51 protein-coding genes (1 of these 51 running past the window's edge) are annotated in these 57,671 nt (G+C 51.0%); 35 read left to right on the forward strand and 16 right to left on the reverse strand.

Annotated elements, in window-relative coordinates; all coding sequences use genetic code 11:
- Positions 1-316: 316 nt before the first annotated feature.
- A complete protein-coding gene (locus tag BFW38_RS00005; protein WP_068996550.1) occupies positions 317-1,369 on the forward strand; it encodes an NAD(P)-dependent alcohol dehydrogenase in 1,053 nt (350 codons plus the stop codon).
- Between the two features lie 150 nt (positions 1,370-1,519).
- On the opposite strand, the gene BFW38_RS00010 is transcribed toward BFW38_RS00005, so the two are convergent.
- Both BFW38_RS00010 and BFW38_RS00015 read right to left on the reverse strand, forming a co-directional pair.
- Positions 1,520-1,738 (reverse strand): YjfB family protein, encoded by a 219-nt coding sequence (locus tag BFW38_RS00010; protein WP_068996551.1) that lies wholly within the window; start codon positions 1,736-1,738, stop codon positions 1,520-1,522.
- A gap of 190 nt (positions 1,739-1,928) precedes the next feature.
- On the reverse strand, positions 1,929-2,492 hold the full coding sequence (locus BFW38_RS00015; RefSeq protein ID WP_068996552.1) for an isochorismatase family protein: 564 nt from the start codon (positions 2,490-2,492) through the stop codon (positions 1,929-1,931).
- 177 nt (positions 2,493-2,669) lie between these two features.
- On the opposite strand from BFW38_RS00015, the gene BFW38_RS00020 reads away from it, so the two are divergent.
- Positions 2,670-3,548 (forward strand): Tim44 domain-containing protein, encoded by an 879-nt coding sequence (locus tag BFW38_RS00020; protein ID WP_068996553.1) that lies wholly within the window; start codon positions 2,670-2,672, stop codon positions 3,546-3,548.
- 107 nt (positions 3,549-3,655) lie between these two features.
- On the opposite strand, the gene yaaA is transcribed toward BFW38_RS00020, so the two are convergent.
- Positions 3,656-4,432: a peroxide stress protein YaaA gene (gene yaaA / locus BFW38_RS00025; protein WP_068996554.1), complete on the reverse strand. Its 777-nt coding sequence runs from the start codon at positions 4,430-4,432 to the stop codon at positions 3,656-3,658.
- 289 nt (positions 4,433-4,721) lie between these two features.
- On the opposite strand from yaaA, the gene BFW38_RS00030 reads away from it, so the two are divergent.
- Positions 4,722-5,657, forward strand: a complete 936-nt coding sequence (locus tag BFW38_RS00030; RefSeq protein ID WP_068996555.1) for a DMT family transporter — start codon at positions 4,722-4,724, stop codon at positions 5,655-5,657.
- Here the strand turns inward: BFW38_RS00030 and BFW38_RS00035 are convergent.
- Together BFW38_RS00035 and BFW38_RS00040 are read right to left on the reverse strand one after the other, a co-directional pair.
- Complete coding sequence (locus BFW38_RS00035) at positions 5,644-6,096, reverse strand: DMT family transporter (RefSeq protein ID WP_068996556.1); 453 nt, start codon at positions 6,094-6,096, stop codon at positions 5,644-5,646. The genes BFW38_RS00030 and BFW38_RS00035 overlap by 14 nt on opposite strands.
- 17 nt (positions 6,097-6,113) lie before the next feature.
- On the reverse strand, positions 6,114-7,154 hold the full coding sequence (locus BFW38_RS00040; RefSeq protein WP_068996557.1) for an NADP(H)-dependent aldo-keto reductase: 1,041 nt from the start codon (positions 7,152-7,154) through the stop codon (positions 6,114-6,116).
- 178 nt (positions 7,155-7,332) lie between these two features.
- On the opposite strand from BFW38_RS00040, the gene BFW38_RS00045 reads away from it, so the two are divergent.
- The 7 genes from BFW38_RS00045 to BFW38_RS00075 all read left to right on the forward strand — a co-directional run bounded on the left by BFW38_RS00045 (position 7,333) and on the right by BFW38_RS00075 (position 15,748).
- Complete coding sequence (locus tag BFW38_RS00045) at positions 7,333-7,806, forward strand: tetratricopeptide repeat protein (RefSeq protein WP_068996558.1); 474 nt, start codon at positions 7,333-7,335, stop codon at positions 7,804-7,806.
- A gap of 96 nt (positions 7,807-7,902) precedes the next feature.
- Positions 7,903-8,388 (forward strand): 3'-5' exonuclease, encoded by a 486-nt coding sequence (locus BFW38_RS00050; protein ID WP_068996559.1) that lies wholly within the window; start codon positions 7,903-7,905, stop codon positions 8,386-8,388.
- Positions 8,389-8,617: 229 nt separating this feature from the next.
- Positions 8,618-9,442: a crotonase/enoyl-CoA hydratase family protein gene (locus BFW38_RS00055; RefSeq protein WP_084004353.1), complete on the forward strand. Its 825-nt coding sequence runs from the start codon at positions 8,618-8,620 to the stop codon at positions 9,440-9,442.
- A 50-nt stretch (positions 9,443-9,492) separates the two neighbouring features.
- A complete protein-coding gene (radD, locus tag BFW38_RS00060; RefSeq protein ID WP_068996560.1) occupies positions 9,493-11,274 on the forward strand; it encodes a DNA repair helicase RadD in 1,782 nt (593 codons plus the stop codon).
- Positions 11,275-11,517: 243 nt separating this feature from the next.
- Positions 11,518-14,247 carry an aconitate hydratase AcnA gene (acnA, locus tag BFW38_RS00065; RefSeq protein WP_084004354.1) on the forward strand — a complete coding sequence of 910 codons (2,730 nt, stop codon included), beginning with the start codon at positions 11,518-11,520 and terminating at the stop codon, positions 14,245-14,247.
- 194 nt (positions 14,248-14,441) lie between these two features.
- Entirely contained in the window at positions 14,442-14,762 is a 321-nt protein-coding gene (locus BFW38_RS00070; protein WP_068996561.1) for a YqfO family protein, read from the forward strand.
- 74 nt (positions 14,763-14,836) lie between these two features.
- The gene (locus BFW38_RS00075; protein WP_068996562.1) at positions 14,837-15,748 is read left to right on the forward strand and encodes a LysO family transporter; all 912 of its coding nucleotides are present in this window, start codon (positions 14,837-14,839) and stop codon (positions 15,746-15,748) included.
- Here the strand turns inward: BFW38_RS00075 and BFW38_RS00080 are convergent.
- Together BFW38_RS00080 and BFW38_RS00085 are read right to left on the reverse strand one after the other, a co-directional pair.
- Positions 15,681-16,376, reverse strand: a complete 696-nt coding sequence (locus BFW38_RS00080) for a glutathione S-transferase family protein (RefSeq protein WP_068996563.1) — start codon at positions 16,374-16,376, stop codon at positions 15,681-15,683. The genes BFW38_RS00075 and BFW38_RS00080 overlap by 68 nt on opposite strands.
- Positions 16,377-16,440: 64 nt before the next feature.
- Positions 16,441-17,004, reverse strand: coding sequence for an NUDIX hydrolase (locus tag BFW38_RS00085; RefSeq protein ID WP_068996564.1), 564 nt, complete (start codon positions 17,002-17,004; stop codon positions 16,441-16,443).
- A gap of 113 nt (positions 17,005-17,117) precedes the next feature.
- Here BFW38_RS00085 and BFW38_RS00090 point away from each other — a divergent pair, with 113 nt between their 5' ends.
- From BFW38_RS00090 to BFW38_RS00100, 3 genes are all read left to right on the forward strand, one after another.
- On the forward strand, positions 17,118-17,741 hold the full coding sequence (locus BFW38_RS00090) for a CoA pyrophosphatase (RefSeq protein WP_068996565.1): 624 nt from the start codon (positions 17,118-17,120) through the stop codon (positions 17,739-17,741).
- 58 nt (positions 17,742-17,799) lie between these two features.
- On the forward strand, positions 17,800-19,017 hold the full coding sequence (gene purT / locus BFW38_RS00095; RefSeq protein WP_068996566.1) for a formate-dependent phosphoribosylglycinamide formyltransferase: 1,218 nt from the start codon (positions 17,800-17,802) through the stop codon (positions 19,015-19,017).
- A gap of 85 nt (positions 19,018-19,102) precedes the next feature.
- Positions 19,103-20,116: a tryptophan--tRNA ligase gene (locus BFW38_RS00100; RefSeq protein WP_068996567.1), complete on the forward strand. Its 1,014-nt coding sequence runs from the start codon at positions 19,103-19,105 to the stop codon at positions 20,114-20,116.
- 110 nt (positions 20,117-20,226) lie between these two features.
- Here the strand turns inward: BFW38_RS00100 and BFW38_RS00105 are convergent, their stop codons facing one another.
- Positions 20,227-21,516, reverse strand: coding sequence for an HlyC/CorC family transporter (locus BFW38_RS00105; RefSeq protein WP_068996568.1), 1,290 nt, complete (start codon positions 21,514-21,516; stop codon positions 20,227-20,229).
- 113 nt (positions 21,517-21,629) lie between these two features.
- A complete protein-coding gene (locus tag BFW38_RS00110; protein WP_245686037.1) occupies positions 21,630-22,505 on the reverse strand; it encodes a cytochrome C assembly family protein in 876 nt (291 codons plus the stop codon).
- A gap of 308 nt (positions 22,506-22,813) precedes the next feature.
- On the opposite strand from BFW38_RS00110, the gene ffh reads away from it, so the two are divergent.
- The 6 genes from ffh to xerD all read left to right on the forward strand — a co-directional run bounded on the left by ffh (position 22,814) and on the right by xerD (position 27,867).
- Positions 22,814-24,241 carry a signal recognition particle protein gene (gene ffh / locus BFW38_RS00115; protein ID WP_068996569.1) on the forward strand — a complete coding sequence of 476 codons (1,428 nt, stop codon included), beginning with the start codon at positions 22,814-22,816 and terminating at the stop codon, positions 24,239-24,241.
- A 514-nt stretch (positions 24,242-24,755) separates the two neighbouring features.
- Positions 24,756-25,010, forward strand: coding sequence for a 30S ribosomal protein S16 (gene rpsP, locus BFW38_RS00120; protein WP_068996570.1), 255 nt, complete (start codon positions 24,756-24,758; stop codon positions 25,008-25,010).
- Positions 25,011-25,022: 12 nt separating this feature from the next.
- Positions 25,023-25,553 carry a ribosome maturation factor RimM gene (gene rimM / locus BFW38_RS00125; RefSeq protein ID WP_068996571.1) on the forward strand — a complete coding sequence of 177 codons (531 nt, stop codon included), beginning with the start codon at positions 25,023-25,025 and terminating at the stop codon, positions 25,551-25,553.
- Between the two features lie 90 nt (positions 25,554-25,643).
- The gene (gene trmD, locus BFW38_RS00130) at positions 25,644-26,432 is read left to right on the forward strand and encodes a tRNA (guanosine(37)-N1)-methyltransferase TrmD (protein WP_069000093.1); all 789 of its coding nucleotides are present in this window, start codon (positions 25,644-25,646) and stop codon (positions 26,430-26,432) included.
- Positions 26,429-26,785: a 50S ribosomal protein L19 gene (gene rplS, locus BFW38_RS00135; RefSeq protein ID WP_068996572.1), complete on the forward strand. Its 357-nt coding sequence runs from the start codon at positions 26,429-26,431 to the stop codon at positions 26,783-26,785. Before trmD ends, rplS begins: the two co-directional genes overlap by 4 nt.
- A gap of 155 nt (positions 26,786-26,940) precedes the next feature.
- The gene (gene xerD / locus BFW38_RS00140) at positions 26,941-27,867 is read left to right on the forward strand and encodes a site-specific tyrosine recombinase XerD (protein ID WP_068996573.1); all 927 of its coding nucleotides are present in this window, start codon (positions 26,941-26,943) and stop codon (positions 27,865-27,867) included.
- Between the two features lie 46 nt (positions 27,868-27,913).
- Here xerD and gloA read toward each other — a convergent pair whose 3' ends face one another.
- Complete coding sequence (gene gloA, locus BFW38_RS00145) at positions 27,914-28,477, reverse strand: lactoylglutathione lyase (RefSeq protein WP_068996574.1); 564 nt, start codon at positions 28,475-28,477, stop codon at positions 27,914-27,916.
- A gap of 160 nt (positions 28,478-28,637) precedes the next feature.
- On the opposite strand from gloA, the gene BFW38_RS00150 reads away from it, so the two are divergent.
- The 3 genes from BFW38_RS00150 to thrC all read left to right on the forward strand — a co-directional run bounded on the left by BFW38_RS00150 (position 28,638) and on the right by thrC (position 32,618).
- Positions 28,638-29,375 carry a thioredoxin fold domain-containing protein gene (locus BFW38_RS00150; RefSeq protein ID WP_068996575.1) on the forward strand — a complete coding sequence of 246 codons (738 nt, stop codon included), beginning with the start codon at positions 28,638-28,640 and terminating at the stop codon, positions 29,373-29,375.
- A gap of 306 nt (positions 29,376-29,681) precedes the next feature.
- The gene (locus tag BFW38_RS00155) at positions 29,682-30,986 is read left to right on the forward strand and encodes a homoserine dehydrogenase (RefSeq protein WP_068996576.1); all 1,305 of its coding nucleotides are present in this window, start codon (positions 29,682-29,684) and stop codon (positions 30,984-30,986) included.
- Between the two features lie 240 nt (positions 30,987-31,226).
- Complete coding sequence (gene thrC / locus BFW38_RS00160; RefSeq protein WP_069000094.1) at positions 31,227-32,618, forward strand: threonine synthase; 1,392 nt, start codon at positions 31,227-31,229, stop codon at positions 32,616-32,618.
- 139 nt (positions 32,619-32,757) lie between these two features.
- Here thrC and BFW38_RS00165 read toward each other — a convergent pair whose 3' ends face one another.
- Both BFW38_RS00165 and BFW38_RS00170 read right to left on the reverse strand, forming a co-directional pair.
- The gene (locus BFW38_RS00165; protein WP_068996577.1) at positions 32,758-33,423 is read right to left on the reverse strand and encodes a 3-oxoacid CoA-transferase subunit B; all 666 of its coding nucleotides are present in this window, start codon (positions 33,421-33,423) and stop codon (positions 32,758-32,760) included.
- Between the two features lie 84 nt (positions 33,424-33,507).
- Positions 33,508-34,206, reverse strand: a complete 699-nt coding sequence (locus BFW38_RS00170; protein ID WP_068996578.1) for a CoA transferase subunit A — start codon at positions 34,204-34,206, stop codon at positions 33,508-33,510.
- Between the two features lie 313 nt (positions 34,207-34,519).
- Here BFW38_RS00170 and BFW38_RS00175 point away from each other — a divergent pair, with 313 nt between their 5' ends.
- Positions 34,520-35,452, forward strand: a complete 933-nt coding sequence (locus tag BFW38_RS00175; protein ID WP_068996579.1) for a LysR family transcriptional regulator — start codon at positions 34,520-34,522, stop codon at positions 35,450-35,452.
- On the opposite strand, the gene BFW38_RS00180 is transcribed toward BFW38_RS00175, so the two are convergent.
- Positions 35,449-36,345 carry a LysR family transcriptional regulator gene (locus BFW38_RS00180; RefSeq protein WP_068996580.1) on the reverse strand — a complete coding sequence of 299 codons (897 nt, stop codon included), beginning with the start codon at positions 36,343-36,345 and terminating at the stop codon, positions 35,449-35,451. The two genes, BFW38_RS00175 and BFW38_RS00180, sit on opposite strands and share 4 nt — an antisense overlap.
- A 184-nt stretch (positions 36,346-36,529) precedes the next feature.
- Between BFW38_RS00180 and BFW38_RS00185 the strand changes: the two genes are divergently transcribed.
- The 4 genes from BFW38_RS00185 (at position 36,530) to recJ (ending at position 41,541) form a co-directional block, all read left to right on the forward strand.
- Complete coding sequence (locus BFW38_RS00185; RefSeq protein ID WP_068996581.1) at positions 36,530-37,828, forward strand: CitMHS family transporter; 1,299 nt, start codon at positions 36,530-36,532, stop codon at positions 37,826-37,828.
- Positions 37,829-37,852: 24 nt separating this feature from the next.
- Positions 37,853-39,184 (forward strand): acyclic terpene utilization AtuA family protein, encoded by a 1,332-nt coding sequence (locus BFW38_RS00190; RefSeq protein WP_068996582.1) that lies wholly within the window; start codon positions 37,853-37,855, stop codon positions 39,182-39,184.
- A gap of 43 nt (positions 39,185-39,227) precedes the next feature.
- The gene (locus BFW38_RS00195) at positions 39,228-39,542 is read left to right on the forward strand and encodes an AtuA-related protein (RefSeq protein ID WP_068996583.1); all 315 of its coding nucleotides are present in this window, start codon (positions 39,228-39,230) and stop codon (positions 39,540-39,542) included.
- Positions 39,543-39,732: 190 nt separating this feature from the next.
- The gene (gene recJ, locus BFW38_RS00200; RefSeq protein ID WP_068996584.1) at positions 39,733-41,541 is read left to right on the forward strand and encodes a single-stranded-DNA-specific exonuclease RecJ; all 1,809 of its coding nucleotides are present in this window, start codon (positions 39,733-39,735) and stop codon (positions 41,539-41,541) included.
- Between the two features lie 52 nt (positions 41,542-41,593).
- Here recJ and BFW38_RS00205 read toward each other — a convergent pair whose 3' ends face one another.
- Both BFW38_RS00205 and BFW38_RS00210 read right to left on the reverse strand, forming a co-directional pair.
- A complete protein-coding gene (locus BFW38_RS00205; RefSeq protein ID WP_068996585.1) occupies positions 41,594-42,064 on the reverse strand; it encodes a FliG C-terminal domain-containing protein in 471 nt (156 codons plus the stop codon).
- Positions 42,061-43,176: a hypothetical protein gene (locus BFW38_RS00210; RefSeq protein WP_068996586.1), complete on the reverse strand. Its 1,116-nt coding sequence runs from the start codon at positions 43,174-43,176 to the stop codon at positions 42,061-42,063. Before BFW38_RS00210 ends, BFW38_RS00205 begins: the two co-directional genes overlap by 4 nt.
- Before the next feature lie 396 nt (positions 43,177-43,572).
- Here BFW38_RS00210 and prfB point away from each other — a divergent pair.
- The 6 genes from prfB to BFW38_RS00240 all read left to right on the forward strand — a co-directional run bounded on the left by prfB (position 43,573) and on the right by BFW38_RS00240 (position 54,730).
- A protein-coding gene (gene prfB / locus BFW38_RS00215) for a peptide chain release factor 2 (RefSeq protein WP_139116528.1) occupies positions 43,573-44,671 on the forward strand; the annotation gives its coding sequence in 2 pieces (ribosomal slippage) (positions 43,573-43,647 and positions 43,649-44,671; 1,098 coding nt in all).
- Between the two features lie 170 nt (positions 44,672-44,841).
- Positions 44,842-46,341 (forward strand): lysine--tRNA ligase, encoded by a 1,500-nt coding sequence (lysS, locus tag BFW38_RS00220; RefSeq protein ID WP_068996587.1) that lies wholly within the window; start codon positions 44,842-44,844, stop codon positions 46,339-46,341.
- Between the two features lie 302 nt (positions 46,342-46,643).
- Positions 46,644-50,162 (forward strand): DUF4347 domain-containing protein, encoded by a 3,519-nt coding sequence (locus tag BFW38_RS00225; protein WP_175400905.1) that lies wholly within the window; start codon positions 46,644-46,646, stop codon positions 50,160-50,162.
- Between the two features lie 161 nt (positions 50,163-50,323).
- Positions 50,324-50,893, forward strand: a complete 570-nt coding sequence (locus BFW38_RS00230) for a DUF4347 domain-containing protein (protein WP_068996589.1) — start codon at positions 50,324-50,326, stop codon at positions 50,891-50,893.
- A 373-nt stretch (positions 50,894-51,266) separates the two neighbouring features.
- Positions 51,267-51,953: a response regulator transcription factor gene (locus BFW38_RS00235; protein ID WP_068996590.1), complete on the forward strand. Its 687-nt coding sequence runs from the start codon at positions 51,267-51,269 to the stop codon at positions 51,951-51,953.
- A complete protein-coding gene (locus BFW38_RS00240; RefSeq protein ID WP_084004356.1) occupies positions 51,950-54,730 on the forward strand; it encodes an ATP-binding protein in 2,781 nt (926 codons plus the stop codon). The genes BFW38_RS00235 and BFW38_RS00240 overlap by 4 nt, the downstream gene beginning before the upstream one ends.
- A gap of 74 nt (positions 54,731-54,804) precedes the next feature.
- Here the strand turns inward: BFW38_RS00240 and BFW38_RS00245 are convergent, their stop codons facing one another.
- Positions 54,805-56,316 carry a Ppx/GppA phosphatase family protein gene (locus tag BFW38_RS00245; RefSeq protein ID WP_068996592.1) on the reverse strand — a complete coding sequence of 504 codons (1,512 nt, stop codon included), beginning with the start codon at positions 56,314-56,316 and terminating at the stop codon, positions 54,805-54,807.
- 129 nt (positions 56,317-56,445) lie between these two features.
- Between BFW38_RS00245 and trxA the strand changes: the two genes are divergently transcribed.
- Both trxA and rho read left to right on the forward strand, forming a co-directional pair.
- The gene (trxA, locus tag BFW38_RS00250; protein WP_068996593.1) at positions 56,446-56,772 is read left to right on the forward strand and encodes a thioredoxin TrxA; all 327 of its coding nucleotides are present in this window, start codon (positions 56,446-56,448) and stop codon (positions 56,770-56,772) included.
- Between the two features lie 319 nt (positions 56,773-57,091).
- On the forward strand, positions 57,092-57,671 hold the start of the coding sequence (gene rho, locus BFW38_RS00255) for a transcription termination factor Rho (RefSeq protein WP_068996594.1). Its footprint extends 680 nt past the window's final position; 580 of the gene's 1,260 nt are visible here — the first part of the coding sequence; it begins with the start codon at positions 57,092-57,094; its stop codon lies beyond the right edge, outside the window.

Here is a 57,671-nt window from a genome sequence, read left to right on the forward strand (position 1 = left end):
CGATAAAAACACGCGCTCAACCCCAAAACTCCCTCTACCAATATCTATCAATCACAGCCCATCACACCCCTCCATCAATCTTTGGCCTCGGCAGTACCGGGCGTCAGTCTCCATACCTCTCTGAACCCAATGGTTGAATGTCTGTCTACAGGCGTGACTAAAAGAATGAGCCTTAAGCTTGGGGGATTTGGCAATTCAACAAGCATATTAGATAAGGTGATAAGTGTGAGGTTCATTTAACATCATGCACATTGTCGCGCTACATCTCATGTATAGATGATGTCTTTGAATTTGAATTTTAGTGTAAGGAAGTTTTATGAAAACAGTAGGCTATGCGGCATATTCATCTGATGCGAAAATGGCGCCTTACCATTTTGAGCGTCGCGCTTTACGAGCTAATGATGTGGCGATTGAGATCTTATATAGCGGTGTTTGCCATTCTGATTTGCATACCGTGAATGGTGATTGGGGGCCTCAGTCCTATCCGTTAGTGCCTGGCCATGAGATTATTGGGCGAGTCGTTGAAGTGGGGCCTGATGTTCAACGTTATCAAGTGGGTGACAAAGTTGGTGTTGGTTGTATGGTCGACAGCTGTCAGGCATGTGATCAATGTGATCATGACGAAGAGCAGTTTTGTCGCGAAGGGGTAACGCCGACTTATGGTGAGCCTGATCGGGTGAACGGGGAAACGACGCAAGGCGGCTATTCTAAACATATTATCGTACGAGAAGAATTCGTCCTGCGTGTTCCTGATGCACTGGATTTGTCTCGCGCAGCGCCCATTCTATGTGCCGGTATCACCACCTTCTCACCGCTGCGCACTTGGAATGTTGGGAGTGGCAGTCGAGTGGGAGTGATTGGCTTAGGAGGCCTCGGACATATGGCTGTTAAGCTAGCCGTTGCCATGGGCGCGGAGGTCACTGTGTTAAGTCGTTCTAAAAAGAAAGCACAAGAGGCCAGGGCATTGGGGGCAACGGGCATCCTGTCTTCAACAGACTCAGATGCCATGACCGAAGCTGCTGCTTCCCTGGATTTGATCATTGACACTGTGCCGGTTCAGCATGATGTGTCCATCTACACCCCTTTGCTCGATATTGATGGCACGCTGGTGATTGTGGGGCAGGTTGGTCCCATGGATGAGTTTATGACGATACCCATGATCATGGGACGTCGGCGTGTCGCGGGGTCATTAATTGGTGGAATTAAGCAAACTCAGGAAGTGCTCGACTTCTGTGCTGAGCATGATATTCATCCGCTCTGTGAGATCATTCGTCCTGATCAGGTGAATGAGGCTTTTGCTGCCATGGAGAAAGGTGATATCGCCCATCGCTATGTCATGGATATGTCTTCACTTTCTGTCGAAAGTTGAGTGTGTCGACATTGATGTCCCTGCTTCAGGCTAGAGCGATAGCCTTTACAGTAAAACACCCCGCTAGCGGGGTGTTTTAGCATTCAAATGTCATCATGACGGGCCTTGCTGTGAGGGGCTGTGTTGCCGAAGATGGGCTTGTGTTGAAAATCAGACCCGAATATCGATATTGCTTCCCATCTGTGGATCGGCAGATTTAACTGATTTTGGTCCCTCAGGAACAGATTCTATCAATTGCATGATCGCCTGACCCTGACTGTCTCGTGCATCTTTGAATACTTCGATTTGTGCTTGTTGACGGGCGTTCTGGTGGTTGAGACGATGCTCAGAACCGGTCATTTGAAGTCCCGCTGCCCCTGTAACATCCATTAAGCGTCTCCGTTGATTGAGTGTCAATTTACGTTAGCACTATTCGATGCCTTGAGCGGTGACAAACTGTAATTCTCTAGCCTATCAACGCAAGAGTTTTCCGTCACGCTTCACCCGTCGTGTTTAGTCGCGTTTTAACACCATAGGTCGTACTTTAAATTATGAGTAGTGCTTTAGTAGCACTTTAATATCATTGATAGTGGGATAAGTCTTTAATGTAGTTTTGACTGAGTTGTTTAAATTGTGCGTGTTGGCAATGTTCAAGCCATTCAAAAGCGACCATTTCTGGCGTCACCTGTTCTGCACCGTGGGCCACTAGGCGTTGCAGTGCTAATCGTTTATCTTTATTGCGTCGAGACCCCACTGCAGTATCGATGATAAAGACTTCATAGCCTTCTGTTAATAAGTCCATCGCCGTTTGTAAGACACAGACATGCGTTTCAACCCCTGTCATCAAAATCTGAGGCCTTTGTTGAGCGCTAATATGCTGAGCAATTAGTGGCTCGCGATAAGCACTAAAATGTGTTTTTGAAAAGATCTGAGCATCAGGGCTGCGCTGTAATAGCAGTGAGTGTGTTGATCCCAATCCTTTAGGGTTTTGCTCAGTGAATGTCGTGGGGATATCCATTTCCCTCGCGATATCGCAGAGCCAGAGATTGCTGTTTAGGCATGCCGTTGATTGCGCGATATGAGGCATTAGACGAGTTTGCAAGTCGATGATCAAAAGCTGGCTGCGATGCGCTTGCAGTAACATGTTAGACTCCTGGGTCAATGAAAGGTATCCCATTGATATAGGCTGCTGGATACAGGGAGTAAAGATATCGGGTCTGGCAAAGTGAATCTTGTGTGTTTGCCAGAGTCTTAAGCAATAAGACGTTTTGATGCCTGGACCATTGAGTTCAGACCTGAAACTTTAAGGAGGTAATGACTGGTGAAACACTTTTTAGTACTGCTGATGGGGTGTGTGCTGACTTTGGGGCTTGCTGCACCTGATGCGGATGCCAAACGAATGGGCGGGGGTAAGTCTTTCGGTTCTTTCTCTCGTCAAGCGCCTGCCAAAGAGTCTACTCGGACCTTTGGAACGACTTCGACTCAAAAGCAAAATGGTGTTCAGAATGCGACGAGCGGTCGTAAAGGGATGGGCTTTCTTGGGCCATTAGCAGGTTTAGCTGCGGGGGGGTTATTAGCTTCAATGTTCTTTGGGGGTGCCTTTGATGGCATTCAGCCATTGGATATTTTATTGATGGCAGGTTTGGCCTTTTTGTTATTTCGCTTTTTACGTCGTCGCCAGCCTCAAACCCGTGGTGCTCACCATCAAGCGGGTGCAGAGCAATCACCGCCTCCGAGTCATTTTGAACGTCACTCTTCAGCGTCTTCGGGTGGTGCACTTAATGAAGGGCAAGCCGCTCGACAGGATGATCAGCATGTCCAGTATGGTGCACCTGCTTGGTTTGACGAAGCGGGTTTTGTTGAGCGTGCTCGGCAACATTTTCATGACTTACAAGCGGCTTGGGATTCTGGCGATATGGCGCAGATCCAAGAATATGTGACTCCCCTCTTGTATCAACAGCTATGTGAAGAGCGTCAGAAGCAGGCCGGACAATCTCATACTGTGGTCGATAAACTGGCAGTTGAAATCAGCCAGATTCAACAGGTCGGTGAAACTGTAGAGTTAGCGGTGATGTTCCATGGGATGATTGCCGAAGATGGTGCTGCGCCTGCGCCTTTCCGAGAGATGTGGCACTTAATTCGGGATATGAAGCAGCAGGATGCGCCTTGGGTCATTCAAGGTATTGAGCAGCTTGCATAACTAATTGTTTTTGCATAACTAATTGTTTTGACGAGTCTTCGTCTAAAAAGCGCCCTGAGTTCGGGGCGCTTTTTTATGCCTAGCGTGGTGTGATGAGCGCCTAAAACTCAATGCTCCAGACGTCGAGTAAAGGTCCATTGTGTTTCAGTCGATTGGCTTTCATCGAACTGATAACCACCATAATCAAAACTTTTTAATTCTTCGGGAGTTTCCAGCTTGTGATCAATCATGTAGCGACACATTAAGCCTCGAGCTTTTTTGGCATGGAAGCTGATGATTTTATATTGGCCATTTTTCCAGTCTTTGAATACCGGTGTAATGACTTGTGCTGATAATGCCTTGAGATCAACAGCCTTGAAGTACTCTTGTGAGGCTAAATTGATCAGTACAGGGGCTGTGTGGTCGGACAATGTTTGATTGAGTTTATCGGCCAGTTGATGACCCCAAAAGTCGTAAAGGTCTTGACCTTTGGGGGTTTTTAAGCGTGTCCCCATTTCTAGTCGATATGCCTGAATCAGGTCTAATGGGCGTAGCAACCCATAAAGGCCTGACAAAATGCGCAAGTGAGATTGGGCATATTGAAAGCCAGTGTCATCTAAGGAAAACGCATCTAGGCCCACATAAACGTCGCCTTTGAATGCGAGAACGGCCTGCCGCGCATTTTCCGGGGTGAAGGGCGTTTGCCATTCTTGGAAACGCGCAGCATTGAGACTACCCAGCTTGTCACTAATCTTCATGAGTACGCTGATATCTTGAGGTGAATAAGGCCGTAATACTTCAATCAGTTCAGCGGATTCATTGAGCAGGTCCGGCTGAGTATAAGTGGAAGTAGGAACTGGCGTATCGTAATCAAGTGTTTTGGCTGGAGATATTACCGCAAGCATGGGGAGCTCCTTCAGTACCTTCAAATCAGAACCAGTCAGTATACGAGACTGTTGATCAATCGCTTTACGTTGAGTGTGAGTATACCTGTGGTTGGCTGCAAGTGATTCACTGCTATTGGGTTGATTACATTGCGCTATCAGTCGTTGCCGTTGCTGCTCTCAATCCTATTGGTCTTTAGGGGGAGTGACCTCTTGGGTATGACACGTCAGAATACTCTCCTTGTATAAAATAGGTCGCTATGTGAATTGTCGCTGGCGTATTGTTGAGCTTTCTGAATTGGACCTGATGATGTCGGCCCCTACTCCCCCCCGTGTTGCCTATTTACTCTTAATCCTCAGTACGTTTTTTTGGGGAGGGAATTTTGTGTTAAGTCGCGCTGTGCATGCGGATATGCCGCCATTGGCGTTGGCTTTTTGGCGATGGGTTCTGGCATTAGTAGTGATTCTGCCGTTCGCTTGGCCGCAATGGAAGCGACACCGGTTATTGATCATGCAGTACTGGAAGGTGTTGTTGGCGCTTTCTGTATTAGGTATTGCTAATTTTAATACGTTTGTTTATCTCGGGCTGCAAACACAGCCCGCAACGAATGGCCTCTTGTTGTTATCGATCGGACCTATTGTGATTTTGGCACTTTCACGGCTTATTTTTAAAGAATCCATCAATGTGGTTCAAATGTTGGGCATGATGATTTCTTTGTTGGGGGTGGGCGTGATTGTGACTCAAGGGCAGCCAGGGCAGTTGGCTCAACAGTTTGAGCATGCTGATGGGTATGGCTGGATTTTGGCGGCTGTTGTGAGTTGGGCCTTGTACTCGGTATTGCTACGGCTCCGACCGGCGGGGCTGCCAGGTATCGGCCTTTTTGGGCTGACGGTCTTGATCGGCGCAATCGTACTAGCCCCCTTTTATGCTTATGAACATTGGGTGCAGCAGCGACATATGGCGTTAACGGCAGTGAATTTATTGAGTATCGGTTATGTGGGGATTTTTGCCTCGATTCTGGCCTTTATGTTCTGGAATCGTGGGGTTGCTGATCTTGGGCCTGCTCGTGCAGGTTATGTGATTCACTTGATACCTGTCTGGGGGCTGCTACTCGCGACAGGCTTTCTTGGCGAGCAGCTGATGGCTTATCACTGGATGGGTATGTGCTGTATTTTTGGTGGGATCTGGTTGGCTACCGTACGCGGCCGTGCACGTAGCGGTAGCCGTGTGCTTAAAAGCGCTTGATTAATATGACGCCGAGGATCACTAACACAATGCCCGCTATGCGTCCCAGTGAGATATCGTGCTGTGGAAAAGTTGCCCAGCCGATTTTATCCAGGAATATGGATGCCGAGAGTTGGCCTGCCAATAGCGCAACCATTAATGCAGCGCCCCCGATCCGAGGCGCCAAAAAAACAGAGACAGATACGAAGACAGCGCCTAAAAAGCCGCCGATCCAAGCCCAGCTCGGCGTATCGGTGATGACGGCCATGCCAGGCCACAGTCGCTGGTTGAGTATCAACGTTAACACGCACAGGGCGACAGTGCCGACCAAGAAGGACACCATGGCGGCCCAGATGGCCCCATCTCCTTGCTGTGCCAAAGTGCTATTGATCCCGGCTTGAAGTGGCATGGCTGCGCCAGCAGTGATGGCCATTAAAAGCCATAACCATTCAGTACTCATGGTCGTTGAACGATTCCTTAGGGACATGGATTACTGATTTCACGATGGACCGCTTCGATATCTTCCAAAACGGATGTGGATAATTTGACCTCAATGCTTTTGAGGTTACTTTCTAACTGATTTCTGCCTGTGGCGCCAATGATGTTACTGGTCACAAAAGGCCGCGAGGTCACAAAGGCCAGTGACATTTGAGCGGGATCCAAGCCATGGTCATGTGCGATTTCAACATATTTTGAGATGGCTTTTTCGGCTATCGTACCTTGATAACGCTGAAAGCGCTCAAAAAGGGTCATGCGGGCGCCTTCAGGCCATTGACCATTGAGATATTTACCCGAGAGTGCACCAAATGCCATGGGCGAGTAAGCAAGCAAGCCCACATTTTCACGAGTACTGATTTCAGCCAGCCCGACTTCAAAACTTCGATTTAATAAATTATAGGGGTTTTGTATGCTGACGACGCGGGGCATCCCCTTTTGTTCTGCTTGTCGAATGCATTCCATGACGCCCCAAGGGGTTTCATTGGATAGACCGATATGGCGAATTTTTCCAGATTCAACCAAGGGCGCTAAAGCTTCGAGCGTTTCCTGGAGGCTAATCGCAGTCTCATCAGCTCCCACTTCGCTGTAGCCGAGCTTGCCAAAGAAGTTAGTATTACGCTCGGGCCAGTGAAGTTGGTAAAGGTCGATATAATCAGTCTGTAATCGCTGAAGGCTACTTTCAACGGCTGCGTTTAGGTGCTCTGCACTAAAACGGGGCCCATTGCGGACATGCTTCATCCACTCCCCAGGGCCACTCGCTTTTGTGGCGATGATGAGTTGTTCTCGGTCTTGTCGTCCGGCGAGCCAACTGCCAATGTAACTCTCTGTTCTACCTTGGGTTTCTGCCTTTGGTGGAACCGGGTACATCTCGGCAGTGTCAATGAAATTAACCCCATGATCCAGGGCTAAATCGAGCTGTTCATGTGCTTCTGACTCACTATTTTGCTCGCCAAAAGTCATGGTGCCGAGACAAAGACGACTTACTTTGGGGCCATCGGGTGTTAATGGGCTGTATTCCATTGTGATCTCCATTCTATTGTGTATTTTTGCACTAAGATGGTGCGTTTAGGCGAAGGAACAGCATAAAATACCGTTTTAGTGACAAAAAGGGTTATCAAACTATACCTAGATGGTTACAATCGCGCGCCTTACACACTTTGATTAACACCTATTCACTAGAAAACGTGGCAGGTTGATCATGCCGACATCTGTCGAACTGCTCGCCCAAATCGAATTCTCGCTAGCCCGGCGTCTATATCGCGTGGCTTATCGACCGGGTTTGAAGCTGACGCGAAAACTGATCGCACGGATGCTGAGTCATTCTGCAAAGGCGGGTCACCGAGAAGCACAAGTGACTTATGGACGCCGTTTGTTGGAACATGGGCTGACGACCCAAGATCGTTATTGTGGTGCGCGCTATTTAATTCAAGCGGCACAGCAAGGTGACCGGGATGCCCAGTGGTGGGCCGGTCGCATTCATGAGCGTGGTGTCGGGCCTTATCCGAGTAACGAAGCGCAAGCGGTCACTTGGTATGCAAGGGCTGCCCGGCAAGGTCATGTTGATGCCATAGAGCGTTTGATCCAAGCATATGATGAAGGTGAACTCAATCTCCCTCAAAGCGAGCGTTGTGCGCTAGAATGGCGCGAACGACTGGCGACTGCCAGCCAATAGAACCTCTATCATGTTGGCATAGAAGGCGCTTCGGCATACTCCTTGCATTCACTATGATGAGGTTACGTGGCTTATTAATTGGCAGAAGGGCATTAAATGGATTGGCCAACGATCATCGATGTGGAGGCTTCTGGCTTTGGACGGGGGAGTTACCCGATTGAGGTGGGTATCGCTCGTGCTGATGGCAGTGTGGCTTCGCGCCTGATATGCCCTGAGCCGAGTTGGCAACATTGGAATGAAGGGGCTGAGGCTGTGCATGGGATCAGCCGTGCTCAGCTCCAAAGTGAAGGTGGTGCCGTGACGGATGTGGCCGATTGGCTCAATAGTGAACTGAAAGGTTTGACGGTTTATTCAGACAGTTGGGGCTTTGACAGTAGTTGGTTAGCGTTACTGTTTCACCATGCTGATCGGATTCAACGGTTTCGTTTAGACACATTGCATCGTTTGCTGAGTGAGCAGCAGGTGCTTCGCTGGGGGCAAGTGAAGCAGCAAGTCGTGGCGGAGTTGGGGTTAACTCGTCACCGGGCGGCGGATGATGCTCAAATGTTGCAGCGAACTTTTCAGCTAACGGCAAGCCTCTAGATGTTTTTTGCCTTATCTATGGTGGTTTCAATCCTTTCCTGATGTCGATCTTTCATGATGGTCTATTGTGTCACCCTCTTGTACTGGCACTTGTTTTTCACTTCTCGCGATTACCGGCTTTTTGAACCTTTCAAACTCTTGTTTCACTTTGTGCTCTCCTGATCTAGACTGCCATGGCTGATGACTGAATTGTTGAAAGGGCTGTTAAAGCCTGTGATCTGAGGTCGCCATGTCTTTTGAGCATATGTCTGTTGAACACCTGTCTGCTGAACTCTCTCCTTTGAGTGTGCAGTTCGTTGATGGTATTGCAGAGGTTCGTTTATGCCGTCCCGAGCAATGCAATGCGTTAAATATTGAGCTGATCCAGGCATTACTTAAGTGTTTGACTGACCTACAGCACCGGCAGGATTTGAAAGCGGTGCTGCTCCGGGCCGAAGGGACTCATTTCTGCTCGGGGTTGGATGTGGCTTCAGTGATGCAATCGCCTGACTCGATTGAGTTCTTGTTGAGCCCTATGCCCGGTTTTCCCCATAATCGCGTCCAGCATTTGGCGCTAGGCTGGAAGGCCTTGTCTGTGCCTGTGATTGCGGTGATGAAGGGGTATGTTTTCGGCGGCGGCTTGCAAATCGCCTTAGGTGCCGATATTCGTTTAACCACGCCTGATTCACAATGGTCTGTTATGGAAGGGCGTTGGGGATTAATTCCCGACATGGGGATGACCGTTTCAGCGCGCGGATTAGTGCGAGAAGATCGATTGTTACAACTGACGCTTTCGGCAGAGCGCTTCAACGGTACACAAGCCCATCATTGGGGCTTTGCAACAGACGTTTTGGATGATCCTGATTATGCGGCACAGCTACTGTTATCTCAGCTAGCTGAACGTTCACCTGAAATGGTACGTGCAGCCAAGCGCCTATATCGGGACAGCTTCGATGAAGTCGAGACGAATCGTCTTACCTTGGAAGAAAAACTCCAGCGACGTTTGCTGGGTAGTGCTCAGCAGCGTGAAGCCGCTATGGCACAGCTCGAGCGTCGGCCACCTCAATTCGACTGAGGGGCTGTTCCAGTATCCCGTTATCTTGATGGGCATGGCACAATAACGTCATGTCCACACCTCCTCCTTTCTCATTACGTCCCTACCAAACTGATGCTGTTCAGGCGGTTATTCGACACTTTCGAGGCAGCCATGAGCCTGCTGTTGTCGTGTTACCCACTGGCGCGGGTAAAAGCTTGGTCATTGCTGAGCTGGCGCGTTTGGCAAGGGGACGTGTATTGGTACTGGCGCATGTGCGTGAGTTGGTCGAACAGAATCAGGCTAAATATGAGGCCTATGGGTTAAAGGCGGATGTTTTTAGCGCTGGACTCGGCCGTAAAGAAGCCTTGAGGCAAGTGGTTTTCGGCTCTGTACAGTCTGTTGTGCGTCATTTGGACCAGTTTGATGATGCTGGATTCACCCTGCTGGTGATTGATGAGTGTCATCGTGTCGACTGCCGGCAAGAGGCCAGCTATCAGCAAGTGATTCGGCATTTACAGCAACTGAACCCAAATTTAAAAATCCTCGGGCTTACCGCGACGCCTTATCGATTAGGTCAGGGATTTATCTACCATCGCCACTTGGTGCAGCAAGCCGTACGTGGCCGAGATGACTGTTTTTTTCGTGTTTGTGTCAGTGAGCTGCCATTGCGCTGGATGGTGCGTCAGGGATATCTGGTGATGCCAGATAAGCGTGATATGCCGATCGAAGGTTATGATTTCAGCACTTTATATGGCCACGGGGATGGTGCTTTTCGAGAAGCTGAGTTGGCTCAAGTGGTCGATGGTAGCCGAGTCACACCAACGATTGTGAGCAATATACTGCAGCAGGCCCAAGAGCGTCAGGGCATCATGATATTTTGTGCCACTGTACGCCATGCTCAAGAGGTTGCGGCGTTATTACCGGCAGCGGAAACTGCACTGGTTACCGGCCAGACGCCAAGTGAAACGCGCGAGTGCATTATTCAGCAGTTTAAAGCGCGACGCTTGCGCTTTTTAGTGAATGTCTCGGTGCTCACAACGGGCTTTGATGCGCCTCATGTGGATGTGATCGCGATCTTGAGGCCGACGGAGTCGGTCAGCCTTTATCAGCAAATTATTGGTCGTGGTTTGAGGCTTTCTCCTGAGACGGGTAAGCAAGACTGTTTGATTCTAGATTATGCCGGTAATCCATGGGATCTATGGGCTCCGGAAATCGGCCCCCCGCCTGGCGAGAAGAAAACGGTGCCGGTGCAGATCCCTTGCCCACTCTGTGGTTTTGCCAATACTTTCTGGGGGCGTGTGGATAGTCAAGGTCATGTGCTTGAGCACTTCGGTCGGCGCTGTCAGGGGTGGGATGATGAAAGCCAAGCCCAATGCGCGTATCGATTTCGCTCTCGACAGTGTGAGCAGTGTGGAGGCGAGTGCGATATCGCGGCACGCAACTGCCCGCATTGTGATGCGACCTTAGTGGACCCTGATGATAAATTAAAAGCGGCCATGAAACTCAAAGGTGCAAGAGTGCTACGCGTGGCGGGCATGACATTAATAGCGACCGTTAATGGCCGCGGCCACCCCCGTTTGAAAGTGACCTACTATGATGAAGAGGGTGAGGGGCTTGATGAATGGTTTGCATTAGAGACATCGCCTCAACGGCGGGCATTTGAGCACCACTTCTTAAAGCATCACTTAAAAGCCCCAGGTGTACCATGGCGCCCCCAGAGCCCTGACGCGGTTCAGGCCGAGGCGAATCGTTTGCGCTACCCTGATTTTGTCATTGCCCGCCAAGTGGGGAGACACTGGCGTATTCAGGAAAAGTTATTCGATTATCAGGGCCGCTTTCGCAAGGCAGTCAGTGCTGGGCCTGATGAATAGCCTCCTTTGACATTGCTTAAGTGGCCCATATAAAGGCTGATGGAAACGTATTGGTCATGACAGTGTGCCATTAGTGGGGGTTGATCTATGATGAAACTGGCCCCATTGCTTTACTGTTAAGACGTTATTTTGACATGACGGATCGTGATCAGCGTCTCGCGCTATAGCGTGGGCGCCCTGCATACCTGTCGGGAGTCGATACCCGTGATATCCCTCCCGGCTTTTGAGGAGGAGGTACTTCGCATGACTGACTCCAGCTCTAGCACTTTGGACGCCAAAAGCGTTCTCAATGTTGCTGGTACTGACTATACGTTCTATAGCCTGCCACAAGCCGCCGATCAACTAGGCGACATTCAGAAACTGCCTAAATCACTGAAGGTCTTACTGGAAAACCTGTTACGCCACCAGGATGGCGACACCGTGACCCGTGAAGATTTGCAGGCCATTGTCGATTGGCAAAAAGATGGCCATGCTGATCGAGAAATTGCCTATCGGCCAGCGCGTGTTTTGATGCAGGATTTTACTGGCGTCCCTGGTGTGGTTGATCTGGCAGCCATGCGTGCAGCGGTGAGCGAACTGGGGGATGACCCTGAGAAAATCAATCCGTTGTCCCCTGTCGATTTGGTGATTGACCACTCGGTGATGGTCGATCGCTATGCCAATGATGAGGCGTTCAAGCAGAATGTCGACATCGAAATGCAGCGAAACCACGAGCGTTATGCATTCTTACGCTGGGGTCAGCAAGCATTCGATAACTTCAGCGTTGTCCCGCCGGGCACCGGTATTTGCCACCAAGTGAACCTAGAATATCTTGGCCGTACCGTTTGGAGCCACGAGGACAAGGGTGAGCACTTTGCCTACCCCGATACGCTCGTTGGGACTGACTCTCACACCACGATGATTAATGGCCTCGGTGTTTTAGGCTGGGGGGTTGGCGGGATCGAAGCGGAAGCCGCCATGCTGGGTCAGCCGGTGTCCATGCTGATTCCAGAAGTGGTCGGCTTTAAGCTCACAGGCAAGCTCCGCGAAGGGATTACTGCAACCGACTTGGTGCTAACGGTGACAGAAATGTTGCGCCAGCATGGCGTTGTCGGGAAGTTCGTCGAATTTTATGGCGATGGCTTGGCTGATCTCCCTCTGGCTGACCGGGCGACGATTGCTAATATGGCACCGGAATATGGGGCCACCTGCGGTTTCTTCCCGGCGGATGCCGAAACGTTGAAGTATATGCGCCAATCCGGTCGGAGCGATGATCAAGTCGAATTGGTGGAAGCTTATACCAAGGCTCAGGGGCTCTGGCGGGAAGCGGGAGATGAGCCGATCTTTACGGCGACGCTGGCGCTGGATATGGGGGATGTGGAATCGAGCTTGGCTGGGCCTAAACGTCCCCAGGACCGTGTCGCCTTAAGCCAGATCAAATCTCATTTCGGTGATTTGCTGGACTTGTCTGTTGCGCCTGCCGGTGGTGATGCGGGGCGTTTAGAAGGTGAGGGCGGTGCGCCTGCGCCTGCAGCACCCGGTGAAGTTGAGGTTGAGCTTGATGGTGAAACCTTTACTTTGTCGCATGGGGCTGTCGTGATTGCAGCGATTACCTCCTGTACCAATACCTCTAACCCCAGTGTCATGATGGCGGCTGGCTTATTGGCTAAGAAGGCGGTAGAGAAAGGTTTGATGCGCCAGCCTTGGGTGAAAAGTTCTCTGGCACCAGGTTCCAAGGTGGTGACGGATTATCTAGAAGCTGCAGGGTTAACGCCTTATCTCAATAAGCTTGGGTTTAACTTGGTGGGGTATGGGTGCACCACCTGTATCGGGAACTCGGGGCCGCTACTGGATCCGATCGAAAATGCGATTCGCAAGGGTGATTTGACGGTGGCCTCCGTGTTATCGGGCAACCGTAACTTTGAGGGTCGTGTTCACCCGGCAGTGAAGACCAATTGGTTAGCCTCACCGCCCTTGGTGGTCGCCTATGCATTGGCGGGTTCCATGCGGGTGGACCTGACCTCTGAATCACTAGGTCGGGACAGCGATGGGCAACCGGTTTATCTGAAAGACATCTGGCCGTCTCAAGCCGAAATCGCTGAAGCTGTTGAGCAGGTCAATACCGAGATGTTCCGCAAGGAATATGGTGCGGTCTTTGATGGTGATGAGGCTTGGCAATCGATTGAGGTGGCGAAAGGTCAGATCTATGATTGGCCGGATTCCACTTATATTCAGCATCCGCCGTTCTTTGAAGGCATGGGGCGTGAGCCTGATCAGGTTGAGGATGTGCATAAGGCCAGTGTATTGGCTATGCTCGGTGATTCGGTCACCACTGACCATATCTCGCCAGCAGGTTCAATCAAGCCAGAAAGTCCTGCTGGGCGCTACTTGAAAGACAATGGTGTTGAGCCTAAGGACTTCAACTCTTATGGCTCCCGTCGAGGGAATCATGAAGTGATGATGCGCGGCACTTTTGCCAATGTGCGGATTCGTAATGAAATGGTGCCAGGAGTCGAAGGGGGAGAAACGCGCCATATTCCCTCTGGCGAGCAGATGGCCATTTATGATGCCGCTATGCGCTATGCCGAAGATCAAACCCCTCTTGTGGTTGTGGCTGGTAAAGAATACGGCACAGGCTCTTCGCGTGACTGGGCCGCTAAAGGGACGCGCTTATTAGGCGTTCGGGCTGTCATTGCCGAATCTTTTGAGCGAATTCACCGCTCTAATCTCGTTGGTATGGGGGTATTACCACTCCAGTTCCCCGAAGGTACCAATCGTGAAACCCTGAAGTTGACTGGGGAAGAAACGTTTACGATAACGGGGTTAGCTGAATTGCACGCGGGGGATGAGGTGAATACCACCATTACCTATCCAGATGGGCAAGAAACCACCGTTGCGATGCGATGCCGGATTGATACTGGCAACGAGTTGGCCTATTTCCGTCATGGCGGGATCTTGCATTATGTTCTGAGGAGGATGATTGGTGCAGCGTAGCGCCGGTTTAGGCTTTATACCGTTGTTTAAGCCTCGAGTATTTAGCGCTGCAAGTGTCTAGCGTTTTAATGACTGAGCGTTTTAATTTTTGACTTCTTAAGAGGCGATCTTCGGATCGCCTCTTCTTTCTGTCTTCTTTCTCATTGATCACATCGCCATCATGATATGGCACTCAATTCATCGAGGTCTCAAATATGTACAAGCTGGCTTTTTTTGTGCCTGAGCAGGCGGCTGAAGCGGTAAAGCAGGCGGTGTTTGCAACTGGAGCAGGGCGTATTGGTGATTATGAGCATTGTTGCTTTCAAACCTTAGGACAAGGTCAGTTCCGTCCTCTAGCGGGTGCCCAGCCGCATATTGGTGAGGTCGACCAACTGGAAACAGTGATGGAATTAAAAGTGGAGCTGGTCTGCGAAGATCATCTGGTGAAGGCTGCTGTGGCGGCATTGAAGGCGGCACATCCCTATGAAGAACCTGCTTATGATGTGTGGCCTCTGACGTCACTCTCAGCATTGTAGCTAGCCAGTAGAGGCTGCCATGGCGGAGGCATCGATGCTAGGATAGCCCGCTTTGATTGAAGGCTGAGACCGCTATGTTATGGAGTTCTGTGCTCGTTTTATTGCCCCTATTTGTCGGCTATGGATTGCGTTTGCCTCAGCCACGCTTGCAAGCCGCTATCGGACATACGATTGAGTGGCTTGTTTATGTCATTTTGGGGTTGATGGGGCTTTCGATTGGTGCACTTGACCAACTCGGTACGCAGTTGGCGGTCATGTCGGGTCAAACCCTGTTACTGGTTGTCGCTTTGGGCGTCGCTAATCTATTGGCTTTATGGCTATGGTCGCGCCGTTATCCGTGGCGCTTGCCGCTTAAAGTTGAAGAGACCACTGGCGGTGGCCTGGGGATGTTTAAGGGAACGGCTATCCTGCTGGGTGTCGTTTTTGGCGGCATCGCCCTGGGTACTCAAGTGCAGCTGCCTGAAGGCCTTACAGACCAGCTGGCGGAATATACATTAATGGTGTTGTTGCTGTTGATTGGATGCCAGTTGCGCAATAGTGGCATGTCGTTAAAGCAGGTACTGCTGAATCGCCAGGGGTTTGCAATCGCGTTTGTGGTGGTGGTCAGTTCACTGGTGATCGGTGGGCTGATTGCGCCTTGGTTAGAGGTGAGTCGTTACCAAGCGTTGGCCCTCGTCTCTGGATTTGGTTGGTATTCATTGTCAGCGATTTTAATCGGTGATGGGATGGGCCCCGTTTGGGGGGGCGCTGCTTTTTTTAATGATTTGATACGTGAGCTGGTCGCGCTTCTGCTGATTCCTTGGGTGATGGGACGGGCCCCCGCTGTCGCGATTGGTTATAGTGGCGCCACCAGCATGGACTTTACCTTACCAATGATTCAAAAAAGCGGTGGCATGCATTGTGTGCCAGCCGCAATTGTCAGTGGTTTTTTACTTTCTTTGTTGTCACCGGTATTGACCCTGTTTTTTTTGTCGCTAGCTGCGTGAGCTGGTGTGCCTGGGCATAAGTGCGACGAATGGCCGGGCGAGCACTGAGGGTACCAAACCAGCGCTTTAAATGAGGGTAATCTTCTAGCTCTTGTTGTAAATGTTCATGGCATTTGATCCAAGGGTAAAGGGCAATATCGGCAATGGTGTAATCTTCCCCCGCCACATAGGGGCGATCCGCGAGCCGTTTATCAATAACGCGGTAAAGACGAGTGAGCTCCTCTATCAATACCTCTATCGCGGGCATCATTTGCTCACGGTTGGTTTGCGATGACAGTTGATAAAGTCGTCCGCCTGCAGCGCCGATACCACTCATCTGCCAGTGCAGCCACTGCCGAATTTCGGCCTTTTGTCGAGCAGTTGTGGCGGTAAAACGCCCAGTTTTATCGGCGAGATATTCCAAAATAGCAGCCGACTCAAAAAGCTTCAGGGGGAGCCCTTGATCTTCTGGGGCATGGTCGACAATGGCTGGGATTTTATTGTTGGGGGATATCTTTAAAAACTGGCTCCCAAACTGGGCCTGTTGTCTTAAATCGACGATCTGAAACGTATAGTCGAGCTCAGATTCCTCCAAAAAAATGGCCACTTTGAAAGTGTTCGGGGTTGGCCAAAAATAGAAGTCGATCATTACAGGACTCCTGAATGTCGTGCGATATGGGAGGGCGTGCTTAACACCCGCCCATCACGGTTTATTAGGGGGCATGAGTGAAAAAATGATCCCGGTCCTCGGGCGTAATGTCACTGACATGAAGCGGGAACTGGCCATTTTTTCGGTCATGAAAGAAATGTTGTAGCGTGCGGCGCACGGTCAAAAATGCCAATTCATCCCAGGGGATCTCGTCCTCTTTAAATAACGCGACCTCCAGGCTTTCCGGGCCTGCGCCAAATGAGGCCTCTGGCAAGTGTGCGCGATAGAACATATAAACTTGGTTGATGGGTGTGAGGTGGATCAAAGTATAGAGGTTCTGTACTTCGACTTGAGCCATTGCCTCTTCCCAAGTTTCGCGAATGGCCCCTGCATCCGTGGTTTCTCCGTTCTCCATGAATCCCGCAGGAAGTGTCCAGTAGCCGATACGGGGCTCAATCGCTCGCCGACAAAGTAAGATGCGGTCTTTATAAACGGGCAGTGTCCCAGTAATAATACGAGGGTTTTGGTAGTGAATAGTGCCGCAGTGTGAACACCAGTAGCGCTCACGGTCTTCTTCGGGAGGTTGAGACCATGTCACCGTGTGTCCGCATTGGCTGCAATACTTCATGGCGTTATCCTATTGCGATATTGATCATTGCTTGGGTTTCGGTCACGTTCACTCAATAGGCTTGCCCTGCGTGTGCAGACCATCTCAAGCAATGGGCCTGGAATCTTAATCATATGCTTACCAGCTTAACGCATCGCTTACGACAGCATCAGCCCTTTATGATCACTCAGTCTATGCCTGAGGCGGCTGTCTTGATGGCGATCACGACCGGAGATGAGCCTGCGCTGGTGTTGACGCGTCGAGCCTCTCATATGAGCACCCATCAAGGACAAGTGGCCTTTCCGGGCGGGAAGCGTGATCCCGAAGACCCTGACCTACTCTATACCGCGCTGCGTGAAGCGGAAGAGGAGATCGCTTTACCTCCCGACCAGGTTGATGTGATCGGCCCCCTGAGTGACGTCGTGTCACTGCATGGTATTAAAGTGCGCCCTTGGGTGGGATTGATTCCTGAAGGGCTCCCGCTGAAAGCCAATGAAGCTGAATTGGATGCTATTTTTACGATGCCGCTGGCCTATTTACAGCATGATCCTCGTGCTTGGACGGATGTCATTCCGGTCGCGGATAAGTTTTGGTATGTGCCCGCTTATTGCTATGCACATTATGAGTTATGGGGGCTTTCCGCCATGATGGTCGTTGAGCTATTGCGTGTGGGTTTCGATTTACCGATCAGCCTTCACCAGCCCCCTCCTGCGGGGAGTCGGCTACGTCAGCGTCCCGTACGACAGTCATTTGAATAACCTTAGCAATCTGCGTTTTTTACTGATAACGATACAACAACTGATATAAGGATCTGCTATGCCTGTTTCTGCGATCGAAGCGGTTCAGCCCACGGTACTCGGCACGCCCTTTGCTAAAAGGGCAACTCGTGTGCTGATGCTGGGCAGTGGTGAACTCGGCCGAGAGGTTGTGATTGAGCTCAAGCGTCTGGGTTGTGAGGTGATTGCCGCTGATCGTTATGAGCATGCTCCTGCCATGCAAGTCGCTGATCGTTATCATGTGTTTAACATGTTAGATGGTGAGGCGTTGAGAGCCGTAGTTGAGCAGGAAAAGCCTCACTTCATCGTGCCGGAAATTGAAGCCATTGCCACGGCGACCTTGGTTGAGCTTGAGGCGGAAGGCTATGTGGTGGTGCCAACCGCTAAGGCGGCACAGTTGACGATGAACCGTGAGGGGATTCGGCGTTTAGCTGCGGAAACGTTATCGCTGCCAACATCGGCATACCAGTTTGCCAGTACTGAATCTGAGTACCAAGAGGCGATTAAAAGCATAGGCCTGCCTTGTGTCGTCAAGCCGGTGATGTCGTCATCGGGTAAAGGGCAGTCTTTAGTCCGTGAAGTTGCAGAAGTTGATCCCGCTTGGGCTTATGCCCAGAGCGGAGGCCGAGCTGGCGCCGGTCGGGTGATCGTTGAAGGCTTCGTGGACTTTGATTATGAGATCACATTGCTGACCGTCCGCTCGGTGTCCGGCACAAGTTTTTGTGGTCCCGTTGGCCATCGACAAGCCAATGGCGATTATCAGGAATCTTGGCAACCTCATCCCATGACGCCCGCTGCATTGGCTGAGGCGCAACGCCAGGCCACGGCCATTACTGATGCACTGGGTGGGTATGGGCTGTTTGGGGTTGAGTTATTTGTGAAAGGTGACCAAGTGTGGTTTAGCGAAGTCTCTCCGCGTCCACATGATACCGGTATGGTGACGTTGATTAGCCAGAATCTATCTGAGTTTGCCCTTCATGCGCGCGCCATTCTTGGATTGCCAATACCGGCTATTCGACAGCATGGTCCGGCGGCTTCTGCTGTGTTGCTTGTGCAAGGAGACTCTCGTGATATGTGCTATCGCCATTTAGCTGAAGCGCTAGTTGAGCCGGATACCGATCTACGGCTTTTTGGGAAGCCCGAAGTCTCTGGTCAGCGTCGTCTTGGTGTCGGGTTAGCGCTGGGGCAGGATCTGTCAGAAGCCCGTCAAAAGGCGCAGCATGTTGCCGATTCAGTTCAGGTGTCGTTGGGTGACTGAGCTGTCTCGTTTAACGTGCTAGGATGGAACCGTTCAGGCCGGGTGATGCCGGCCTTTTTTTCTGTTAATGAGATCATAAAGAGCCATGAGTAAGACCACTGTATTGACCGGAATTACGACCACCGGCACGCCTCATTTAGGCAACTATGTTGGGGCGATTCGGCCGGCCATTGAAGCCTCGCGCGATCCTAATGTGGATGCCTGTTATTTTCTGGCTGATTTTCATGCCCTGATTAAATGTCAGGATCCAGAACGCGTTCAACAGTCACGTCGTGAAATTGCCGCAACGTGGTTGGCGCTTGGGCTAGATACGGATAATGCGACTTTTTACCGTCAAAGCGACATTCCAGAAATTCCAGAGCTGACTTGGTTGCTGACTTGTGTCTGTGCCAAAGGCCTGATGAATCGCGCGCATGCCTATAAGGCTGCCGTTGCTGAGAATGAAACCGATGATAAAAAAGATCCTGATGCCGGAATCACGATGGGGCTATACAGCTACCCGGTTTTAATGGCAGCGGACATCTTAATGTTCAACGCCAATAAAGTGCCCGTTGGTCGCGATCAGATCCAGCATATTGAGATGGCGCGAGATATCGCTGCGCGCTTCAATCATTTATTTAAAAGTGAGTTCTTTAATCTCCCTGAAGCGGTGGTTGATGACAAAGTAGCGATTCTCAGTGGGCTTGATGGCCGCAAAATGAGTAAGAGCTATAACAATACGATTCCATTGTTTACGCCCGAGAAAAAGCTACTCAAACTGGTGCGTAAAATCAAAACCAACTCGCTTGAGCCGGGCGAGCCAAAAGATCCAGAGACGTGTACGCTATTCCAGATTTACTCTGCTTTTGCATCGGGTGACGATGTCAGCCAAATGCGCCAACGTTATGCCGAAGGGATTGGTTGGGGTGAAGCCAAAAATATGCTGTTTGAACATTTGAATGAACAGCTAAAAGGACCGCGTGAAGAGTATGAGCGGTTAATCAATGATCCCGCACATGTTGAGCAAGTGATGCAGGCGGGCGCTGAAAAGGCTCGTGAACGCTCAGTACCTTTCTTGAAGCAGTTGCGTGACGCCGTTGGGCTAGCGCCATTTGTCTAACGAATAGTGTTTAATGAATAGTCCTTAACGCTTAACGAAATAGTGCTTAAAAAAAGAAGGCCCTTTAAGGGCCTTCTGAGGTCTTCTTGAGCGCGATACTCTTGAGTGGCCTAATCTTCCGGCAGCCGTTTAGGCTGTTGTGCACTAGGCATTAACCGTATTTTTTTGATCAGGTTTTCTTTGACTTCTAAAGTCTCTAGATAGCGCCCGTTCAGTTCAATACAGATATTGCCATCCGGAATCGATTCGAGATATTCAAGCAGCAGGCCATTCAGGGTTTTCGGGCCTTTGGTTGAGAGTTCCCAGCCCAGCTGCTTATTCATTTCTCTAATCGTGACCATGCCATCAATGAGCACGCTGCCATCGGGCTGAGGCTGTATCTCATCGTCATGATGGGTCATATCAGTGGTGAACTCGCCGACAATCTCTTCCAAAATATCTTCTAGTGTCACGATCCCCTGAACATCGCCATATTCATCCACAACGACGCCAATCCGCCTTTTCTCATTCTGGAAGTTAAGGAGCTGTGTATGTAGCGGTGTGGACTCTGGAATGAAATAAGGTTCTCGGCTTTCCTGCATCAGCATCGCTTTGGTTGGATGCTCATGAGATAAAAGGTGTATACCCCCGCGTAGATGCAGGATACCTACAATGTTATTGATATCGCCTTTATACACCGGGATACGCGTATGTTGACTATGTTTAAGCTGTTCAATGATGCTGTCCATGCCGTGTTCGAGGTCGATACCGACCACTTCTTGGCGTGGAATCATAATGTCATCAACGGTGACGTTCTCTAAATCGAGTATAGACAGCAGCATGGCTTGGTGGCGGCGCGGAATCATGCTGCCCGCTTCATGCACCACCGTCCGTAACTCTTCGCGCGTCAGCTGTGTTTCACCGCTTTGGTCCGGGCGCATGCCAAAGAGGGCGAGAATACCATTACTGATCGCATTGACCAGCCAGACCAGCGGGTAAAATAGCTTCAACAGTGGTCCCAGTATGGTCGATGCCGGGAAGGCAATGCGCTCCGGATAAAGCGCGGCCATGGTTTTCGGGGTCACTTCGGCAAAAATCAGGACCACAATTGTCAGGGTAATCGTAGCCACTGCTGGGCCTAGCGTCTCACCAACTAAGTGCATGGCAATAATCGTGGCGATTGAGGCCGCAAAATTATTCACAAAGTTATTGCCGATCAGAATCACCCCAATCAAACGATCAGGGCGAGACAGCAATCGGCTGACTCTTTGCGCGGCTTTATCCTTTTGCCGTGCCAGATGGCTCAAGCGGTACCGGTTGATTGACATCATTCCGGTTTCTGAGCTGGAAAAGAATGCAGACAGTAGAATTAATACGCCGAGGATCGCAAATAGCCATCCTATGGGGATATCATCGTTCAAGCGGGGGTCTTCCTCGTTGCCCTGCGGTGAGTTCTATTTATGGGGCTAAGGCTCTGTGTGTCAAGCCTTGTGCCTTTTTCCTGAGCGGATTCCAGCATGGGAGCCTGTCTCACTTAAACCTCGCCCAAGACCATCTGAAGTACAAATTTGGTACCGAAATACGCCAAAATCAACATGATACTGCCGCCTAGCGTCCAGCGTACGGCCGTTAACCCACGCCAGCCGAAACGATAATGGCCGACTAACAATATCCCAAAAGTAATCCAAGAGAGGATCGAGAGTACGGTCTTATGGGCTAAGTGTTGGGCAAAAATATTATCCACAAAGATAAAGCCCGTAATCAATGAGACGGTCAAAAAGAGCATGCCCGCCAATAGCAGATCAAATAAGAGGCGTTCCATTGTCTGTAATGGCGGCAGTACCTGGATCAGCCCTGCTGTTCGGCGACGCTTGAGCTGGCTTTGTTGGCACCAGAGTAATAATGACTGCACCATGGCGACGGTGAACAGGCTGTAAGCCACCAGCGATGTCAGAATATGCACCATCAAGCCCTTGGGGATGTCGGGCACCACATAGTGTCGAGAGCTGAGTAACGCGGTAAGTATCGCCAGCGTTGCCAGTGGGAATAGTCCTGCTGATAAATTGAGTAATGGCATTCGCAAGCTGGCCAATAGCAAAAAGGTACAGATGAGCCAATTGATTAAGGATGCGGCTTGGAAGAACCCTAAATTGAGCCCCAAGTGGCCATGTAGCTCGGCATAGAGCACAACGCCATGAATCAGAATGGCCATCAGCCCCAGGGTTTGAACCAACCTTGGGCGAGGTGGCAAGCGCCTAAAGAGCACCAGCCAAGTATAGGAGCCGCCTGCCATATAAAAAGCGCAGGCCAGAAAAGTCATGGGGAGAATCGCCATGCTAGGCAGCAAGGCAGCCTGAATGGCTAAACCATGCAAAGAATCGACGGGCATCGCGATGGAAGTACTGGACATCACATTTTCCTGTGACAGACGCTAAAACAAAATCCGGTATTGGTTTTTAATCGGCACGTCATCTTAACCGATTCAATCACTGCCTGACATCCGCTTGATCGTGGAGTCTCAGGGGGCGGTTGCGTTATACTCGCTCGCCATTATGGTCGCGAAGGCGATTTGCATGGGCTGGCTTTACAAGGCCAAACGACATTGCGGCGGTTTGAGCAATGACATTTCAGACAGTTTAGAGCTGAATGAGCCTGTAGAGCGAGTCATTCGCTTGTATTTCAAGTCAGGTCCGCGGCATGCGGTCCGGGAGACGATCCATGTTCGATAACCTCAGTGAACGACTGTCGCAGACACTGCGCAAAATTTCCGGTCAGGCCAAACTGACCGAAGATAACATCAAGGATACCTTACGCGAAGTGCGGATGGCGCTGCTGGAAGCCGACGTTGCTTTGCCCGTAGTCAAGGAATTCGTGAACCAAGTCCGCGATCGTGCGGTGGGGCAAGAAGTTTCTCGGGCGCTTAATCCAGGCCAGCAGTTCCTGAAGGTCGTGAATGAGGCGATGGTGGATGTCATGGGCGAGGCCAATGAAGGCCTACAGCTTAAGGGCGAACCACCGGTTATTCTGATGGCCGGCCTGCAAGGGGCGGGTAAAACGACAACGGTTGGGAAGCTGGCAAGGTTTCTGATCGAGCGTGAGAAAAAGAAAAAGATTTTGGTGGTTTCGGTCGACATCTACCGACCAGCGGCCATTAAACAGCTAGAAACGCTGGCGGGGGAAGTAGGCGCTGACTTTTTCCCGTCATCAACGGATCAGAAACCCACTGATATTGTTGAGGCCGCTCGACGTGAGGCTCGCATCAAATTTTATGATGCGCTGATTGTCGATACGGCGGGTCGCTTACATGTCGATAGTGACATGATGGATGAAATTCGCGACGTCCATGCCGTAGCTCAGCCCTCTGAAACGCTGTTCGTTGTGGATGCCATGACCGGCCAGGATGCCGCGAATACGGCCAAGGCCTTTAACGATACGCTTCCGCTGACCGGGGTCGTCCTGACCAAGGCGGATGGTGATGCCCGTGGTGGTGCGGCGTTATCTGTCCGTCAGATTACCGGCAAGCCCATCAAGTTTATGGGGATGGGCGAAAAATCTGATGCGCTGGAACCTTTCCATCCTGATCGTGTGGCTTCGCGTATTCTGGGGATGGGCGACATGTTGTCGCTCATTGAAGAAGCCGAGCGCAAGATTGATAAGGAAAAAGCCGAGAAACTGGCGAAGAAAGTTAAGAAAGGCAAAGGGTTTGATCTGGAAGACTTTCGCGAACAGTTGTTGCAAATGCGGAATATGGGCGGTATGGGCAGTATGCTCGAAAAACTGCCTGGCATGGGCAGCATGGCCAAGCTCGCTGAAGCTGAGGGCCCGATGAAAGAAATGGGTAAAATGGAGACGATTATTAACTCCATGACGCTGGCCGAGCGGCGTAAGCCGGAAATCCTCAATGGTTCGCGTAAGCGCCGTATCTGTGAGGGCTCTGGGACCCAGGTGCAGGATTTAAACCGGCTACTCAAGCAACATAAACAAATGCAAAAAATGATGAAGAAAGTCTCCGGCAAAGGGGGCATGCAAAAAATGATGCGTGGCCTCTCCGGACAGCTGCCGCCTGGCATGGGCGGAGGCCCTGGAGGCCCTGGAGGCATGGGCGGCGGCGGTATGGACGGTGGTGGTTTTCCTCCTCGTTTCTAAACTGTGTTCGGTGGTCGGGTGCTATGCGCGCGAGCGCGGTACCCGATGGCAAGATCAAAATGCGACCATGATTCGCATATTAATTGTAAAAACTGGTATTCCAGGCTTGCGTTTATGTGGCGGGGCCCTACAATAGCGCCACCGCGTAATTCAGGCGGGAGAATACCAGATTCAAGGTTCCCAAGGCGGCTTTTATCGCTTAGAATATGCCGCCTTTCGGGCTGTGTGGCGCCTACAGACTATAAACGCTCAAGGGTAAGTCCTTGAAAGTAGTGTCTGTGGGCCAGTGCGACGTTCGGCACCTGCTCGGCCCGTTCCGAGCACAGGCTCTGGATCTGGTGCCATCGGTGCAATGAAATGTCAGCAATGCTTTGGCTGGCGCTTGTGCCGCTGGTGAAATGCAGAGCTGTGGTGACCGGTACGATGGGCTGTCGCTGATCACCCGAATAGATTGTTAATGGGTGTGGCTCGGCAGCCTCAAACTGGCTTATTCCGAATACGAAGGAAAGATAGCATGGTAACTATTCGACTGGCGCGCGGTGGCGCCAAGAAGCGCCCCTTCTATCACGTGACTGTGACTGATTCTCGCAAATCTCGTGATGGCCGTTTCATTGAGCGCATCGGTTTTTTTAACCCGGTAGCGCAAGGTCAGGCAGAACGTCTGCGTCTGGATCTAGACCGTCTGAACCACTGGGTTTCCCAGGGTGCTCAGCTGTCTGGTCGCGTCGCGACACTGGCTAAGGAAGCCGCCAAGACTGAACAACAGTAAGTTGTGCACCCCATGAGTGATCCAGATCGTGAATCAATCGTCCTCGGACGGATTACTAGCACATTTGGGATCAAGGGGTGGGTCAAGGTGTATTCCTACACAGATCCGATTACCGGCATTTTTGACTATGACCAGTGGTACCTGTCCAGAAATGGCCAAGTACAACCTCTGGAAGTTGAAGCCGGTAAGCCTCACGGTAAAGGGTTGATTGCCAAGCTTAAGGGGTTTGATACGCCTGAGCATGCACAAACTCTTGCTGGGATGGACATCCTGATCGATAAGCAACAGCTGCCCGATCTGGATGACGGTGAATATTACTGGCATCAGTTAAAAGGCCTCCAGGTGATCAACCTCCAGCAAGAATGTTTGGGGCGTGTTGATTATTTATTTGAGACCGGTGCTAACGATGTCATGGTGGTTAAACCCAGTGTGGAAAGTCTCGATGACCGAGAACGCTTGCTGCCTTATCTGCCGGAGCAGGTGATTTTGGATATCGATTTAACCCATGACCGTATTACGGTTGACTGGGATGCTTCGTTTTAATCAATAGTCCATTCTTATCATGGGTTGATTGAAACGTGATAATCACCATTAAGTCCCCTTTGGGGCATGAAAAAACAAGGTAGTCTTACGGTGTGGGTTGGCGTTGTCTCCCTGTTTCCCGATATGTTCTCGGCAGTGACCGATCACGGTGTGACTGGCCGGGCCGTTAAGCAGGGGCTGCTAGAAGTCGACTTCTGGAATCCGCGCGACTATACACACGACCGACACCGAACCGTGGATGATCGCCCATATGGCGGCGGACCCGGCATGCTGATGAAGGTGGAACCCCTTCGTCAAGCGATTCGCTCAGCGCGAGCGGCTGCTGGAGGTTCTGCCCGGGTGATCTACCTGTCTCCCCAGGGGCGCCGATTGGATCAAGCAGGCGTCCGGGAACTCGCAACACGCGAGCGACTGATCCTGGTGGCGGGGCGCTATGAAGGCATCGATGAGCGCATCGTGGAGGCAGATATCGATGAAGAGTGGTCTATCGGCGACTATGTGCTCAGTGGTGGTGAGCTGGCGGCGATGACCCTTATAGATGCGGTAGCGCGTCTGGTGCCGGGGGTATTGGGACACGCCGACTCTGCAGAGGAAGATTCTTTTACTGCGGGGTTGCTGGATTGTCCTCACTACACCCGCCCGGAGCAGATCGAGGGACGCAGGGTTCCCGAAGTGCTGCTCGGCGGCAACCACGAAGCGATACGCCGCTGGCGTCTAAAGCAGGCGTTGGGACGAACTTGGTTGCGGCGACCGGATCTGTTGGCTCAATGCCAGCTGAATTCGGAGCAGCAAGAGTTGTTGGCAGAATACATCCGCGAAAACGACACATCGCGCGAGATGGCGCAAGTCGAGCGGCTAAAGTCTAGGAGCGAGCAATGAGCAGCAAGAACAGCATCATCCAAGCGATCGAAGCCGAACAGATGAATAAAGAAGTTCCGGCTTTCGGTCCGGGCGACACCGTTGTCGTTCAGGTTCGAGTTAAAGAAGGTAACCGTGAGCGTCTGCAGGCTTACGAAGGCGTGGTCATCGGTAAGCGTAACCGTGGCCTGAACTCCGCTTTCACTGTCCGCAAAATTTCCAGCGGCATGGGCGTTGAGCGTACTTTCCAGACTTACAGCCCGGTAGTCGCTTCTATTGAAGTTAAACGCCGTGGTGATGTACGTCAGGCTAAACTGTACTACCTCCGTGAGCGTTCCGGTAAATCCGCACGTATCAAGGAAAAGCTGTCCTGATCCTATCCGGTTTAGCCGGTTCGATTTGCCACAGCTGAAGCGGGCGGCCCCACAAGGTCGCCCGTTTTGTCATATCTGATAAGCTGTGCCAACGATGATCTTCAGCAAAGGCCTGAATGGCGATAAACGCCTGAATGGTGATAAAAGGGGGCAAGATGTCTGAGCAAAACCCCCGTCATGACCTGCCCTTGTGCCTACAAGAGCAGCTTGAGGCCTTTTTGACTTATTTTTGGCTCGAGCGTGGGGGCAGTGATCTCACGCTGGACGCTTATCGTTATGATCTCAGCCAATACTTAGGCTGGCTGCATCAACATCATTTGACCAGTGCCTCTGTTTCATCGTCCGACGTTGCGGATTTTTTTGCTTGGCGTCTAGCCCAAGGGTATGCCAGTCGTTCCAGTGCACGTTTATTGTCCGCGATGCGTCAGTGGCATTTGTGGTTGATGGACCAGGGCATAGCTTCACAGAATCCCTTACAGCTCATGAAGGGGCCTCAACCGGGCCGACATTTGCCTGATGTGCTGACCGAGTCTGAAGTCGCATCGCTATTAGCAACTCCTGACCCGACAATTCCTCTTGAGTTGCGTGATAAAGCCATGCTTGAGCTCTTATATGCCTGCGGGCTTCGAGTGACAGAATTGGTGGGGTTGGAGATGGATCGCATCGGTCTCCAGCAGGGTGTTTTGCGTATTCTGGGTAAAGGGGCTCGTGAACGCTTGGTTCCCATGGGCGAGCATGCACAGTATTGGTTGGATCAATGGTTACGATTGGGTCGCCCAGCCATGTTAGCTGCTGAGGTGAGCCAGCCGGTCGTCTTCCCAAGTCAACGCGGGCGCTTTATGACGCGCCAAACGTTCTGGCATCGGCTGAAGCACTATGCTCAACGAGCCGGTATTGAACGACCTTTATCGCCCCATGGTTTACGCCATGCATTTGCAACGCATCTGCTTAACCACGGGGCCGATTTACGTGTCGTACAGATGTTACTGGGCCACCAGGATTTGACGACCACTCAGATTTATACGCAAGTGGCCCAGGCACGTCTTGAAGCGCTTTATCAAGCCCATCATCCTCGGGCCTGATGAGTGGCCGGTGGGTTATCAGTCCCTTTCAAGCACCGCTTAACGGTTAACCGATGGTGGCTAAGCGATCGGCTTGGACGATCTCTATCCAATAGCCATCAGCATCACGGATGAAAGCCACATTGCGCATTTTGCCGTCTTCCGGTCGTTTGACATAATCGACGCCTTGTTGGTCAAACCAAGCGATTGCTGCATCAAAGTCAGGCACTGAAAAGCAGATGTGCCCGAATCCTTGGGGTTCTGCATTACCATCATGGTAAGCAAAATCCGCTTGCTGCTCTGTGCCCCAGTTGTGGGTGAGCTCAAGAATGCCTCGTTGGGCAAAGGTCCATACTGTCCGATCATGAGTCTCTTGGGGCACTTGCTCCTGGTCATCGAGTTGGGCCAAGAAGTAAAGGCTGAATTGAAACTCTGGGAAATCCAATTTACGCAGTAATGTCATGCCCATGATGCCGGTATAAAACGCTAATGAGATCTCAGGATCTTTGATTCGCAGCATGGTGTGATTAAATTGAAAACCTGTGGTCTCTATGGGTGGGGTTTTGACGCCAGGTTCCTGTTCCCCAGAGAAAGGGCCACCTGTTGACTGAGGGATTGAGGGGGTTGTCATGGCCATACTCCATTAATTCGTCGTGGTGGATAAGTGTCATCAGCTGGCTCTTTTAATGGCGGCGAGATCAGTGGATTCAACCCCGATCATGGTCTTTTCGCAGGGAGATGGGCATACTGCTTAAGCCTGGATTATCAATAAGGTCATAATGAGGATGATAATGCGAATTCGACTCTTGGCATTGCTGGTATTACTGTGCAGTGGATCTGTTTGGGCAGATCAAGTGGCTGATGCCATTAGCGCCCAGGTAAAAAAAATTGATCCGCGGTTGAAAGTTGCCCAGGTTCAAGCCAATGAGGCATTACCGGGTCTTTACGATGTCGTGCTAGAAACTGGCGAACGCCTTTATGCCACCGCCGATGGCCAATATATGTTGGCCGGTAGCCTGTTGAAGATTACGGACCGTGGCGCGATTGATTTGACTGAGGCGGCTCGCGCTCAGACCCGACAAGAGGCGCTGACCGCAATTCCGGATGATCAAGTGATTGTGTATCCGGCACAGGGTGAAGAGCGTGCAGTCTTGAATGTGTTTACTGATATTTCTTGCCCGTATTGTCGCAAGTTTCATGAAGAAGTCCCTAAGCTGAATCAGCAAGGGGTGACAGTACGGTACTTGGCGTTTCCGCGTAACGGGCTGACGGCTCAAGCGGCGCAGTCTATGCGCAATGTGTGGTGTGCGAAAGATAAAGCCGAAGCCCTGACCGCTGCTAAGGCGGGTGAGAGTGTTGAAACCTCGGCTTGTGACACTGATCGCGTGGCGGAGCAGTATGAGCTGGGCCTTAAATTAGGCGTTCAGGGAACGCCTGCGTTAATGCTGCCAGATGGCCGGATGGTGCCTGGGTATGTGCCGGTTGACCGACTGATCACTTCGCTAGGGCTTTCTTTGCGCTCATCTTGAGTTGGTCATCGCTTTGTTGAGGCCCGGTATTGTTGAAACCCGTGTTGTTCAATACGGTGTTGTTAAGGCTCTGTGTTATTAAAAATAGCGTTGTTAAAACGCGTCGTTGAGATAGAAAAACACATCATCGAATTGTGAACGGTGTCGTGATGAAAGTCGCCATCACTCTGTCAGCGATTGACTATTGTCTGCGATTGACTATGACACGACCCCTTCATAACGTGTATACCCCGGCATGTGTCGGGCTGGACACAGCCTGTTGGTCTGACCGCTGACAGGTTGGCAATCATTATAAAGAGGTGAAGCTTGAAACCGGTAAAAGTAGGTCTGTGTGGTCTGGGTACTGTCGGCAGTGGCACTTTTAACGTGATGCAGCGTAATGCCAGTGAGATTACGCGGCGCGCAGGCCGCCCGATTATGATCGAGCAAGTGGGGGCACGCCGTGATAATCCGGATTGTGATACCACTGCGGTGCTGGTCTCCCGGGATATTTTTGAAGTCGTGAATAACCCCGAAATTGACATCATCGTGGAGTTGATTGGCGGCTATGACACGGCCTATGAACTGGTGATGCAGGCGATCGCAAATGGCAAACACGTCGTCACTGCGAATAAGGCCTTGATCGCGGTAAGGGGCAATGAAATTTTCCAGGCGGCGCGAGAAAAAGGGGTCGTGGTTGCCTTCGAAGCGGCTGTGGCAGGGGGCATCCCGATTATTAAGTCCATCCGTGAAGGTCTAACGGCGAACCAAATCAACTGGCTGGCTGGCATTATCAATGGGACGGGCAACTATATTCTGACCCATATGCGTGATGAAGGCCGTACTTTTGAAGATGTCTTGGCCGAAGCGCAAACACTAGGCTATGCCGAAGCAGACCCGACCTTCGACGTTGAAGGCATTGATGCCGCCCATAAACTCACCATTCTGGCTTCGATTGCGTTTGGGGTGCCGCTGCAGTTTGATCACGTCTATACCGAAGGTATTTCACGGATCTCTGCTGAAGATGTGGCTCAGGCCGATGCTTTAGGTTATGCCATTAAACACTTGGGGATTGCCCGCCGTGTGGCGAATGGGTTGGAGTTGCGAGTACACCCGACGTTGATTCCGAAGCAGCGTCTTTTGGCGAATGTCGATGGTGTCAAGAATGCGGTTATGGCCCATGGGGATGCCGTCGGACCGACGCTGTATTATGGTGCCGGGGCCGGCTCTGAGCCGACAGCGTCTTCAGTCGTGGCAGATATCGTTGACGTTGTGCGGGAGATGGGGGCTGATGTCGCATCTCGCGTACCTTATTTGGCATTTGCGGAGCCGAATCGTGATGTCGAAATCTTGCCGATGGAAGCGATTGAAACCGCTTACTATTTACGCTTGGTGGCGGTGGATCGTCCTGGGGTCTTGGCGCGTGTGGCGACGATTCTCTCGGAGCAAGGCATCAGCATTGAAGCCATTATCCAAAAAGATGCTAATGATGCGGATCTCGTACCGATTATTCTATTGACGCATCGTACGCGTGAGTCTGAAATGAACGAAGCGATTCGCCAGCTTGAAGCCTTGGCGGATATCGCGGGTGATGTCATGCGCATTCGAGTGGAAAGCTTGAATGACCAGTGATGTGATACGGCGTCTGTAGTACTCGATCTGTAGTACTTGATTTGTAGTACTGGACTTGTAGTACTCAACCTGTATACAACACTGAACGAATCGAGGCTGATCTGTGTTGAGGATGAGCTGAGAAATGGGTGTTACTCGCTTTGAACTGATGCAAGCTGTACTGATTGAAGCAGAGCGGATCAGGCGAGTGACGCAGCGTATTTCGGTGGCATCGCCACCCCTGACTGACGGAATATGACCGTGCGTTATATCAGCACTCGCGGGCAGGCGCCCGCCCTTAATTTTGAAGAAGTAGTCCTGACGGGCATGGCCTCGGATGGCGGTTTATATGTACCGGAGTCTTTTCCGACATTCAGTACTGAAGAAATCGCTGAATTTGCGGGCCTGCCTTATGACGAAGTGGCTTTTCGGGTGATGAAGCCTTTCGTCGGTGACAGTATTGACGATGATACTTTCCGTACGATTGTGCGTGAGAGTTATGCGGCTTTTAATCATGATGCCGTGACACCATTGAAGCAGTTGGGTAGCCATCACTTCTTACTGGAACTGTTCCACGGTCCCACGCTGGCCTTTAAGGATATTGCGCTGCAATTATTGGGCCGATTGCTGGATCATTTCCTGGGTAAACGCGGTGAAAAAGCGGTCATCATGGGGGCAACCTCGGGGGATACCGGTTCTGCTGCTATTGAAGGCTGTAAGCCTTGTGAGCATGTCGATATCTTCATTCTGCACCCGCATAATCGCGTCTCTGAGGTTCAACGCCGTCAGATGACCACGGTGCTGGCTCCTAATGTGTTTAATATCGCTGTTGAAGGGGATTTCGATGACGCGCAAGCCATGGTGAAAGCCAGCTTTGCGGATCAGTCTTTCCTCAATGGCACGCGCTTAGTGGCAGTAAACTCGATTAACTGGGCGCGTATCATGGCCCAAGTGGTTTACTACTTTGTCTCGGCGGTGGCGGTGGGATCGCCTCATCGTGAGGTTTCATTCACTGTTCCCAGTGCGAACTTCGGCGATATTTTTGCGGGTTACGTGGCGACCCGTATGGGTTTGCCAGTGAAACAGCTGGTTGTCGCGACAAACGCGAACGATATCTTGCATCGTACTTTGCATGACAATGACTTCAGTCGTAAAACGCTGATGCCAACACTTGCGCCCTCGATGGATATCGTCGTGAGCTCTAACTTTGAGCGCTTACTCTTTGACCTCTATCAGCGTGATGGGCAAGCCGTAAGCGATTTGTTAGCACGCTTTAGCCAAGGGCCTGTTCAACTTGATGCGCAAGCTTGGTCTCGGGCACGTGAGTTGTTTGATAGCTTTGCCTGTGACGATGCCACGATTCTAGAGATTATCCGTGAAGCCCATCAGCGCACAGGTGAGTTGTTGGATCCGCATACGGCCACTGGCTATCGAGCAGCCGAACGGTGTCAGCGTGATACCACGACGCCAATGATTACCTTGGCCACGGCTCATCCGGCTAAATTTGAGGAGGCCGTTCAGCAAGCGGGCTTTGAAGGGGCGCCTTTGCCTGAACATATGCAGGGATTGATGGAAAAGGAAGAGCGCTATGCGGTCTTGCCTGCTGATCTAGAGGCAATCCATCGCCATGTGAATGCGCATCGACGTCACTAAATAACGTTGCTGTTGAGTCTCTTGGTCGCAGTCCAATGCGATGTTTGAATAAAAAAGCGCTCAAGGGCGCTTTTTTATTCGTTTAAATATTGATTAGCGATCTTAGATGATCGACAGGCTTGTCACGGGTCTGTCTCATTCAGGGCATCAGGCCTGAGATCTCAGGCACCGTTTCGGGGACATATAAAGGCCCCGCTGTTTTGGCCACGATTTCGTCAATACTCACGCCCGGCGCCCTTTCTTTCAGAATAAAGGTGCCTTCTTTAATTTCTAAGTAAGCCAAATCAGTGAGGACGCGTTGAATGCAGCCTGCTCCGGTTAATGGGAGTGTGCATTGAGGTAATAGTTTTGAGGCGCCAGATTTAGACGCATGAGTCATGGTCACGATGATATTGTCTGCACCTGCGACCAGGTCCATCGCGCCCCCCATTCCTTTCACCATTTTCCCTGGGACCATCCAAGACGCAATATTACCGTGGGCATCCACTTCTAAAGCCCCCAAAACGGTCAAATCAATATGCCCACCACGAATCATGGCAAAAGCATCGGCTGAATCCATGATCGAAGCCCCCTCTCGAGCCGTGACCGTCTGCTTACCCGCATTGATCATATCCGCATCCAGCGTGTCCTCAGTTGGGAAGGGGCCGATGCCGAGGAGACCGTTTTCGGACTGCAGCATCACGGCCATATCATCCGGGACATAGTTAGCCACCAGAGTGGGGATCCCAATCCCCAGATTGACATAAAAGCCGTGTTCTAATTCCTGGGCGACGCGTTGGGCCATTTGTTCTCGTGTCAGGGCCATTTTTTTATATTCCTTCTTGGCAAAGAGGTGTGATCACTCAAGGTCGATTGCTCGATATGACTGAAATAAACGGAGTGATGCACATCAGTGGTCACGTGTCGTACGTTTTTCGATGCGCTTTTCAAATTGACCGCAGATTAAGCGATCGACATAGATGCCGGGGGTATGCACTTGATCTGGGTCTAACGCACCGTCGACAATTTCTTCAACTTCGACCACCGTGACTTTACCGGCAGTGGCCATCAGTGGGTTAAAGTTACGCGCTGTATGGCGATAAATAACGTTGCCATACCGGTCCGCTTTCCACCCTTTGATTAAGGCAAAATCTCCCCGAATTGCCTGCTCCAATACATAATGCTGTCCATCGAATTCGCGTACTTCTTTGCCTTCTGCCACCGGTGTTCCATAACCTGTGGCCGTGAAAAACGCGGGAATGCCTGCGCCACCTGCCCGGATTTTTTCGGCCAGATTGCCCTGTGGGGTTAGCTCTACTTCGATGTCTTGGTTGAGCAGTTGCTGCTCAAAAAGAGCATTTTCACCCACGTATGAGGCCACCATTTTGCGAATCTGGTGATCTTCCAACAGGCGACCTAAACCGAAGCCGTCAATACCACAATTATTGGAAACGACTGTCAGATCACGTGTTTTTTGTTGATAGAGCTGATTAATAAGGTTTTCAGGAATGCCGCATAAGCCAAATCCTCCTACCAGAATGGTCATGCCATCGGTGAGGCCCTCTAGCGCTTGAGCGTAGTCTGTAATGCGTTTATCAAATCCGGCCATCTTATGTCTCTTGTTTTATGAGTCGGTTGTTGTATAGGGCAGTTGTTGTATGAGGCTGTTGTATGAGCCCGTTGCCGTATAAGTCGATTGACTGCCTTGATGCGGTTGATCAACGAGATGTTGGGTTTAGTGAGCATTGATGTGATGGTGTTGCCGCATACGGGAAGCAGTGTTGCTTGATTTTTTTAATTTGTTAAATTGGTTTTTTAGCTTGATTATTGAGCTTTATAAATAAATTAAGGCGAGTGATGCTCTAAAGGCACCGAACTCACTGAGACAAAAGAATGAGCCACAGAGAAGGGTCGGTCAGGCGATGACAGTCAAACAACTACGGGCGTTTCTTGCTGTTGCTCAGACGTTGAGTTTTTCAATGGCCTGTGAGAGATTGCATCTCTCTCAGTCAGCATTAAGCTTGGCGATTAAATCGCTTGAGGCCCAGTTAGGTGGTGCCTTATTTCAGCGCACGACTCGACAGGTGACATTAACCCCGGAAGGGGAAGCGTTATTACCGATGGCGAGGCAGCTATTAGCTGACTGGGATGATGCGCAAGATGCCATGCGCCAGCGTTTTTCGTTACAGCAAGGGCAAGTTTCGCTGGCCTCTATGCCTGCTTTCGCAGGCAGTTGGTTGCCGACGATGCTGAAAGACTTTCGTCAGCGTTATCCTCATATTGGTGTCAAAGTTCAAGATGTGGTCAATGAAGAAGTGATTGAGCGGGTGCGGCGCGGACAAGTCGAGTTGGGAATTTGTTTTGCGCCCGCTTCGATGGAAGGGCTTCATTTCGAACCTTTGTACCTTGATCGCTTTGTGGCGGCTATTGCGCCAGATTCTGAACTTGTGGTGACAGCGCACCATGATGTGGCCACCATCCTGTGGCGTGATTTGTTAAGTATGCCCATGGTGTTGTTACAACGTCCCTCAAGTGTTCGAGAGATGGTGGAGCGGTTTCTTAAAGCACATCACCTTGAAGCGGATATTGCGTTTGAAAGTCATCAATTGGCGACCGTCGCCGCCATGGTCTCGGCAGGCTTGGGCGCCAGTATCGTGCCTGCCTTTAGTGCGGCCATGATGCGCGCTCAAGGGGCATTATGTTATGCCTTACCCTTGCCGGCATTGGCGGAGCCGGTGGGGGTGGTCTATTTGCGTGAACGTGAGTTATCGGTTGCCGCTCAGGCCATCTTCGAGACCTTGCTATCCTGGCGGCCTTTCCTTGAGTCACAGTTGGCCTCGCCATCATCCGCTTAGGTGATTTCTTTACGGGGGTGCTCGATCATCTCCCACAATGTTTGGGCTGCGATGGAGAGCGGACGGCTTGTATCACGGAGTAAAAAAATCTCGCGAGTTAACGGTGTTGATAGCGGGATCGTGCACAAAGAGGGGTGGTTAAACTGGGAAAGGGTCAGCTCCGGCAATAAGGTGATCCCGAGCCCATTTCTTATCATGGCGGCAACAGTGGCTAGATTCTCAACTTCAAAGCTGGCTTTTGCGGGGCTGTCTGATAAAGGTTGTGCGCTTAAATGTTGCTGTACGCTGGTTTCTCGTGCCAGCCGAATGACGTCATGGGCATGGACTTCGGCGAGTGTCACCTGTGTGTGTCGGGCCAGGGGATGGTCTTGACGACAGACCATGAAGAATCGATCTGCCAACAAGGGCGTTTTGTACAAACCTTCTGGAATTTGTAACGGTGCAGCAAGGGCTAGGTCAACCTGTCCACTTTGTAATAGCGTCAGGCAGCGGTCCGAGAGCACATCATGAATTTCAATCGCAATCCCTGGATACTGTGCTCGGTATCGTGCAATCACTTGAGGGAGCCATTCCGCAGCAATGGACGGCAATGCGGCAATGCTGACACGTCCCTTTTTACGCGTGACATAGTCATTCAAATCATGAAACCGCCATTCAAACTCATCTAAAAGATGGCGAGCCCCTTGCAAAAATAATTGTCCCTCCGGGGTTAAATGAACGTGCCGCGTGCTGCGTTCGAATAAGCGTGCGCCGATATCTTCTTCAAGCCGTTGAATTAATGCGCTGAACGCCGGTTGTGATAAATGACTGCGGCGAGCGGCCTGAGTGAAATTACGACATTCCGATAGCAGGATGAATGCCCTGAGCTGTTTTGTGGATAGATTGATCAACATTTTGGATTAACTGATCCTAAAAATCGATTTCACAAATTTATATCCGCTGAGCAGACTGCTGGCAATGGTGTGTGGTGCCTTTGAGATCGGTCGGACGCGATCGATGTCGGTGTCGTGGGCACTTCAGGCCGACCAATAACAATGACAATAAAGGGGCAAGCCCCCTGATTTCAGGAGATCAGTCATGCTGGCATTCCTCGGCTTGATGACGATTGTCACCTTACTGGTGGCGATTATGAGTAAGCGTTTATCGGCCATGGTGGCCTTGATTACTATTCCCATTGTGGCGGCACTGCTTGGCGGCTTCGGTTTAGAGACTGCCGATTTCGCGCTGGCGGGAATCAAAAATATTGCCCCCGTTGTGGGGATGTTTGTCTTCGCGATTTTATTTTTTGGCATCGTGAAGGATGCGGGTCTCATGGACCCCATTATCGACGGCATATTAAAAATGGTGGGCCACAAGCCTGCACGCATTGTCTTGGGGACTGCGGTGCTCGCGTCATTAATGCATTTGGATGGCTCCGGTGCGACCACCTTTCTGATTACGATTCCCCCCATGTTAGGGCTTTATGAACGCCTCAACATGGATAAGCGTATTTTGGCGGCAGTGGTGGCCGCAGCGGCCGGTGTGGCCAATGCGTTGCCTTGGGGAGGCCCCACCATTCGTGCGGCGGCCTCGCTGGATATTCCGGTGATGGATATTTTTACGCCGGTGATTTCTGCTCAGATCGCAGGGCTATTGTTTGTTTATGCGTTGGCTTGGTGGCTGGGGCATCGTGAAGCCGTTCGCTTAGGCTTGACTGAACAGCTCTCGACCCAGCATCACCAACATTGGCTTTCCGATGATGAGCGTGCGTTGCGTAAGCCTGGGCGTATTGGGCTGAATGCGCTCTTGGTGGTCGCCGTATTAGGGACGATGGTGGCGGGTCTATTGGCCCCAGTAATTTGCTTTATGTTGGGCACCGTGTTGGCGCTACTGATTAACTATCCGTCGGTCGAAGCACAGCGTGAGCGTGTTGATGCTCATGCGCGAGCCGCCTTGATGATGGCCAGTATCTTGCTGGCTGCAGGGGTCTTTACCGGCATTATGAAACAAAGCGGTATGTTATCGGCGATGGCTAATACCATGGCTGCGCATATTCCTGCGGATATGGCGACACACTTTCCTTTTGTTCTGGGCCTCTTAGCCATGCCGATGAGCCTGCTGTTTGATCCAGACTCTTTTTATTTTGGCATCTTACCCGTATTGGCCGAGGCAGGCAGTGGCTTGGGAGTGCCGCCAGTGCAGATGGCGCAAGCGGCGATTATGGGGCAAATGACCACCGGTTTTCCGGTTAGCCCACTGACCCCCGCGACTTTTTTACTGATTGGGTTAGTCGGGGTGGATTTGGCTGATCATCAACGTTTTACCATTCCCATTTTGTTCGCCGCCTCAGTAATCATGACGCTCACCTGTGTGGTGACGGGTGTATTTCCTCTATAGCGACGGGCAATCTCAGGAGGTGTTATGAAGACGGTACGTATTGGGTCCGGCGCAGGATATGCAGGGGATCGTATTGAACCGGCGGTTGAGTTGGCACGATATGGCAATATTCGCTATTTGGGCTTTGAGTGTTTGGCTGAGCGGACGATTGCGTTGGCCCAACAGGCGCGGCAACAGAATCCTGCTTTGGGGTATGACCCTTTGCTGAAGGAGCGGATGCGAGCGGTCCTTCCTATTTGCCAGGCTCAAGGGATTACCGTGATTTCCAATATGGGCGCGGCGAACCCTGCTCAAGCAGCGATTAAAACTCAACAGATCGCCCAGTCGCTTGGGTTAACGGGGCTGAAAATTGCTTATGTGACCGGCGATGATGTGCTCAGCCAAGTTCAGCAAGCGTCTTTCCGCTTACTTGAAACAGGGGAGGATTCAAGCCAGCTGAATGAACAATGGGTGTCAGCCAATGCTTATTTGGGGGCAGCGCCCATTGTCGAAGCGTTAGCGGCAGGCGCCGATGTTATTTTGACGGGTCGGGTGGCAGACCCGGCATTATTTGCAGCACCGCTGATTTATGAATTCGGATGGTCAATGTCTGATTGGCATCGCATGGGGCAAGCGACTCTGGTGGGCCATTTACTCGAGTGTGCCGGTCAAGTGACCGGCGGTTATTTCGCTGATCCGGGCATGAAAGACGTGTCTAATCTTGCGTGTCTAGGGTTTCCTATTGCTGAGGTCAATGAAGCTGGATCGGCGGTCATCACTAAGGTCCCTGGTTCTGGTGGTCAGGTCACATTGGCCACATGTAAGGAACAATTGCTCTACGAGATTCATGATCCCGCCTGTTATTTGACGCCTGATGTGCAGGCGGATTTTTCTCAAGTCACGATGCGCTCGCTAGGTGAAGACCGTGTTGAGGTTTCTGGTGCCACGGGGCATCCGCGACCAGAGACTTTGAAAGTGTCGATGGGGTATCGAGAAGGGTTCATTGGCGAGGGCCAGATGTCTTATGGCGGGCCTGGCGCGCAAGCACGCGGCCGTTTGGCGCTGGAGATTATTCAGCAGCGTTTAATGCAGCGGTCTATCCAAGCGGAAGATATTCGTTGTGATTTGATTGGCCATAATGCGTTGTTGGACCCCTGCCGTGATGTTGAACCCAATGAAGTGCGAATGCGGGTCGCGGTGAGGACGGATGATCCCGCGGTAGCGGCGAGTGTCGGGCGTGAAGTTGAGGCGTTATATACCAATGGTCCCGCCGGTGGTGGCGGTGCCAGTCGGAGTGTGCGTGAGGTATTGGCGGTGGCATCGCTCTTATTGCCGCGCCAGCTGGTGACGCCTGAAGTGAACTATTTGACGGTGTGAAGCCAGGTTGAAGCGAAGAGATTGGCAAGGAGAGAGTGACAAGATGAAACTAAGAGAGATTGCGCATGCGCGAACCGGAGATAAAGGCAACATCTCCAACATCGCTGTAATTGCCTACCAACCTGAAGACTTTGATTTTTTGGTTCAGCATTTAAGTGAAGAGCGGGTCGGGGCTTTGTTTTCTGATATTGTCCATGGCCCAGTTAAACGCTATGAGCTGCCAAAACTCGGTGCTTTGAACTTTGTCATGTCACAAGCGTTAGGTGGCGGAGTGACGCGCTCTTTGGCGTTAGATGCCCATGGTAAAAGCCTGAGTGCCTATTTGCTGGATCTTGACCTGCCGGATCGCGGGGCTTGATCACTTTGGGCCTGCCTAGATGAATCCACATGCGTTATGTCGACAAGGGGTGTGACAGTATTTAGTGGTCTCTGATGTTAAAGTAGTCAACTCGATTCGAATGGTATGATGGCGGAGCGCGTTGAACGCTCCGTTTCTTTTTGATCGCCTTAAGGCGATCATCGCACTGATTCTCTATGACTGACCCTCAATGACTGACTCTGATTTTCGCGAACCGCTGACCCTGCAACGGCGCCCTCTCAATGAGGCCCTGTATCAGGCGGCTCAAGCCCAAGGCGTTCATCCCCTGCTCGCGCGGGTTCTAGCGGGGCGCTTGTCCCCGGAGCAACTGCCGGACCCACAGCTGTTATCAGGTGTGGTGGCGCCGGCGTTGCAATACCTGCCACCGCCCCAGTTACTGGCGGATCAAGCGGTTGCGACTGCGCGCTTGATCCAAGCGATTGAGCAGGAGGAGCGGATTGGTATCCTCACGGATTATGATGTCGATGGGATTACCTCGCATGTGGTGTTTTACCGAGCGCTCACTGAGTGGTTTGGGGTCCCCGCAGAGCGTTTGCATAGCCTGATTGGTCACCGCTTGAATGATGGTTATGGGGTAAGTGATCCATTAGTGACCCGTATTCTGGATGATGATGTACGTCCTTCACTCATCGTGACGGCTGACTGTGGCTCATCGGATGAAGCTCGTATTGCCCGTTTGAACGCAGCGGGTATCGATGTCGTGGTGACTGATCACCATGCTTTGCCGGAGGCGGGGCCACCGGCATCGGCCTTGGCGGTGATTAACCCCACTCGACGAGATTGCGACTATCCCGATGCGACTATTGCCGGTTGTATGGTGGCCTGGTTGTTGATGGCGGCTTTACGCCAAGCGTTGATTGATCACGGACGGCTGCCGCCTGACACCGCTAAGCTGGGCAGTCTCCTGAGTTATGTGGCGTTGGGTACTGTTGCTGATTGCGTCTCTTTGGGTGCCAGTCGAGTCAACCGGGCGGTCATCCGTACAGGTTTATCGTTGATCAATCGATTTGATCGCCCTTGTTGGGAGGCGTTACATCAATTATTGGGTGAGCGTACGGAGCAATTTGATGCCGGTACCTTGGCATTTCAGGTGGGGCCTAGAATCAATGCGCGATCCCGAATGGCCGACCCTTATGCCGCGCTACATTTTATGTTGGCGCCGGATCTTGCCACCGCTCAGCATTATCTGAATGTACTGGACAGTGATAACCAAGATCGTCGTCAAGTCGAGCAGCAAATGGTCGCCGATGCGCGCCAAGCGGCGGCGGAGCAGGTCAAGGCGGGGTTGCAGTCACTGGTGGTTTATCTGGATGATGGCCATAGCGGTGTTCAGGGGATTGTGGCTTCGCGACTGCTGGAGCGCCATGGACGCCCGACCGTTGTCTTGACGCCCGCCAATGAGCCTAAACAGCTCGTTGGATCTGCCCGTAGTGTTCCCGGTGTGCATATTCGTGATGCGTTGCAGCGGGTAGATCAGCTTTATCCGGATATTCTAGTGAAATTTGGCGGCCATGTGGGGGCTGCAGGCCTCACCCTTTGGCAACATCAGCTGGCGCGCTTTCAAAAAGCATTGGATCAAGCGGTACGTCACCAGTTAGGTCGTCGACGTTTGGGGCCGGTGTTGCTGACTGACGGGCCCTTGAACGCCGACACCATCACCTTAGCCACTTTAGATCAGCTGGCCGCGCTAGAGCCTTATGGGCGAGAATTTGAGGCGCCGGTGTTCGAAGGCAATTTCATCGTCGAAAATTTGCGCAGTGTCGGCCACGAAGGAACTCATATTAAGCTCGATTTGAGCTTGGATGGGGATATGTTCAATGCCATTTGGTTTCGTGCACTGCCCTATCCGGGGGCGCGATTACGCTTTGGCTTAGGCGATACGATTCGGGTGGCCTATAGCTTGGATCGTAATACTTGGCGAGGTCGATCCTCTATCCAGCTGATTGTTCGTCACGCGGAACCGGCCCACACGGCTTAGGGTCGGCTCTCTATCAATACTGATATCAATCCATATGGTGCTCTATGCCCGTTTAAAAATACACCCCTTCAGGATCTCTGAGTTTCAGGTTGCCTTGACGGGCCTTATTCAGCACGTGGGCAAAAAACGGGGCCAATGCCTGTTTAAATTGATCAATACTGGGAATATCCAAGCCATCGTATAAAGGCTCGTCGCGGATCTGTTCTAATCGACGATTAGATAAATGCTGCTGGATCGATTTCTCTAAGGGTTGATGTTTGAACAATCTCAGTAAGCAAGCCAGTGTTTCCAGACTGGCCTCACGCAGCAAGTCTTGTAATTGCCTGGGGGGGAGCAATAACAAACTTTGCATGAGCTGTCGGTAGAACTGCTCCAGCGTTTTACGAATATGTTGCTCATCGGTTCCCATCGCTTGGTCAAGAGCAATCAATAACAAGAGCCCATCATGTAGATTCATGTTCATGTGGAGCACTTGATCCTGCAAAATCAGTTGTTGATTTTGTACGACAACATCCAGGCTCATTCGGGACCTCCAGAGGCGCGTTGTGTGCGAATCAGCTGATTTAATTCGGTGAGTAAGTGGCGCAGCTGGACATCGTTAAGTTTTTGGGGGGCCTGTTGGCGCAACTGCTTGTACAGTTTGCTGGGCAGGGTGATGTTGAGTTTTTGGTGCATCAGCCTGGATTCTACCTGGCCGGTTGCGCCGATCAGGTGCAATAGCTGTTGACGTGATAATTGCTTGAGCAGTTGTTGTAGCGCGGCGGCTTGTAAGTTGCCGAGTTGATCAAGGAAGTGTCGGCTTTTATCTAAGAGTGCTTTACTTGGCGCCGTGCTATCGCTTTGTGCTTTTTGTTGATGTCGGGCCGGTGCCAGCCAGCTACTCACCAATTCGCACAGTTGATCTCGTACCCATTGTGGTTGGGGTGGCATGCGGTCGAGTTGTTGTTCCAGTTGTTGATATTCTGCGGGTGTCAGCTGCTCCTCCAGCCAGTGATCATAGTTTGACCAGCGCTGCGTGCGTGCCAACTGCCAGAGTTGTAAGCGCTGTCTGGGTTCTAGCAATTGAAAGATCTGTTGGCGTCGTTCAGGTGGAATCTCTGGGAGCGATTTGAGCCATACGGCTTGCTCGGTAAATTGCTGTGCTCCGACGTCGGGATCGTAATTCATTGGCGGGAGCGGCGGCATAACATTGCCCAAGCACTCCGCCAGCATGGGGTGTAGTGCCTCAAAAGCCTCAATGACTCGGTCAGCGGGTATCGGGGCACTTTGGGCAGCACTCTCTTCGAGTTGTTCGACGGCGCGTTGTGACATGAGGGTGCTGAGGCGATCAATAAATGCCGGCTGATGCTGGCGTGCAAAGCGCCATAAAGGCACCAGCTGCGAATATTCCATTTGAATGACCACTTGGCGTGCTTGCTCATCGTCAAGCCATAACATGAGCTCCAGCAGGAAAGTTAACTGTTGGAGGTGCTCGAGTTGGCCCTCTTTACGACTTAATGGATCTTTGAGTGCATTGCGTAATGAGCGGTCCAGGTTTTCACGTAACGTCGGGCCTTGGGCATGACCAATCTGCGCCTGTACTGGTCCCATGGTGAGTTCCAGGTAGTCGGGGCGGCTGTGAACCTCTATTTCCATCAGGCCGTGGTCTCCTTACAAATCAAATGGCAAGTTGCCTGCGATGGACTCTCGAATTCGGAGCCTTCTTGCTTGCCAGTGTAGGGTAATTAGGCGTGAAAACAGCCTGTCAAATGGCGTTTTTTTGCAACAGCTTATTGCAGAAATAGCGGCAATGTTCAAGTCAGGCTGTCGTGAGGTGGGTGACGATAGCGCCTGGGTTGGCTACAATAATGGCCCTTTGGCATTGGCTTGCCAATGTGTCTGAATTTATTCCCGATTGAGCTGATGCAGCGTGAAGTCCTTGTCGTGGATGCGGAGTCTGGCCCAAGCGGGCTTGCGCCTAACCGACAATGATGAAGCACGTGGCATGGTCTATTTCGGGGCGAATATCCTGACCGAGTGAATAACATTATCATGTTGGAAATCAATCCGATTAAGCATCTGATCAAGGAGCTGTCCGAGCGGGCAGAGGTCCTGAGGGGGTATCTTTGACTATGCCGAACGTAAGGATCGGCTAGAAGAAGTCTCTCGCGAGCTAGAACAACCCGATGTCTGGAATAATCCCGAACGTGCCCAGGCGCTGAATAAAGAAATGGCGCAGTTGGATACGGTCGTGAAAAGCCTGGATGAGTTATCCAATGGGCTCAATGATGCGGATGAGTTGTTGGAGATGGCTGCTGAGGAGCAAGATGACGAGGCCGTCGCCGAAGTCGATGCAGAAGTGAGCCGGCTACAAGCGGTATTAGATAAGCTGGAATTCCGTCGGATGTTTTCCGGTGAGATGGATGCCAATAATGCTTATCTGGATGTTCAAGCAGGGTCTGGCGGTACAGAGGCACAGGATTGGGCTAACATGCTGCTGCGCATGTATTTGCGTTGGGCTGAGCATCATGGCTTTAAAGCGGAAATCGTCGAATTGTCGGCGGGAGAAGTGGCGGGGATTAAGTCGGCGACCATTCATATTCAGGGTGAATATGCGTTTGGTTGGCTACGAACAGAAACGGGCGTACACCGCTTAGTTCGTAAAAGCCCGTTTGACTCAGGTGGCCGTCGCCATACGTCATTCGCTTCTATTTTCTTATCGCCTGAGATTGATGACAGCTTTGAGGTGGATATTAATCCATCCGATTTGCGCGTTGATACTTACCGATCCAGTGGCGCGGGTGGTCAGCACGTTAATACGACCGATTCTGCCGTCAGGATTACTCACGAACCCACAGGCATTGTGGTGGCGTGTCAGAACCAGCGTTCACAACATGCGAACCGCGATTTTGCTATGAAGCAGTTGAAGGCGAAGTTGTGGGAGTATGAGATGGACAAGCGCAATGCTGCGAAGCAGGAAGCTGAAGACTCCAAGGCCGACATTGGGTGGGGGAGTCAGATTCGATCTTATGTTTTGGATGATCAGCGCATTAAAGATTTACGTACAGGGGTTCAATCCAGTAATTGCGATAAAGTGCTGGATGGCGATCTGGATCAGTTTATTGAAGCCAGTTTGAAGCAAGGTCTGTAGTTCATCCAAGACCGCTGTTGAGTCAATGCTGTTGTTTGTTCCATGTTGTTTCTGTGCCATATATCGCGCTGCCCTAAGCCTCATCGATAAACGAGCTTAGGGCGCGTGCTGATTTCATGGCCCGCTGAGGTGGGTCTTTCTTTAACCGTTTTCTTATTCCAGGTAGCGCCATGTCCCATCAAGATGATGCCCACCAGGACGAAAACCGCCTGATCGCTGAGCGCCGCACTAAGTTAAGCGAGCGCCGCGAGCAAGGGCAGGCTTTCCCTAATCAACGTCGCCGAGATAGTTTGGCTGCAGAGCTGCAGGCCGAGCTGGGTGACTTTGATAAGCCCACACTGGAAACCAAGAACCGTCGCGCCAGTGTGGCCGGACGTATCCTACGGATGCGCGGTCCTTTTATCGTGATTCAAGATATGAGTGGCCAAATCCAGCTGTATGTGGATCGCAAGGGCTTGCCCGAGGCGATGCGTGCGGATATTAAAAGCTGGGATCTCGGTGATATCGTCTGGGCTGAAGGGCCGGTCCATAAATCCGGTAAAGGCGACTTGTACGTACACATTGAAGATTGCGAGTTACTGACCAAGAGCTTGCGTCCTCTGCCCGATAAGTTTCATGGGTTGTCTGATCAAGAAATGCGCTACCGTCAACGTTACGTTGACTTGATTGTGACCCCTGAAAGCCGCCGGACTTTCCAAGTTCGGGCCGGTATTGTGGCCGCGATCCGCCGCTTCTTAATCAATCGCGGCTTCATGGAAGTCGAAACGCCAATGCTGCATCCGATTCCGGGTGGGGCGACGGCTCGGCCTTTTGTGACCCATCACAATGCGCTGGACCAGGACATGTACCTGCGCGTGGCGCCGGAGCTTTATCTGAAGCGTTTGGTGGTGGGCGGTTTCGAACAGGTTTTCGAAATTAACCGTAACTTCCGTAATGAAGGTTTATCCACACGCCATAACCCCGAATTCACAATGTTGGAATTCTATTGGGCTTATGTGGATTATCGCGATTTGATTCGCTTGACCGAAGAGCTGTTGCGTAGCGTTGCCGAAGAGGTACTGGGGACTACGGCGCTCTCTTATCAGGGCGAAACGCTTGACCTGGGCAAACCTTTCGATGTGCTCACCATGCGCGATGCGATCGTGCGTTATGGCGACAACATCACGCTGGCACAGTTAGACGATTTGAATGAAGCGCGTGCCTTGGCTGAATCGCTTGGGATTAGCGTCAAACCAAGCTGGGGACTGGGCAAAGTCCAGACTGAAATCTTTGAGGAAGTGGCTGAGCATCAACTGCGCCAGCCCACCTTTATCACGCGTTATCCGGCTGAGGTCAGCCCGCTGGCGCGTCGTAGTGATGATGACCCCTTCTTTACTGACCGTTTTGAGTTCTTTATGGGCGGGCGTGAAATCGCCAATGGCTTCTCAGAGCTGAACGACGCGGAAGATCAGCGTGATCGCTTCTTGGCCCAAGTGGCAGAAAAAGAAGCCGGTGACGATGAAGCGATGTATTTTGATGCCGACTATGTCAGGGCACTGGAATACGGGATGCCGCCGACAGCCGGTGAAGGGATTGGGATTGATCGGTTGGTGATGTATTTCACCGACAGCCCGTCGATTCGGGATGTGCTCTTATTCCCAGCGATGCGTCCGGAAGGGCAGCAGGAATAAAATCCTCCAACCGCCCATCATGGCATCTTTTGTTGCCATGATGGGTGAAGTGATTTGACGTGTTGGCTATAAAAAAGCGCTGTCCCGAGGGATGGCGCTTTTTTATTAGGTCAGGTTGATGAGGTCACCTGGGGCGGGTTGATGAGGTTTGGCATGGAATGGTGAGTGACGATATACAGGCTTTTTACAGTGACTTTGTCGGTTATTTTACATCTAGATGCGGCTCGTTATTCTCAGGTTAACACCCGGTACTCATAATAATGTATTTGTAATGCTTTTTAAGTGAAATGTGGGCCGGGGTCATGATGAAAGCTGATTGGGGTGAGAGCACTGTTGTAGTCAATCGTTATCGTTCTTTCCGACGAGTTTATTTTATTGATGCCGGAGTCGACGATTCGAGCCAGTTGTTAGCCCAAATGCAGCCAGGCGATATCGGTGTACGACTGCCTTATGGGGCGCGTGCATTGGATACGATGGTTGAGTATATGGCGACTCATCCTCAACCCGACGCGGTGGCCCTCATTGCTCATGGAGAGCCTGGCGCTTTTCAATTGGGTGGTCAGCATATCAACACCCAAGCGCTGATGCGTGACCAAAGCTTGTGGCTGCGCATCGGTCAGTATTTAGGACACCGGGGGTCTTTGGCGCTTTTCAGTTGTCGTCTGGCCCAAGGGGAGAAAGGTCAACAATTTTTAAAACAGCTGGCGCGTATTTCTGGCATTGCTCATATCGCCGCTTCTGCCCGGACATTAAGTCCACAAAAGGGGTGGTGGTTGAATATTCGCCATGGCGTGCCCTCACAAGACGTTGATGTGATGGTCTCGCGCTTTTCGCATTATCCTCATGCCCTTGCTTCTACCGATATTCACTTCACGTTTGATAAAGCCAGTATAGAGGGTAAGACCGCAGTTGAAACTCATGACGGCCTGACGATGCGTGTTACGGCGCCGGGCATTCCTAGCGTCAGTTTTAAGGGCGGTATGTTTGCAATGGAGGCTGCTAAGGCCAAAAACAGTCTGATCGAGGTGCAGTTTGATCAACCGGTGGTGCTGAATGATTTATTTATCCGGGTAATCCGCCTCAAAGATGGGTCTTACGGTGGGACGACATTTCTCTATCAAACTGACGCAGGTGAAGATAAGACGAGTTTTTACAAAACTTCGTCCTCTCATAAGAGGGCTTCATTTGATCAACCCTTTCAGACGCTCACTATGGAGCAAGTTAATCCTAATTTTGAAAATAGTGAGTACGGTATTCGTTGGTTGTTGGATTACCTTAAGGTAACCCCTGTTCCTCAGTTCGAGAGTGCACGTTACGACGCTGATAGCGGGATTTTGACAGTCGAGGGGCGCTATTTTGCCAGCCAGTCAAATGGGGACGACATTGATGCTTCAAAAATCACGTTAGTGGGGCAAGGAGGCAAGTCCTATACGCTCACAAAAGCATCTAGTGGCGAGCTCAGTTCTGACCAGCAATTTAGCTTACAACTTTCATCGGCTGATCAAGCGGCCTTAACTGCGTTAATGAACCAAAATGGTGTTGCGGCCTTTGATGATTCGGCTTATCAACTGCATTTTGCCGAAGGTTTCAATACGCCTTTGCCTAAGGTATCCATCAGCGCCCCGAGTACGAGTAGCCCTGTGACGGTTTCAGGCATCTCTCCTGTCGATGTGACGGAGGCGGCTTACAACATGGAGAGCGGTACATTAACGATCAGCGGTCGTGGTTTTGCTGTTGATCCCAATGCTGATGATATCGATGCTCAAAGTATTACGCTGATCGGGACTGGGGGTGAGCGATATACCTTGAGCGATACCGCCGATGTTGAATTGATGTCTGAGCAACGTTTTCAGCTCTCATTATCGGATCAGGATCAGCAAGCCCTTCGTGCGATTTGGGATCAGTCAGGCACTCAAGCCCATGATGCGACGGCTTATCAAGTTGAGCTATCGACGGGCTTTATGACGGCACGTCCCGGGGCCTCAGGGACGTCCTCGGTCACCGTTGGGCAAGTCCCCGTTGCGGATATGGTTGAGGTGAACTATTCAACGGCCAGCGGTTTGCTGACGGTCACTGGCCACGATTTTATGGCGCAGGCGGATGGCTCTGATATTAATGTGAGCTATCTCACCATTACTGGCGCTAATGGACGCGCTTACACCTTGTCTGACTCCTCTGATGTGGCGTTGACTGATCCCCAGCATTTTAGTGTGCAGTTATCTGATCAAGACCGGGCGGCGGTCAGTCGGTTACTGAATGAAAATGGTCTGAAAGCCTTTGATGGTACGCCCTACCAGTTATCGGCAGGGGCTGGGTTTATGCCCGTGCGAGACTGGATCAGTGATGCCGCGGTGAACACTTTCGAGGTGACGGATGTGGCCCCTGTCGTCTTTTCAGGCTTCCATTATGATATGGCGACAGGGTTGCTTTCAGTTGATGGGAGCGGCTTTGTTGCTGACATGTCAGCTGCGGATATCGATACAAGTTTGTTGGCGTTGGTGGGGGCTGGGGGGGAGCGATATACCTTGACCGACACTGCCGATGTCGAACTGATGTCTGATCAACGTTTCCAACTCTCATTATCGGATCAGGATCAGCAAGCATTGCGAGATTTGTTTGACCGTTCTGGCGACAGTGCTTTTGATGACACGGCCTATCAAATCGAGTGGCAACAAGGCGTTATTTTGGCTCGACCTGGCACCTCAGGCAAGGCGTCTCTGGAGGCTGTTAATGTTCCTCAGCCGGCAATTGAATCGGCCCGGTATGATGTAAAAACAGGCCAATTAGATGTGGTCGGCTCTGGATTTCTTCATGTTGATGATCAACTGGATGTCGATGCCTCAAAGATTACGTTAGTCGGTGATAATGGTCATGATTTCACTTTAATGAATACGAGTGATGTCAATATTAAAAGTAGTACATCATTCACTTTGACTTTGTCGGCTAGTGATCAGAAGGAAGTCATCGCATTTTTAAATCAAAATGGCACTGTCGCACAAGACAGTACCGCTTATAGTGTTAAAGCGGCGTCAGGTTTCATGGTCGCACGGGATCAGGTTGCTGATGTGGCCAATAATCGTCTGACTGTGTTTAATATTGCGGATCCCGACTCACAGCCGACCCCCGATACTACCCCTGACCCGCAGCCGACCCCGGGGATTGATTCCGGTCCAGCGCCACGGCCTGATCCAGATACTAACCCCAACCCACACCCGACCCCGGGGACTGATCCCGATCCAGCTCCACGGCCTGACCCAGAGCCGCAGCCTAACGATGGTGATAATGGCGATAATATTCCTGATGTTGAACAGGCCTCGGTGACCTCATTGGTCTTTCTTGAGACCCCAATGCCTATCAGTCAGCCGAATAATGCACCTGCCACCTATGTCTCGTTATCCACAGACGAGGGAAATATGTTGCAAGATGTCATGCAGCAGGATGCGCTGCATGATCTACCGACCAGTATGAAAATGCCCATGGGTATGTTGACCTTCAAGGCGGTGGTATTAACCGGACAAGTGGCTAACTTTCAGCTTGTGGTTAATGATGATTTGGGTGTTGACGGTTACTGGAAACAGGATGCTCAAGGCGAATGGGTGAATCTGGCCAGTGAAGCGATGGGAGGCGATATGGTGAAATTCGACGACCATTTGATGTTGACTTTTTCAATTATGGATGGCGGCGAGTTTGATGGGGATGGTGAGGCCAATGGCCAAATTGTTGATCTAGGGGCCCCAGGCCGCTGGGTTGAGCCGCCTATGCCGTTTGATGAAACGCATCACGGTCACGATCATTTTGACTGGTTTACGCTGACCGATTGATGTTGGTTTTGCGCTTCTTTAGATTCATTGTAAATACACCATTTCATAAGATTACGTGGACTTTCTTTGTATTTATAGTGTGTTAACAGGCTTTCCGGACAATGATTCATTAAATATGAATCATTGTTTTGTAATGATCTCATTGAGATCTGGAAGATGCTATGAACCTGAGTCATTGGATTGACCGTAGTCCTGCGGTGCTTTCTGGTCATTATGAAACCTTGAGCATGACGCGTGTTTACTTTATCGATGCGGCGATTGCGGATGCCCAGACATTAATTAATGGGATTGAGCCGGGTGCTGAAGTGGTTCGTTTATGGGCTGGGATGGATGGTATTCACCGTATGGCCGACTATCTGGCAGGCCACCGCCAGCTAGATACGATTCATTTAATGGCGAACGGCTCTTCTGGCTGCCTCTACTTAGGCAATACGGTGCTTAACCAGGACTCTTTAATTCGTTACGTAGAACCGCTGCATCGCATTGGTCAGGCACTAAAGTCATCAGGTGATATTTTGATTTATGGTGAGAATGTGGCCCAAGGGGAGGCTGGCCATGAATTATTGGAGGGGCTTTACTGGACCACTAAGGCTAATATCGCCGCTTCAAGTACACCGCTAGGCGGTACTCATGGTTGGGTACTCGATACCTTAGTTGGCGATGTCACTTCTGAAATTGGGATTTCATCGTCAGCTTTGGATACTTTTTCTAAGCACCGCGTTGCGGAGTGAATTGTTTTTACGTATTGAACGCATAGGGCAGGCTTAATTGAATTAGGCCTGCTGACCTTTGTTAACAGAAGTTAGCCCTTGGATCTGATAAATTATTTCGTGCCTTGATTTTTGATTGCGTTGGCCTCGTCAATATTCATTTGACCTTCAATTGCTGACTAATTATTTAACATACAGGGTTTGGGTACTGGCAGCTTGAAGAGCGGGTATCATCAATGAAGTGATTAAGATTGCCATAAGAGCGCTGCTATTAATAAAAATAAATCAGGTGACCCCATTGATATTGGCCTTTTCATCGGTGAGCCCTTGTTGTCGGGCATTCCCGAGGTTGAGAGCTGTTCTATGGTTGGCATGATGAGTGAGAGAAAGAAACATGGAAATGCCGGTAAAGGTATTGTTGGTCGAAGATGATGTGGCTTTATGTTATTTGTGTGCTCGGCTATTAAAGAAAGAAGGATTACAAGTTGAGTCCGTCAGTACTTATAAAGAAGCTGAAAAACGATTGTTAGCTCAACGTTATCAATTGATTTTATTAGACTTAGGTTTGCCTGATGGGGATGGTTTAGCATTGGCGCAGCGTTTTGGGCATCTTGATGACTCAAAAATCCTGATGATGACGGCGCGCGGCGCTGCACAGGCTCGTTTGGAAGGGTTTGAAGCGGGGGCCTGTGATTATTTAATTAAACCATTTCATCCCGGCGAGTTTCTTCATCGAGTGCAAAGAATTTTACAGCAAGTGCAACGACAAGCTGCACTCCGCCAGTTTGGGGGCTGGGTGTTAGATATGAATAGCCGTTCATTGAAACATGAGCAACATGGAGGGGTGACATTAACGCGGGGTGAGTTTGAGCTCTTAGATACATTGCTAAACGCTAATGAAAGACCGCTCTCTCGCCAGCAGCTGTTGGATGTTATTGCGCGAGATGTGGATAGTGGTAATCCTCGTAGTGTGGATGTTTTGATTTCGCGTTTGCGCAAAAAAATCGAAGACGTGCCTGCCCAGCCAGTCCATTTATTGACTGTTCCCAGCGTAGGGTATCGATTGGTCCATAGTCCATGAGATGGTGGTATCGAAGCATACTGACTTTTTTGGGGTGTGCTGCTGCTCAATATGTGTTCGCCCAACCCCTGGTTATTCCAGAGCATGATGCCACTCAGCTCCCTGCCGATACCGCATTGGAGTATTTGCCTCTCAATGTGTTGTCGGCGCCGCCACAATCATTGAATGACGTTAAAACAGCGCCTTTTGTTCCGGTTCAGCAAGGTGTTTTGAACTTTGGTTTTACCCGGCAACCGGTGTGGGTGCGCTTAACAATTTACAATATGAATGCCCAGTCTCGTTGGTGGTTGTCGGTGGGGACGGTGCGCCTTCAATCTGTCACCCTGTATCAGCAAGATGAGCAAGGCCGCTGGTATGAAAAAAGGCAAGGGTTGGACTATTTAGATGAGATTTCATCGCACCATCGAGACCATCTTTTTGAGCTTAATATAACGCCAAACCACTCTCGCACTTTTTATATCAAAGTAGAATCTCTTACCGCCATCGCGTTACCCATTACGTTATGGCAGCCACTTTCTTATATTGCCAAGCATGACCAAGGTGCGCTGCTTCAGGGAGGGCTCTACGGTCTGTTCATTGGTATTGCGATTTATTATTTAATCGTCAGTGTTTTATTAAAAAAATCAACTTATTGGCAGTTTTCTAGTTTTCTGTTTTCTTTTGCGGTGACTTCGGCTGCTTACAATGGTTACTTACAATTATGGTGGGGGCCCTTTCCTGGCCAGTGGAATATTCGCATTATTTTATTTTCGATCGTATGCACTAATATTGGGCTGGTGGCATTTGTTCGTAATTTTCTTCATGTTCGCCGCTATGCCCCTTTAATGGCTTATGGGTTGACAACATCTCTGATCGCCAGTGGTGTATTGCTGGTCGCAACCGTGGTCTGGACTGATTATGTAACACTTTCTCGTTTTTTATCAGGCTGGAGTCCGATGAACGGCGCTTTAGTATTAGTGGCGGCCATGTGGGTGATGCTTAAAGGTTACCGCCCAGCGCGTTTATTTTTGTTGAGTATGACCGTGGTCTGGGTGACCTTACTGCTCCATATTTTGTTTATGTTGGGCTGGGTTGCGATTCCTTTTAGTGAACAAATGGTGCTATGGAGCCTAATGGGGGTTGTGCCGCTAATGGCCGCTTCTTTTGCAGACCAGCATCGGTTACTGGAGGCTGAAAAAGAAGCAGCGCTGGAGCAAGCACTTGAACTTAAACAGCAGTCATTAGAAGCATTGGAAGATGCGATTGCCGAGCGTACTCAGCAGCTTGATCAAGCTCGACAAAGGGCTGAAGCGGCCAGCGAGGCCAAAACTAATTTCTTGGCCGTCATGAGCCATGAGTTGCGCAGTCCTATGACGGCTGTACTGGGGGCCGCGAGATTGCTCAATCGCCAACCTCTTCCTCAGACCGCTTACGAGCTAGTCAACACGTTAGATTCGGCGGGTGATCAACTCTTACGCTTAATTGATGATGTGTTGGATTTATCACGGGCCGAGGCAGGCCAACCGATCTTAATGCCTGCGATTTTTAACCCCGAGCAATTGGTGTCTGAGGTCTATAATCTGATGAAGCCTGTGGCGGCAGATCGGGGGCTTGAACTTGTCTTAATGATACAAGGCACATTACCAGAAGCCTTATGGGGAGATGCTTCTGCCCTGCAGCGGGTTTTCAATAATCTTGTTGTGAATGCGACCCGTTATGCTGAGCGGGGTACGATTACCATCGGGGTTGAGTGTCAGCGTGAGCGTGCTCGGAACGTCGTTTTAAATTGTTGGGTTGAGGACCAAGGGCCAGGCATTTCAGTCGACCAGCAGGCGATCATTTTTCAACCTTTTGAGCAGCTGGACCAAAGTCATGGCCGGCAGCATGGTGGGGCAGGGTTAGGCTTATCGATATGCCGACGTTTAGTCGAAGCTATGTCCGGTACGTTATCGCTGAAGAGTCAGCCCGGCGAAGGGACTCGTTTCTATTTTTCGGTTTCTTTACCTGAAGTCAGGGCGGTGGCTTCAGATAATGTGTGGCAGCGTCCCTCTCTACGTATTTTACTGGTCGAAGACGTGGCGATGAACCGTGAGGTGCTGACTCAGTTGCTTAGCCACGAAGGGCATGATGTTATTGCTGTCTCGGGGGGAGAGCAAGCGCTACAACAGTTTCGACTGTCTGCACCGGTTTCGGATACTTGTCACCTGCCAGCCGCTCCCTTGTTTGATGTTGTTTTATTGGATATTCAAATGCCGGGTATGGATGGCTTTGAGGTGACGCGACAGATCCGTGCATTGCCCAAGGCGCTGCAACCCCGTCACTTGTTAGCACTAACTGCCAGCTATACGCAGCCGATGAGAGCGCAATGTCTTGAAGCGGGAATGGATGGCTTGGTGGCTAAACCATTACGACTGTCGTTATTGTATCAAACATTGAAATCCTCACCGTTAGGTTCGTCAGAGCTAGCAGATATCGACAACGCGCAAGTTCCGCCACCCTCAGCGATATGGCATGAGTATGCAAACTATCTTGATGAGGATGAACTGGAAACCTTTAAAGCGTTGCAACAGCAAACGCTTGCAGAGCGTTTTCAGTGGCTACAAGAGGCTTGGTCTCAACGAGATTGGAAGCAAATGGAGCGCAACGCGCATGATTTAATCAGCATGCTCGCGGGTGTCGGCGCTATTTCGTTGAGTGATCAAGCCTTGGCTTTAGAGCAAGCGCTGAAAGCTTCTGATGAATCGTTGGTGCATTCGTTGATGGTGACGTTTTTGGCCAATAGCCAGCACTGGATGTAATACTTAACATCCGTGCAGGCTTCAACGGGCGTTGAGGGCTAACGGTTCAGGATTCAAACGCATGCCCAGAATGATTATCCCCAGGTGAATTCAATATTGGCTTGTTTTAGATAGCGCTGCTCTTGCTGCAGGTCGGCTTGAACCAGGGGTTGGTCAATGAGCCAGCCTTCCGGGAAGACGATATCGACTTGGCTTTCTGCAACATTCAACTGGAAATCAAGAAAAGGGGTTTCCGGACGGCTGTGATGTAGCAAAACGGCTAAGCGCAGGAGGATGGCCAGGGCCCGAATACTCGGTTGTTGTTTCTCTGATAGGCGACTGAGCTCATTAACAGGAAACTTACGCCGATGCGCTCGAATCAGTACGGATAGTATTTGTTGCTGGACCTGACTGAAACCGGCCAGATCGCTGTACTGTGCGAGATAAGCGCCGTGCTTGTGATACTGCGTATGAGCGACCGCGAGCCCAATTTCATGGAGTTGGGCTGCCCACTCCAGTTTTCGGCGCAGGTTACTCTCATCAAGACCCCAGGCGGTTTTGACTTGATCGAAGCCTTGCAGGGCCGCCAGTCGAACATGCTGTGCCTGCTCGTTATCGACGCCATAACGTTCAGCCAGCGCTTTAATGGTTCTTTCGCGGACATCGAGTTCGCTGGGGTCTCCTAGCATTTCATAGAGTAGTCCCTCGCGCAGGGCGCCGGATGAGTAGTGCATAGACTCAATCTTCAGCGCTTCAAAAATCGCTGAGAGAATAGCCAGCCCCGCAGGCATTACGCGAGCGCGATCCGGCTTCATGCCTTTGCCGATCCAGCATTGTGCATTTTTCTGCTTTAACAGCTGTTTTTCCAGCTTCATCAAACCATCGCGGGTGATGATCTCAGGTTGCCCCTGGCCAATGATGTTGGCAACGGTTTTGATGGTGCCCGAGCTGCCCATGGCTTTGGTCCAGCCATGACGCTGGTAAGTCTTACGTATGTTCTGTAGCTCTCCCAGGGCGGCTAAGCGTGCCTCTTCATAACGCCGAGCAGTGGCTTCGCCATCCGGGAAGAAGCGTTCGGTATAACTCACACAGCCCATATGCAGGCTTTCCATCAGACGTGGCTCAAAATGTTCGCCAATCACAAACTCGGTACTTCCACCCCCGATATCGGCAATCAATATCGGGCCTTCTGTGGCCGGGTTGGTATGGGCGGCCCCCAAGTAAATCAGACGGGCTTCTTCTCGTCCGGCAATGATCTCTAGCGGTACGCCGAGCACTTCTTCGGCACGGCGGGCAAACTCATCGCGGTTATGCGCGGCTCTTAGTGCATTGGTGCCGACTACACGGATATGTTCAGGGGCAAGTCCCGTTAAAAAAGGGGCAAAACGTCTGAGACAATCCAGCCCGCGCTGTTGAGCGTCTTCGGATAAGTAATGCTCCTCATTCAGCCCTGCGGCTAATTGCACTTTTTCACCCAAATGTTCGATGAGCCGGATTTCGTTTTGGCTTTGCCGGGCCAGCTGTAGGTGAAAACTATTGGAGCCCAGATCCACTGCCGCCATCAAGGCGCCATCTGAATGGGGTGAAGCGGGGGGGGTATCGCTCATGAAAGATCCTTTGACGGCAACGTTCAGAGAATAGTGCTATATCGGCATACCTGAACAATTCTTTTGGTGTCGGTTCTGGAGTGCTAGTATAACGGTCAACTGAGCCATTTTGCTTTTGGAGAATGCCTAATGAGTGAGAATATCCACGCGGTCACCGACTCAACCTTCGAGGACGAGGTTCTGAAATCCGAAAGCCCCGTGTTAGTTGATTATTGGGCTGAGTGGTGTGGCCCTTGTAAAATGATCGCCCCAGTATTGGAAGAAGCCGCTGCCGAATATGGCGATCGCTTGAAAGTTTGTAAGCTGAATATTGATGATCATTCTGAAACGCCAGCTAAATTTGGTATTCGTGGCATTCCGACGTTGATGATCTTTAAAGGTGGTAATGTTGAGGCGACTAAAGTGGGCGCCTTGTCTAAAAGCCAGCTGAAAGAATTCATCGAAAGCTGCCTATAAGGCGGCTGCCCCGTCGTTTTATCCTGATCTATAGCATGGATATGCGTCGGGGCATTGCAATGCCGGTCCATTTCAGAGTATCTTACGTTCAGCCGAAGCTCAAAAATTTTCGGCTCCCTTGCCAAATGCCGTCATCACGCACTGGTCCGCTGCTTTATCGACACCCTTTTAGTTGAGCGGTATCGATCTGATCCGGTACAGTCTTATCGGACCTATTCAGTCATCATTGCAGCTGTGCGATTAACTTTTACATACCGTACACGGACCGGACTTTCAGTATGTACGGAATCATGACACGTACTATATCCGAACAGAATCCATGAATCTTACCGAACTCAAGCAGAAATCCGTCCCGGAGCTGATGAGCATTGCTGCGGACATGGGCATTGAACATGTTGCCCGATCTCGTAAGCAAGATATCATTTTTGCCATCCTAAAAAAGCACGCCAAAAGCGGTGAAGACATATACGGAGATGGGGTGCTGGAAATTCTCCAGGACGGCTTCGGTTTCCTGCGTTCGGCGGACTCTTCATACCTGGCAGGCCCGGACGACATCTACGTTTCCCCCTCTCAGATCCGTCGTTTCAATCTACGTAAAGGCGATACCCTCTCTGGTAAAATTCGCCCCCCCAAAGATGGCGAACGCTACTTTGCCCTACTGAAAGTTGATTCAATCAACTTTGATCGACCCGAAAACGCCAAGCATAAAATCCTATTTGAAAACTTAACGCCACTGTTTCCGCAGAAACGCTTGGCGATGGAGATCGGTAATGGCTCCAGTGAGGATTTAACGGCGCGCGTTATTGATCTGGTTTCGCCGATTGGTAAAGGGCAGCGTGGTTTATTAGTCTCGCCGCCTAAAGCCGGTAAAACGCTGATGCTGCAGAATATTGCCAACA

The sequence above is a fragment of the Terasakiispira papahanaumokuakeensis genome (genome assembly GCF_001709345.1).
Classification (GTDB): Bacteria; Pseudomonadota; Gammaproteobacteria; order Pseudomonadales; family Halomonadaceae; genus Terasakiispira; species Terasakiispira papahanaumokuakeensis.

Bases quoted from the DNA above. Each gene is read 5' to 3' on its own strand.
- BFW38_RS00075 (WP_068996562.1), top strand. From the start codon at position 14,837: ATGTTATGGAGTTCTGTGCTCGTTTTATTGCCCCTATTTGTCGGCTAT.
- BFW38_RS00245 (WP_068996592.1), bottom strand. From the start codon at position 56,316: ATGAGCGATACCCCCCCCGCTTCACCCCATTCAGATGGCGCCTTGATG.
- BFW38_RS00235 (WP_068996590.1), top strand. From the start codon at position 51,267: ATGGAAATGCCGGTAAAGGTATTGTTGGTCGAAGATGATGTGGCTTTA.
- BFW38_RS00100 (WP_068996567.1), top strand. From the start codon at position 19,103: ATGAGTAAGACCACTGTATTGACCGGAATTACGACCACCGGCACGCCT.
- BFW38_RS00190 (WP_068996582.1), top strand. From the start codon at position 37,853: ATGAAGACGGTACGTATTGGGTCCGGCGCAGGATATGCAGGGGATCGT.
- BFW38_RS00165 (WP_068996577.1), bottom strand. From the start codon at position 33,423: ATGGCCCTGACACGAGAACAAATGGCCCAACGCGTCGCCCAGGAATTA.
- ffh (WP_068996569.1), top strand. From the start codon at position 22,814: ATGTTCGATAACCTCAGTGAACGACTGTCGCAGACACTGCGCAAAATT.
- purT (WP_068996566.1), top strand. From the start codon at position 17,800: ATGCCTGTTTCTGCGATCGAAGCGGTTCAGCCCACGGTACTCGGCACG.
- yaaA (WP_068996554.1), bottom strand. From the start codon at position 4,432: ATGCTTGCGGTAATATCTCCAGCCAAAACACTTGATTACGATACGCCA.
- trxA (WP_068996593.1), top strand. From the start codon at position 56,446: ATGAGTGAGAATATCCACGCGGTCACCGACTCAACCTTCGAGGACGAG.
- BFW38_RS00240 (WP_084004356.1), top strand. From the start codon at position 51,950: ATGAGATGGTGGTATCGAAGCATACTGACTTTTTTGGGGTGTGCTGCT.
- BFW38_RS00195 (WP_068996583.1), top strand. From the start codon at position 39,228: ATGAAACTAAGAGAGATTGCGCATGCGCGAACCGGAGATAAAGGCAAC.
- BFW38_RS00205 (WP_068996585.1), bottom strand. From the start codon at position 42,064: ATGAGCCTGGATGTTGTCGTACAAAATCAACAACTGATTTTGCAGGAT.
- BFW38_RS00045 (WP_068996558.1), top strand. From the start codon at position 7,333: ATGCCGACATCTGTCGAACTGCTCGCCCAAATCGAATTCTCGCTAGCC.
- rimM (WP_068996571.1), top strand. From the start codon at position 25,023: ATGAGTGATCCAGATCGTGAATCAATCGTCCTCGGACGGATTACTAGC.
- BFW38_RS00085 (WP_068996564.1), bottom strand. From the start codon at position 17,004: ATGAAGTATTGCAGCCAATGCGGACACACGGTGACATGGTCTCAACCT.
- BFW38_RS00050 (WP_068996559.1), top strand. From the start codon at position 7,903: ATGGATTGGCCAACGATCATCGATGTGGAGGCTTCTGGCTTTGGACGG.
- BFW38_RS00040 (WP_068996557.1), bottom strand. From the start codon at position 7,154: ATGGAATACAGCCCATTAACACCCGATGGCCCCAAAGTAAGTCGTCTT.
- rplS (WP_068996572.1), top strand. From the start codon at position 26,429: ATGAGCAGCAAGAACAGCATCATCCAAGCGATCGAAGCCGAACAGATG.
- BFW38_RS00015 (WP_068996552.1), bottom strand. From the start codon at position 2,492: ATGTTACTGCAAGCGCATCGCAGCCAGCTTTTGATCATCGACTTGCAA.
- acnA (WP_084004354.1), top strand. From the start codon at position 11,518: ATGACTGACTCCAGCTCTAGCACTTTGGACGCCAAAAGCGTTCTCAAT.
- BFW38_RS00055 (WP_084004353.1), top strand. From the start codon at position 8,618: ATGTCTTTTGAGCATATGTCTGTTGAACACCTGTCTGCTGAACTCTCT.
- xerD (WP_068996573.1), top strand. From the start codon at position 26,941: ATGTCTGAGCAAAACCCCCGTCATGACCTGCCCTTGTGCCTACAAGAG.
- radD (WP_068996560.1), top strand. From the start codon at position 9,493: ATGTCCACACCTCCTCCTTTCTCATTACGTCCCTACCAAACTGATGCT.
- BFW38_RS00080 (WP_068996563.1), bottom strand. From the start codon at position 16,376: ATGATCGACTTCTATTTTTGGCCAACCCCGAACACTTTCAAAGTGGCC.
- lysS (WP_068996587.1), top strand. From the start codon at position 44,842: ATGTCCCATCAAGATGATGCCCACCAGGACGAAAACCGCCTGATCGCT.
- BFW38_RS00035 (WP_068996556.1), bottom strand. From the start codon at position 6,096: ATGAGTACTGAATGGTTATGGCTTTTAATGGCCATCACTGCTGGCGCA.
- BFW38_RS00090 (WP_068996565.1), top strand. From the start codon at position 17,118: ATGCTTACCAGCTTAACGCATCGCTTACGACAGCATCAGCCCTTTATG.
- BFW38_RS00005 (WP_068996550.1), top strand. From the start codon at position 317: ATGAAAACAGTAGGCTATGCGGCATATTCATCTGATGCGAAAATGGCG.
- BFW38_RS00175 (WP_068996579.1), top strand. From the start codon at position 34,520: ATGACAGTCAAACAACTACGGGCGTTTCTTGCTGTTGCTCAGACGTTG.
- BFW38_RS00230 (WP_068996589.1), top strand. From the start codon at position 50,324: ATGAACCTGAGTCATTGGATTGACCGTAGTCCTGCGGTGCTTTCTGGT.
- BFW38_RS00225 (WP_175400905.1), top strand. From the start codon at position 46,644: ATGATGAAAGCTGATTGGGGTGAGAGCACTGTTGTAGTCAATCGTTAT.
- gloA (WP_068996574.1), bottom strand. From the start codon at position 28,477: ATGACAACCCCCTCAATCCCTCAGTCAACAGGTGGCCCTTTCTCTGGG.
- BFW38_RS00180 (WP_068996580.1), bottom strand. From the start codon at position 36,345: ATGTTGATCAATCTATCCACAAAACAGCTCAGGGCATTCATCCTGCTA.
- BFW38_RS00210 (WP_068996586.1), bottom strand. From the start codon at position 43,176: ATGGAAATAGAGGTTCACAGCCGCCCCGACTACCTGGAACTCACCATG.
- BFW38_RS00030 (WP_068996555.1), top strand. From the start codon at position 4,722: ATGTCGGCCCCTACTCCCCCCCGTGTTGCCTATTTACTCTTAATCCTC.
- rpsP (WP_068996570.1), top strand. From the start codon at position 24,756: ATGGTAACTATTCGACTGGCGCGCGGTGGCGCCAAGAAGCGCCCCTTC.
- BFW38_RS00070 (WP_068996561.1), top strand. From the start codon at position 14,442: ATGTACAAGCTGGCTTTTTTTGTGCCTGAGCAGGCGGCTGAAGCGGTA.
- BFW38_RS00150 (WP_068996575.1), top strand. From the start codon at position 28,638: ATGCGAATTCGACTCTTGGCATTGCTGGTATTACTGTGCAGTGGATCT.
- BFW38_RS00010 (WP_068996551.1), bottom strand. From the start codon at position 1,738: ATGGATGTTACAGGGGCAGCGGGACTTCAAATGACCGGTTCTGAGCAT.
- BFW38_RS00185 (WP_068996581.1), top strand. From the start codon at position 36,530: ATGCTGGCATTCCTCGGCTTGATGACGATTGTCACCTTACTGGTGGCG.
- BFW38_RS00170 (WP_068996578.1), bottom strand. From the start codon at position 34,206: ATGGCCGGATTTGATAAACGCATTACAGACTACGCTCAAGCGCTAGAG.
- BFW38_RS00110 (WP_245686037.1), bottom strand. From the start codon at position 22,505: ATGTCCAGTACTTCCATCGCGATGCCCGTCGATTCTTTGCATGGTTTA.
- recJ (WP_068996584.1), top strand. From the start codon at position 39,733: ATGACTGACTCTGATTTTCGCGAACCGCTGACCCTGCAACGGCGCCCT.